A 57,671-nucleotide genomic window follows, 5' to 3' on the forward strand; every position below is an offset into this window, starting at 1 on the left:
GGCCGCAGCAGCTCAGAAGAGAGGAGAAAAGGCCAATCCCTTGACCAAAGCCTGATCAAAAAACCATACTCAGAGGTGGCTCACTTCTCGGTGGAAAAACCGGCTCAGTTCCGCGTGGAAACCAACACCCTGGGAGCTAGAACGCGGTGACGAGACGGTCCGCATCGAGCCGCAGGGGCCGCTCACCGTGAGCATCAGCGGCGCGATAATTTTGGCCGTCGACATGGCAGTCGCCGGTGTCGGCATCATCGGACTGTTCGAGGAATGGCTGCAACCGCATATCGAGGCGGGCCACCTCGTGCCGGTTCTTCCCGAGTGGTGGTCTTCTTTTCCAGGGCCGTTCCTCTACTATTCCGGTCGCCGCTTAGTGCCGCCGCCGCTCCGCGCCTTCCTCGACTTCATAAAGCAGTGAAGTCTCCAAAATCTAGCAGCGTCATCCAGAGCGCTACCCGAGAACGGCACGGGCTTTTGATGATGACCACATCGAACAGGCGAAAATACCGGACAGCTATTTAAGCAGTAGCCGCCGAACTTTTCCCAGGCCGCCCGCTGATCTGAGTTATACACCTTGGTCTTTCAAAACCTGACACCGAGCTTGGCGTTGAAGCCATGGTCCTGGGCGCCATCGCCAAACTGCCCCTGATAGGCAATGGCGAGGGTAGCGTCTGGTGCGATATCGACATTGACACCGGCCTCGAACACGGCTGCATCCTTTGCAAGCGGATTGCCGAACACGGTGAAGGAATCGGAACCGGCGAAAGCGTGAATGGCGGTGGGCGTGATGTCTCCAAAGGCATGCCTCCATCCCAGCATGCCGGCGAGATCCATCTGCATGCTTCCGATCCACACATCTGTTTCGGCGCGAACTCCGAGAGTGGCAAAGGTCGTATCTGTCGTTTCGCCGGTGGAGGCAATAACCGCAGCGCCGCCATTTTCCCTGAAGCCATCCGTCTTGACGGTGACATGGGCAAGATTGACGAAGGGCTCGAAGTGACCGGCCGGCGTCTCCATCCGGTAGCCAAGTTCGCCGAAGGCCTGCAACGTGCCGGCATCGTAGCTTGCCGACAGACGGTCCGCAAAGCCGGTGAAGTCGACAGAGCGGCTGGTGTTGATGTCGCTCCAGCCATAGGCGACGCCCGAGCGGAACGACAGGGCTTGCCATTCTGCCCCTGCATAGAGCCCAACATGATAGGTGTCGCTCAAGGCTGACGAGGCACGGTCATCAGCATCAAAGGACGAATGGCTATAGCCGGCCAGCAGGCCCAGCCGCCAGGCATCGGTGACCATTGCGTCGGCGCCTCCGATAAAGCCCCCGGTCGAGCGATCGAGACTGGCGGCATTGCCGTTTGCATCGGTTGACCCCCATGAACCAAAACCCGTGCCCCAGAAGGCAAGACCAGACGAGGCCGTCCCGGGAGTTGAATCAGCGCCAAGGGCTGAGCGCAACCGATCATTGACCGTATTCCGGATATGGCGTGAATCCTCGATCAACCCTGTCACCACCGATGCGTGGATCTCACCCGAAAGCTGGTCGAATGCGGCCCGGGCCGTTCCCTCGTCGAGCTGCACGACCGCGTCGTGAAGCGCGTTACCATTGCGCAGGCTTTGCAATCCTTGCGCAGCGGCAATCTGATTGTGCGTCTCGGCGACCGTGGCAAAGTCGATGTCGTTTCGGGTCAGTGAGAGCGTGACATCATTGCCGTTATAGCCAAGCGTGGGATCGAGGAAGGCGAAGTCGGAGGTAACCGCGTCAAAGGAACCGTTCACACCATGCTGCGCCGAAAGGATCGTGTAGGTGGCCGCCGGATCATATGTACCGGTCATGCCGATATGGGCAACAGTGCCACCGTTGAGGGTGGCCGACCCCGTCACCTTGATCAGGTCGCTTTGTTTGCCGCCCGGAGCGACCTCGACCTCGTAGCGGGAGCCGGCATCAAGGACCAGATCGCCATCAACTGTCAGCGTGCCTATCGAATTGCCGGGTGCCAGGATCGAACCGGAAGCCAGTGTCACCGTCGATCCCGTTCCTGATCCAATCGTGCCTGCGCCCTGCAGACGCCCGCCGTTCCCAATCAACGCAGAGCCGCCGAGTGCCTCGTTGACGACAAGCGTCGTGCCCGAAACCTGACTCAGGCCTGCAAACGCGGAATTGTCGCCGGTCAGCGCGATCCGGCCTCCGCCATCGAAGGCAATGGTTCCCGAACCAGAGATGGCTCCACCATAGGTCCCGTTGTAGTCCTGGCTGAAAGTGAAGCGGGTCGCAGATGCCAGATTGAGATCGCCTGCGAAGCGGTCCGTCGCCGAAACGATACCGCCCTCCGTCACGGTCCAGTCGAGCATCGATACCCCGCCAAGGGTGAGCGTTCCTGCGCCACGCTTGATCATCTCGCCGCCGGCGCCGTCCAAGCCAGCGATATCGCCGGCAAAATACCCGTTCCTGGCTTGATCGAAGATTACGGCCCCGGCGTTGGCGATTGAACCGTGGATGGCATTTGTATTTGCGACCAGAGTTCCCGCCCGCACAAGCGTGTTACCCAGGTAGGAGTTTTCTCCTGTCAGTTTCAGCGTACCGTCGCCAAGCTTTTCGAAACCCCCTGGCCCTGAAATCGAACCGGACAGGATAAGCTCGCGATCGCGGAAAACATCGACGCGGCCGAAAGCGTTAAGGGCGATTGCACGGCCGGAGCTGAAGCCAGTCGTCGTGGCCAGCGTTCCTCCATCGAAGATCAATCCACCCGACGACGCGCCGAGATTGGCGTCCGACGACAGCCATAGCGTCCCGGCGGCAATCCGGGTACCGCCGGTGTAGGCGTTGTTGCCGGTCAGGACCAGGGACCCGGCGCCGGTCTTTACAAGACTGGAGGCGCCACTGAGCGTTGCGGATATTCCGGCCGCCATTCCACTGTCTGAAGCTCCGCCATCGCCAACCCTGATGATGGTCTCGCCACTGAGGCCAAGCAGCTCGACAGGATCGCCCGAGACGCGATATCCGTCGGTGGCAAACTGCATGCCAGTGACGCCGACCGCGCCTGCGGTATCATCGACCGCGACTGCCCCGGACATTCCCTGAAAGATCGCAAAAGTCGGATTCGGTTTGAAGGATCCGTTGACCGAGCCATTGTCGGAGGTCCAGTTGCGCCCGACGGCCGTCCAGGTACCGGAGCCTCCATCCACGGCATCATTATCGTGTAATGCTGCGTTGCCGCCGTCCCAGAAACCGAGCTCCGCCCCGGCGGTTGAGACCAGATTGACCCGACCCTCGACCGCGGTCTGAATGGAGAGATCGTCCGCGGTGACGCCGGCCGGCGTCGTGCCAATGGTCAAGCCATTGTCCGTCAATGCTCCGGCGTAGTCGAACAGTCGGTAAACCCCGGCACCGAACCCGCCCTGATCGGTGACCTGAAGCTTGCCGTCGAGTGTGAGGTTGCCCCCGACGTCGAAGAGCGCCGGCGATGAGATTCCTCCCAGCGCGACATCAATCGTGCTGCCCCTATCGAGCCTCAGATCACCGTTAATAGACAGGGACTGTCCCTGTTGGCCCGACAGAATACCACCGTTGGAGAGCGTCAGGCTGCCCTCAATCGCACCGCGACCCTCAACCCGTCCGGCGTCAGAGGCGGCAACATCGCCGCCGAAGAGGCCGTTCACCTGGAAGCTGCCGCCGTGCACCGATGCTGAGCTTCCCGTACCGTTGGCGGACCCAAGTTGCCCCGTCAGGTCGACAGCGCCCTCGGTGATCACCAGACCGCCGAAGAAGCCAGCACTGCTCCCGGAGAGCGTCATTGTGCCTGCACCGCGTTTTTCCACTTCTCCGCCGCCGGTGATCGGCATGGACAAGGCAAGAGTGTCATCATTGTCGATCGTCAACCGCGTGGCGGCGTCGTTGAGATTGACCGAGGATGCCGCGAATGAGGCTACGCCGCCGTCGCCGATCTGAAGCTCGCCATCCGCGACCGTTACCCCGCCTGAGAATTCACCGTCGCCCGTCAGGATCAGTGTGCCCGCTCCCGACTTGTTCAAAATGTTGAAGCCGCCATTCTCCCGGATGTTCGCGCCTATCGTATCCACCCCAGAGGTGTTCAAGCCGAATGTCACAGTGCCGGAGTTCGCGTTGATATCAGCGACGTCGAGGATGCCATCATTTCTGATATTGATCGCGGTGGTGTTTTCGAGGTCGAGAACATTGGCGGTAAACCGACCCTGATCAGAGATGCTGAGTTCCCAGGGAACGCCTTGGGAGCTTCCGAGACGAGCGCTATTCTCGGCCGTAATCTGGGAACCCATACCGGAGACGGATATTGTACCGCTACCTGCGCCTCCGCCTGCAGTTAGTATCGAGGTACGGAACTTCCCGCCATTCTCCACAGCAAGGAGACTGGTACCATCCTGCCAACCGAGCGTCGTGAACGTTCCAACGGTCGCTACCGAGCCATTGCCGTCCACAATCAAGGTGCCCGAGGAGCCTGGCAAATAACCGAGCGTCAATTGCCCAGCTACGCCAAGCGTGCCGCCGTCCTCGACCTTCAGCGTGTTAGCACCCAGAGTTCCCACGTAAACGTGATATGCCGCCGCTCCTGGGGCGTCGATATAGGCTGTTCCGCCACCGCGAATATCGACAACATCTCCGCCGGAAGGAGCTAGCCCATCCCGCCAGTTGGCCGCTGCGAACCAGCTCCCGTCCGTGCCTGAATTCCAGTACGCGGAGGTTTCCTGCGCTCGCACATCCGTCAGACCAACCGCGGTCGAGGCGATGACCGCCGTCGACATTGACAGCAGGCACCTCAGTCGCCTGCTTGGAAACAATGATAGCTCGGGCTTGCCGGACGCTCCAGTTCTTACAGGCGTCGGTGGCATGAGCATGCATTCCGTGTTCGACATCAATGTTTAGTCCTCAGGGCGCAGGTATCGCGATGAAGCCGCAGCAATTTGCAAGAACTCCGGATTTCGATGTGCGTGAGTGATCTGACTTCGCTACGGGCCAGTGCGTCGATTTGCGGATTAAAGCCTGCAGACCGTATGAAGGCCAAAAAGACGACAAGGGATGATCTTCCGCTTTTCGGCTTTCTGGACGCTGTCAGAATTTTATGCCGAGGCCAACCTTGATGGCGTGCTGGTCGACATCAACGTTGACACCCTGAAGATCCTGGTCGCCGAAATCATTGTAGCGGTACTCGACACGGCCAAACACGTTGCTGGTGAAGGCGTAATCAAGTCCGGCTCCGATTGTGTAGCCGCTGAAGGTGGCTTCGTCCTTGCCAAGTCCTGGCACATCCACATAGCCCTGCGTCGCCGCCCAGCCCGCTGTGGCATAGACAAGAGCGTGGTCGAAGGCGTAGCCCAGGCGACCCCGTACCGAACCTGCCCAGTCAGTCCCGAATTCAGCACCAAAGATTTCCGCCTCATTCCAGTTATACTCGACATCGCCCTCGACACCGATGACGACGTTATTATCGAACTGGTAGTTGTAACCCGCGAAAGCTCCGAGAAGCCCACCGTTTGCATCTTCCGAACTGGATATGCCGAAGCCGGAAAACTCACCGGTTGCCCAAGCGCCGCCACCCTGGATACCAAGGTATGCGCCTGTCCAGGTGAAGGCAGGCGGTTGATATGCAGCCGGCGGCGGCGAATGCTCGACAACGACGTCTGCTGCTTTCGCCACGGACGTGCTGAGCGCGACGAGCGCGGAAAGAACTACTATTTTCATGATGGCGTACTCCAACTGCGGATTATCTGTTTCGTTGTAAAAGCATGGGCAAGCTGGCCGTCCGCAAAAAAGTCCTTCGACGGCGCGAGACGTGGCCCCGATCAGGCGCTGACCCGTACCAAGCAAAGAGGATTGGCCGCACTTCTATCGAAGCCGAGGTAGTCGGCGGGTCGTTGAGTCTAAACAGGCTTTTGGCGAAGCGCCTTGATGCTCGGCGGCCTGAAAGCGTGCTGACGACCATCAACGCAAGCAATGCATCGTAGAAAAACTCCCTATCCACGCGTCACCGAAGCAGCGCATCCCATAAAGTCCGGCGCCTTATGGGACGCGACCGTTGCTCCGAAAATCAGGGTTCAAAAACCAGATCTTTGGGCGGGATAGAAGAAACTTTAAGCGGTTTAAGGCGAATCTATCCGAGCGCGCAAATCGCCTAGGCAAAAATACTCGTAGCGCGCACGGTAGCCGCGGACCAGGCAGATTGATCCCTTACTGTCCCCACAGGGAGGCGCGATCGAACCAGCTTTGTGATTCGCGCGAACCCAAAGCCCAATTCCGTTGAGCGACGGCCCGGATTTCACGCGGTGTGAGCCCATGAAGACGCTGGAACGCGCGCGCGAAATTGTGAGCATAAACGAAACCATGCTCAAGCCCGATTTCGGCTATTGATTTGTGAACTTGCGACGGATCGCGCAGCGCCGCACGCGCTAGCTCCAGGCGTCGTCTCTGAAGGTAGTTTGACACCCCGCCCTCGCCGGAAAAAAGATAGGTGAGCTTGCGTAGCGAAATGCCAAAGGCAGCGGCAATACCGGCCGGGGACATGTTCGGATCTAGCGCGTTCGCATTGATGTACCGGCGAATTTCACCCAGTTGTGCAACGGTCATTCCCCGCGATACGTCCTCTCTTTGTACCCCGTTCAGCGTCGCGGCGACGAGCTCTACGGTCGGGGCTGCAAGCGCCGCCGCCTGCGTGGCATTCAGAAGCGGAAGCGCGCGCCAGAGATTGTCGACGTGACTCCGCAATAAACCCACCATCGGCTCATCAGCAGCGAGAACCCGCATGTTTTGTTCGTCGGGGTTGGTGAGCAGCGGCGCGAGCAGCGGTCGAGGCACAAACAAGGTCAGATTGGTAAAATTACCGACAGATCCCGCGTGCGCCTGTGCCGCATCGTGAATGATCAGATCCCCTGGCGTTGCCTGAGCTTCCTGTCGTCCGTCCTGGCGGCTCCAGCGGCCGGCCGAATAAAACTGAACCTCGAAATGATCATATCCGTCCGCTCCGGCACGGTAGCTGGAACGGCTCAGTTTTTGTCCGACGCTGGCGCAATAAGTGAGCAAGATCGCGCCCAGGCGGAAGGTACAATGCGTCGTAAAAAATGCTTCGGGTTGAGAAATACTAACATCATAAAGAGAGCCTGCGGTCTCCTGCCAGAATTCAATAGCTCGTCCCAAGGGCAAGTTGCGGGTGTCCGTTTTAAACAGAAGAGCCGGACCGTTCCCCGTCTCTTCCTGGTTACTTGCTTTCTCATTCATGCCAGCCTCACCAGGTTGGTTGCAGCCAAAAAGCGTTTACTCATAGCTGCTAACGTTTCGATTTTGCTCATTTTTGCCGCGAGGAGGCAATCGCTTTTTGACAAAAGATGGCCATACCACACGTCTGGAAACGACCCGAACCGGCTTAGACAGAGCCGCCTGCTGGACCGGTTATCATATCGGGAACATCGAAAACACTGCCACTCCAGCATGATGTGCACGAATCTTAGACTAGAAAGCACCCCGGCACCCAGCTGCCAGCGCCACCGCACTCTCATCCGCACCAGTTCTCCAACTCCGCCACCAAAGAAGATAGCCGAACGACTCCGCCGAAGTTTTGGGATGGCCGCTTTGAGCCCAAGCACGACTGACGGCGTGGGCTAGTCACTTTCACCGAGAGTTGCTGGCGAGCGCTATGGGATCAGGCCCGTCGCCCGGGTCCGGGCACGGATGGAGCTGTCAGCAGCAGGATCAGTGCACCGCCCGAGATGAGCACCGCCAGATGCAGTGCGGCCAGACGTTTTGTCAAAGACCATATTGATGAGGCCGCTGGCGACCTGCGACAAATTATCACCGCCGTTCAACTGACGCACGCGTCGTTCCGCGATTGATATCCCGGAACCACGCAATCAATGTGGGGTAAGACTTCCCACGATACCGGCTCACAAAGCTTCTATAAATGCCGTACTTGAAATAGACGGGCTGATCTCTGTCAACGTTTGGCCCCGAAAGGTCAACCTTCTGCCGTCCATCGACCCATACCTTGATAAAGCCGTCTCGCTTCGTGGACCATCTGGCGTGAACAAGCATATCAGTCCAGGCGCCACGCATCTGAGAGGCTGTCTTCAGGGTGATGTTGGATAGCGGCCGCACCGGGTTCATCGGATCGGTTTGTTTGAGACTTGGATTGGAGAGTTCGAACCCGTAAGCATTGTCGTCAAGCTGAAAAAGAACCGGCGGTTTTCCCTCACCCTTTTGATGAAATTGGCCGAGCTTTGTATTGACCGGACCCGTCCTCGGCCAATCTTTAGGGACGAAAACAGAAAAATGGTACCAGTATTCCGAGCCTACCTTTGACGCTGGCATTTGCTCGGACCTTTCAACCCGCTCCCTGTCGGCGCGGCAATCTCCCGTCATCTTCGGGCAATCACCAGCGTGCAGCTCAAATCGTTCCGCCACAGAGCCATCGGGAGCTTTCGATTTTCCATAAGCATATCGCTTCCCGGCCGTTTGAAGTTCGAAACTGCTGAAACCGCCCGCAGACGAATCGTGCGCGTATACGGTCAGGGCAGCACAGAGCAAAGCTCTGATCTTTTTCATTGTTTTCCTCCGAAGAGCGGTGAAAGCTATCCAGCATATATAGATTGGATGACCGGATTGCGCCTCCCAGGTGGGAGTGGGGAACGATCCCGATTGAGGAAGGGTCGTAGGGCGTCCAAAGCTGCGCGTTCCGCAAAAAACAGCAGCCTCGCATGAGCTACGGCTACTCCAGTGAGTACAATAAAGCCCGTAGATCGGCTTGGTTTGATACGCCAACTTTCCTGAAGAGGGATTTCAGTTTCTGTCTCGCGTTTTCATAACTGATCTGAGAAAGAGATGCGGCGTCTGCAAGCATCAAGCCACTTGCCAGCGCTTTGCAGAGCCGAAGCTCTGAAGCCGTCAAACCATATGCGCGAAGGAGAAGATCGCCTTCGAATGTGTCTAATCGGATGCCGATCCGATGCACCTGGATCAGGAACTGGCTACGCCCGCTAATTAACTGGTTGCTGAATGCGGAGGGGAGTTGGTTGACGGAGATCACCCAGCGCTCTTCTCCAGCCATCATTAGATGTTTCGAGGTAAGATCGCGAGGGCCGTTCCGCAATGCGCCGACAACCGCAGTCGTCGTTGCCCGATCTGCAAACCGGACGACGTCCTGTCGACAGCCAACCGGGAAGCCGCTGCGGAAGGCCGTCAAGGCCCGATCGTTTGCATCGACCAGTTTCATGCGGTCATCGACTACGAACGCTATCCTGCTTTGCAAGCTGCTCAGCGCCGCTTTTGCAATGGAAGATCGAGACGAATTAGAAAAGTAAGATGCAATCTGGAGCGCATTTGCCAGGCTTCGGCGCGTACTTTGCATCACCGCCTCAAGTGGAAGCTCGTAGGCAAATGACATTCTCTCCGGAAAATGAACTGGAAGATAGATGACCTCCTCGTCATGCACCTGCAGACGCAGCCCGACAGCAGCATCGAAGTCCCCGACAGCCTTCATCCATTCCTCGTAAAAAACGCTTCCATGATATCGCCCGGCCGGATCGTCGCGTTGCGCCACGAGGATCGCGCCGTTACTGGCGTGTTGCCAGAAGTTCCGCCACGGATTGACGTAGGAATAGTGGTGGACGAACGAGTGCAAGTGTCGTTCCTCCAGACCATCCGATACAACGAACCCGACGTCAGGCCGTACAAAATTCTGGCTCAACAGGGCTGCGTATGTACCCGGGAATGCATCCGTGAAAGTGGAGCACAAGTCTGACCAGCTACGGAGGCCCGCTGAAGCCTCGGTCACCACCGACGCGATGTCTTCGCATACCTGAGACAACTCATGCGCTGACTTCATGGGCGCCCCTCAACGTTGAAACATCAGCATTAAGCCAGACAATAATATGCAACTCAAGAAGGCATCTCCCAAGTGGGAGTGTCCGCGTGTCTTCCTGTTTGTTATCACACACAAGTATGGAAATTGGATTCAAGGCCTCAGCAAAGGTGCGTTTGCTAGATCCTTGATAGGTAAAACTTACTCTTACAATATCAACGATGCTGAAATACCAGTTTAGATACAGTCTTCACGGCCCCATGAGATGGATAAAATAATGATCAAAATATACGTTATTGCGATTTCTACTGTATTTGCTGGAATTGCTGGTCCCGCAAATTCCGCCACCCTTCCCGCCGGGGCAACTAGGCTTACGAAGGAAGAAATTCGCGTCATGTATGAGGGTAAATCGGCGGACTGGAAAAGTGTTCGCGTCTTCTTCGCTCCTGACGGGTCTGCCAAACTCGTGCGAAAGGATAAGAAGGCCTATGGTGAAGGCCATTGGGCGGTAAAAGAGAACGAAATGTGCCTGACTATCACTCCGGTCGATGTTGCGAAGGGCAAGCGCGAGCCGATGAAGGATTGCTACGCGTGGCACAAAGTGGGCACGAAGTACTATATGCTTTGGTCCGGGGATAAGGACAAGAAGGACGCGTATCGCGACGACGAGCCTAGTCGTCTTGTCAGCGGCGATCAGGTTTCACAAGATTTCCTATCGATCAAAAAGTAATCCCGAAATGAGTTGTTTTGGAGAAGTAGCTGGAGGAAAACCATGAAATTTGTACGGGCATCTTTAATATTGGCGACTGTCTGCATTGCGGCATTCGCGAACTCATCGGTGGCGTTGTCAGATGACTATGGCGAGTTGGCTGGTAACTATTCCGGCAAGAACAAACAAGGGGGAGAGGTCATCCTTACAATTCCGAACAGCGGAATTCCCTCATACACATTCAATGGTGCAAGACAGAAGGTGGCCGGCGCAAAGACAGCGGGCAAGAATATTGACCTCGTCGTTCCTGTGGACGGCGGTGATGCCAGGATCACAATATCGCCGGCCGGGAAAAACAAGTTATCCTGGAACTTCCGCTTTAAGAATATCAAAGACACGACAATCCTGGTCAAGAAGCAATAATTCTCAAGGTCCTTCGTGGGCGCGAGGGATATGCGAATTTCGATGAATTCAGACAGTCAGGCGTGGGCCAGCATTTCGCCAAGGCGCGAACAGCAGGATCCGTCGAATCCGCTAGCCTGGTTGCAGTTGTTATTGATTTCGTTTCATCTCTGGCGGTGTTTTCCGGTTGCGCGTGCCTTCGCCTCAGAGCGTTGTGCGGTGACGGCGTGGCTATTCCCGCCCAGGATTACGTCCTCGAAGTTTTGCGGCAGATCAATACGCTGTACTTCGTTCAAAGGGTTCCCCGGTAATCAGGGACTAGCACCCTCGTGCAAGCTTGTCGATGACGCGGGGAAATCGTCAGTCCGGCCTGGCAAGCCCGCTGTTTTTGGGGAAACGCCACGAAACTCGAACAGCTATGGAACGCGATTTCATTTCACCTTCTCGCCAGGCGACTGCCATATCCCTCCTTCTATGCAAACGCGCTGCCAACTTCAGCGGTTCATCTTACTCGCTTCAGCGCCAAAACCTCTTGGCATCGAGAACGTTGTCCAGTGCGTCCTGCGCCATTCTGATCAGCTTCGCTTTCTCGGCATGAACGATCAGGTCATCTGCTCCGGCAAGACCACGCAAACCATGCCCCTCCAGGACTTCTGGTCCGGTTGCCAAATCATTCAGTGCGCCCAGTTCGTCCTGCAACGCTTCCATCGCGCCAACGAAACCCTTGTACCGCCGCACGCCTCGTTTGTCAGGGAATAGAGAGCGGAAGAACTCGGTAGCATAGCGAAGTTTCTTTGCATCCTTGCGGGCCTCATGACGATGCTCGTCATCGACCCCGGACAGATCCTGTCCGTGCTTCTTGAGCTTCTTGCGCGCTTTGTCGAGCGCCTCAACGGCATATTCGGTAGCCGGACGCTCACCCACGTCTCTCGTTGCCGCATTTGTCAAATAGTCGCCACAGTGAAGCCACTCGTTGAAATCGAGCGTGAGCGCCCGCGTCCGGGAGCTGTCAAGCGCCTCCATAACATTGGCATAGGCGGTGGCTCTTTTTTCGGTGAGGCTATCGCGTAATTCACCTGCCTTGGCTTTCGGGAGAAGGACGTCGAGATTTCGCGCCTCCCCGAGAACGCCGGCCAGCCATCGGAACTCGGCCGACAGTCTTTTCGCCTCACCGTCCTGCAGCATTGGCTTGAACAGGGTGATCGCCGAGCGCAGGCGCCGGAGTGCGACACGAGCTTGGTGCAGCGATTCTTCGTTTTTCCTGCTGCGAAGGATCGTCTCGTTCAAACGAAACTGTCGGAAGCATGAATGGGCGATCGTCTGGAAAGCTTCGCAGGTGTTGCCCTCACGATCCAACTCGACTGGGTCGGCTTTGACGACGGCGCGCTCCGCCTCCAGCAGACGAAAACCCTTCTCGGCCTTGGAGAGGACTCCAAACCGGAAAGGGACGATGTCTTCGATCTTTCGGGCAAGCGAGAAAAGGTCCTTCGATTTGCCGTCCTTGAGTTCAAGTTCCAGCTCAAGGATGGGAGTTTCGCGTTCGATAGAGCGGACGGATCCCCGGTCGAGCGCGACCTCGATATTCGAACCATTTTCCTCAACGTTCCAGATCCGACGCTCGTTAACGACCTCAAACCTGGGCCGCACATCCTTTGCCTTATCGCCAAACTCGTTGACCAGCGGGCTTGTGTGGTCGACCACCGGGGTGTCACCCGTCGCCGGAGTTTCCCATTCGCTCCGCGCGAATATCGAAGCGCTCGGACCCGTGGCCTTAACAGTTTGCGTCCTCGCAGTGCCGACCTTACGGATCCGGAGCGTGAAGCCCTCCGCAAAAAATGCATTGTCGTTGATGTCGAAATAGGTTGAGGTCTGCTCGATCGTCTCATCGGGATCGCCAAGCAAGTCCCATGATGAAAGACGCTCGAAACCGGCAGCATCAATTTCAAGTTTCAATTCGACTTCAGCCAACTCCACGCTCCCTGGTGTGATCTTCGCGATTGAACGCCCGTCAGGTCGATATAGTTCATCTTCCTGTAATAGCTATGACTGTAGCAAGACCCCGCAAAAGCCTGAGACGGATATATGAGATGGCGCGCTCTGCCTTCGTGGATCGCCCAAAGGGGAGCAGCAGGTCCTTCTTGTCGGTAGCCGTCGCAACGGACGGTGGGGACTGCCGAAAGGCCATATCGAACCCGGGGAATCGTCGCATAAAGCCGCCGCGCAGGAAGCATATGAGGAGGCAGGCGTCCGTGGCGAAATATCCCAAACGGTTGTCGGATCGTTTTTCTATTCGAAAGATAGCAGCCCGAACCGCTACCGGGTGATCGTGCATCGGCTTTAGCGTCACCTCGATTGATGAGGACTACCCCGAACAGGGGCTCAGAGCCAGGCAGTGGTTTAAAGTCTTAGACGCCGCGAATGTCGTGGGCCACGAAGGTTTGCGCGACCTACTGCAAACATTGAGTTAGGACCGCGACATGTCATGCCTGCCAGAGGCGATCCGATTAGCCGGAAAGAGTCACTGACTTCCGCTTCAGTGGTGTCAGCGGTCCCGGTGCTTTTCGCTTGCCGGATATGAAATGAATCTTCCATACGTCGCTGACCTTCAAAGCAGCGTGATCCAGCTATTGTGCCGAACAGCGCCCTTGCGAAGGCGAGACTGGTGAACTTGCCCCGTCCGGAAGCCAACGGGGATCTCCATGAGCATCCGCAAACAGCCGACGCATCGTCCGGCCCGTTTGGCATCGCACAGATGCCGGTTCACGGCACAAGCTTCATTTCGATAATTCTAAGGGTCCAACGCAAAGACAGACCCAATATCTCGAAATGAATGGCCATAGAGGTATATGGCATCAACACACTAGGGCAGCAGTCCGCTCTCCCGATATGTCGCAATGATCTCCTCATACAGCGAGACATCGTTTCTGGTATGGGCGATCAACTGCGCGCCTTGGACAGCGGCGTAAATGGCCTTTGCCCGACGCTGGTTTTGCTCTGTCTTGTCGGGATCGCGCATGGCCAGCACGCGTTCAAGCCATCGTTCGTTCATCTCGCCGTATTTGACAACTTCAGTTTGGACTTCTTCCGGAAGCTGGTTCCGCTCGGCGCCCGGCATTCCGGCAAGGCACAGGCGGTTGTCGGCGCGCAGGGTGTCGGCGAAGACCTCGGTGTAACGCGCCATGCATGTCTCGACGTCGAGCCCCTGCGTTAGCATCTCCCTCGAGAACAGCCCCGTAATGCTGGCGAGTGCCGCACCCAGTTCGCCCTTGGTCGCGGAGTAATAGTGAATGCTTGGCGCTCTTGATGCCGACATCCTTGGCGAGCTCGCGAAAGCTGAGGCCGCCATAGCCGAGATCCTGCACGGTAAAACCTTGGCCTCCGGTGGTCCGGTCTTCGCCTTCATTGATCCTGACGGCGACGAGCTCGTTGCGTTCGCTCGCGCAATGACGGACGAGCGTACGACGCCGCAAAATATCTTGGCCATTCGGCGCGAGCGAACGTCTTGACGATCCTTCGCCAACCTTGTTCACTCGGCCAATGTTCAAAGCCGCAAACGCTGTGCAGATCAGAGTTTCCATCGACGCCATCGAGCCGGGCATCTGGCGTCGTCTGGTCCTGCCGATCCCTTGGAACCTAGAGCATCTGCATCTCGGAATTCAGGCCGCATTCAACTGGTGGAACTATCATCTCTATGACTTCCGCATCGGTGGTCTCCGGTACGGGGACGTTGAGATCCTCACGGAAGATGCGACCGAGGACGATCCTCGGGTCTTCGATCAGAGCGAGGTTCGCCTGATGGACTTCGATCAAGGTGCCGTCTTCAGCTACCACTATGATTTCGGGGATGGTTGGCGGCCCACCGTTGTGGTCGAGGAGTTCTTGACGCTCACTGCTACACCCAAACACGGGAGCTGCATCGCCGGCGAAAGGGCGCGCCCGCCCGAAGATGTTGGTGGCGTGTCGGGATATGAGCGGTTCCTGGAGATCGTCGCCGACCGGGAAGACCCTGAATATGCCGAAACCATTCGGTGGTGCGGTGGCCACTTCGATCCCGAATGGTTCGACCTGTCGATCGTGGACAAAGATGTTCGCAATGCTCTGCGCTCGAACGTCAGACGACGCTTGTATCAACCGAAGCCGAAAGCCGTTCCGAAGAAATAAGTTGTCTAGGTTCAACGTGATCGCCTTGAGCGGATACGAACCGCTGACCCCTACGTATCTTGCCCTTTTTTCCGTAACGTGTTGTCCCATCGAAAAAACTTAAAGACTCGCCGATATAGATTTTTACCGCAACCCTTCCCCGAATATTCCTAGAGTGAGCCTGCGCCGAAGCGCGCAATGATTTCTCGAGCGATATCCTGATGTCGTTCCTCCAATGCAAAATGACCCGAGGCATAATGGCGGACTACGGTGTTCGTATCGTATTCTGCGAAGGCGTCAGCGCCTCTCGGCGCAAAAATTGGGTCTCCGTCGCCCCACACTACAAGCGCTTTGGGTCGCGCGTTTTGAAGATAGGCTTGCCAGGCGGGATAGAGATCAAGATTTGAGACAATGTCCAACTGAAGGTCGGTCGTTGCTTTGTGGCGGGCAGGATCAGCAAGTGCAAAAGCATCCGAGGACCACGCATCGGGGCTAACCTCATCTGGTCTATTTGCCCCCTTTCGGTACAAGAGTATATCTGTAGCCAAGCTAACCCGGCTTTCTGCTGCGGCTCGTCTGTCAAGAGTCGATAAAGCCTTGGAACTCTCGAGTGCCTTGAGCCGGTTCGGTTCCCAGCCATCAAGCGACACCGGAGTGTTTTGAATAATAAGACCAGCGATTCGATCGGGATGGCGAAGTGCCAATCTAATCCCTACCGGGCCCCCAAAATCCTGCATGTACAATATCGTCGTGTCGGCATGAACGGCTCGAAGAAAGCCTTCGATGTAGTCAGCCACTCGGTCAAAAGTTAGCGGGTCGGCACCATCAGATGGGATACCACTATTTCCCATCCCAGGATAATCAGGCGCGAAAACATGGAAATCTTGACTAAGATCTGGCAGAAGATCTCGGAACATGTGGGACGAGGAGGGAAAGCCGTGAAGCAGGACGATTACGGGCTTGGTCGCATTGCCCGCCTCCCTGTAGAATATATCGACCCCATCTACCTTCATTTTTCGCTGACTGACAACCTCCGAACCAGCTGCCGCAAGCGGCGTAAGGCACGTCGCGAGGAGACCAGCGCAAAGAACGGTCATCCACTTTCTCACCATTGCCATCGTTACTCACTTTCTTAATTTATCCCGCTACCTCTCACGAGAACGCAAAGAGCGACTATGAATAGCGATCCAAGTCTGCCGCTTCGGGCGACATGGGCGATAGAGAGGACTTTGTTTCCGTCAGACGCTACGTGAAGAACGTTACTCGGTACTGGGGAATTGATCGCCAAACATCGGGTGGCCCCCCGCAGACTCTTCGATCGTTGCCTCTTCTTGAAGGACGTCCCAGTGTTCGACGAGTATCCCGTTGTTAATTCTGAACATGTCAACCGCCACTAGTGCTCGCTGACAAGGCTGCGCATATCGACCGTGAATCATTACGAACTCTCCGTCTGCCATGGCCAGGCCCGGCTCGTAGCGTGTTCCCTCCGGCATGCTACGCACAAGGCCGAACAGCCCATCCCTCCCTGGAGGTACAAGGCGGCTATGCTGGACATAATCGAGTGACCAGCGCTCCGCTGCCGTCTCGAAATCTCGCTTGTTGAACAGGATGTCTAGTGCATCCAGCACCAAGCTTTTGTTAGTGGTGAGAGATCCCATTGCTCTAACCTTCTTGTTGTTGGAATGAAATAATGTGGGGCAAAATTCAAAACAGCCGGTGGCTGCTGACACTCTACCGACATTGAGGCCTGTCCACCCGCCCTTACGCTAGCGTAGCTTGCTCGGGCCCAAAACCCCGGTTCTATGGCATCGCACTAGCTGAACCCGCGCGAGATTGGCCGTGACGATTGATGAGCAAGCGAGCACCTTTCATCGTAACGAAGCACATCTGAGGGTTGCCGCGCCTACCGGCAAAGACGCCCGGATACTTTGTACTGCGGACGACGTCTATTTCTGATGGCGGGAGTATGCGCAAATAGCCGCTAGCGCCTCGCCGGGATACGTCCACATCAAGTAATCTGAGAATATCCGCACCGGAATACCACAATCGCCCTTTTGAGAAGATAGTGCGAACCGGTAAATTTCCGCCCGTTAGAGCGGGAAAACAATTACCGTTTACCCGGTTCGTCGGCTGGCGGTCGGCCAGGCGCCGAGCCATCGTCGGCACTCCAGTCTCACAGAGTGAATCGCTAAGCATGTGTTATCCGACCTAGTCCCTGTCCTGGAAAAGGTTAAACTCGTCTCGGTGAAGAGTAACAAACGCTTCAACGGTCAGGGGCGCTTTGCCTGTGACCTTTCCGATGACCGTATCGGCGCCAGCGAAAACACCGTTCTGGTAGTCGATCGCGATCGCACAGAAATGCTGGACGAGAAACGGTGGGAGTCCCTGCGCCTCCAGCCTCGCCTTGTACTCTGCAATCGTGGTCGGCTTGTACGATACCGTGGTACCGAGTGCGTCACTGATGGCGCTGGCAATCTCAGACTGGCTTAACTCTGTCGGTCCATGCAGTGTATAGGTATTGCCGACATGCACGTTGGGCTCCGTCAGAACCGCCGAGATGAAACGAGCCTGATCCTCGGCCGCGATCGGCGCGTGCTTCCCGTCTCCGTAGGGCAGGTCAATCAATCCGTTATTGACGATCGATGCTTGCGCATGGGGATATAGAAACCATTGCGAAAAGAATGTTGGCCTGAGATGCACCACAGGGAGACCAGCCCAGTCAAAGATTCGCTCGGAAATCCAGTGATCACGAGCTGCATGACTTGCTGAATCGCTTCGCGCGGAGATCTGCGACATGTTGACGACCACTGCGGGACCTGTTCGGCGCAGCGCATCCGATAAATACGCTGTCGCCTGAATGATCCCGGGTCGAACAGGATAGCAGAAATAAACACCGTCGACGTTGTCCGCTACGGACACGACATCGTCGTGGTCCAACATATCTCCGACGACCACTTCAGCCCCAAGCGCTTGAAGTTTTTGAGAGCGGCCATCTGCCTTCCTGACAAAAGCCCGCACCGAATGCCCAAGCGCCAATAGCTCCGCGACCGTATAAGTGCCGGTAACGCCTGAGGCACCGGTTACCAAAAAGGTTTTTTTCATCGTATGCCTCGTTTTCAGCTGGCCATCGGCGTTCGGAGCGATATTCGGCGGCCGCTTCGTTAAGTTAATAAGCCCTGCCAGAACGCAGTGGAGGTATCGCATCGGACCTATGCGCTCGCTATCAGGCAACAGGCGCACCTGCGAAAGGCCACGATCCCGTAAAGCCCTCCACCTTGTCAGGCCGGTCAAGCAGTGCGGGATGACTTGCGTGGTCAAGTCGCCCGAGTTGCTCTTGCGAAAGAATTACGTCTAGGCTTCCTAGATTGCTTTTCAGCTGTAGCTCGGTCTTCGGACCGACCATCGGGATCAATCCCTTGGCGGCAACCCACGAGATCGCTACACGATCTGGCGAGCTCCCGATCTCCTGGGCAATTTGTAAGAGGGTATCGACAATCTGCGAACGTTCCTCGCTATCCTCTGCCTGGAAAACGTTTCCGCCGAGACCCTGCTGGCGTCCCTGTTCGCCGTTCCGGTATTTACCGGTCAACATGCCGCCGCCGAGAGGAGAATAGGTGACGACGCCTAACCCAAGAGCTGCGGCAGCTTGGAACACGTCGCGCTCGGGCGTCCGATGGACCAAGCTGTACTCTACCTGCACTCCGGCTATCGGGACGGAGCCCGTCATTTCCGCTAGCGTCGAGGCTCTGACTGTCCTCCACGCGGAGAAGTTAGAAAGTCCGCCATAGAGAATTTTCCCGGCGCGTGCGAGGTCGTCAAATCCTCGAACGATCTCCTCGCTGGGCGTCACACCGTCCGCATAGTGTGCCCAGTAGATGTCAATGCGATCCGTCCGAAGCCGCTTCAAACTCGCTTCGATGGAGGTGACCATCGCTTTTCGGCTGTTTCCCGTCACCAAAAACCCGCCCCCTGCGGCCGCGCCCATCGTGAACTTCGAAGTAAGGAGAAACTCTTCGCGCCTCCCTGCAAGAAGTTGGCCAAGGAACTCTTCAGATTGACCGAACTGGTAAAGGTCAGCCGTATCGATGAAGTTACCTCCAGCCTCGGAATATGCGTTCAGAACACGCCCGGCCTCTTCGATATCGCTTCCATATCCCCATCTTTGACCGAAATTCCCTGTTCCAAGAACCAGTTCGGACACTTTCAGGCCTGTCTTTCCAAAGACTTTCGTTCGCATATCAACGTCTTTCGATTATCTGAATAAATACTGCTTAACCCGACGACCTCAGGCTACAGTCTCGATAAAGGTAGCGATGCCCGACTCTGCTCCACTCGCATTTACGTGCATATGAGCCTATTATTCGAACGTGAGTTTTGCAAGCTGACATTTGAGTTTTCGTACTGAGTAGCGTTATTGAAGCTCGAAGAACGCTGCGCGGCGGTTGCACTGCCAGCGACAAATAATGCAAGGAGAGTGACCAGATGGTCAAAAGCCTGTCGATGCCCTTTGAACGTGAGGCCGTGATTCCCCTCGTATGCAACTGCACAAAGTTGCGCCGCGCAGCACGTAGAATCTCTCGTTTTTATGACGATTGGCTCGCGAGAACTGGCTTAAAAACGACCCAGTTTTCTATTCTGGCTTCCCTCGCCCACTTCGGACCGAAGACGATGCAACATCTGGCTGATCAGATGGCCATGGACCGGGCGACCATGGGTCACAATATCAAGCCACTTGAACGAGACGGCTTCGTCGCTGTTAGCACTAATCTTAACGACCGTCGTTCAAAAATCATCGTTGTCACCCAAAAGGGTCTCGACGCTATCGAACTTGGCCGCCCATTATGGACAGAAGCCCAAAAAGAATTTGAGCATCGCTTCGGGGCCGAAAACGCGGCCCTGATGCGAGAGATGACAGACACGATTGCGGAGAGCTTCAGGGATCCAGCAAGAGCCGACTGATGGTAGGTAGTTCCTGCCCTCCGCATCGTATCTACAACAGCTATTTTCAAGGTTTGTCTCGGTCCACCAAGCGAAACCGCGGCGCGCGCAGGGGCTCGAGCGTCAATCGATCGACCATGATCGGATCTACAGGCCTGCCAGTCTCGGTGTCTACAAAATTTACCGCAGGCTTACCCGCAGAGTAATGTGCATTGCCGTATGCGATTAGCGCCTGGATCACACTCTGAAATTCTCTTCCTGCCTCTGTGAGAAGGTATTCGTAGCGGGCCGGCTTTTCGCAATATCGGGACCGTTCCATGAGGCGGGCCTCGACTAATGCGGATAGCCTTTTGATAAGCATCGCCGGCGCGATATCGAGGCTTGTTTGAAACTCGTCGAAGCGGCGCTTGCCTCGCAACGCGTCCCTAAGGATCAAAATTGTCCACTGTTCGCCCACCCGCTCTAGCGTTTGAGCTATCGGACAATCCACGTCCTTAAAGCTTTTTCTTTTCATCCGACATCCGACTCGATCTACAGCTCGGCATTTATACCGTGTGGCAAAACATCCCGACAGTTCCAAGAAATTACTTCAGCAATAAACTTTATCCAGCCTTCGCTCTTGAGATACCGCTCGCTTGCGAACGACATGGAATGTAACTATCATGATGATAGTTACGAGCAAGCTTCGGATCATACACCGTCTTCAGTCAAAGGAGGACGACAATGACTATCATTGAAAAACAGGGTCCATATTTCGCCCCCTCGAATGTTGCCATGAGACGGCCGGGATCGGAGGATTTATCATCATTTTCTTTGGTTTCAGACGAACAGCCAAAGCAGCGGAGCCACGGGAGCTTGGAATCCGGTGGCGCGATCTCGAAGTTCGCCGATTCACTTTGGTCATTGTCATTTGACGGACTGACACCATCGCCGGAGGCTGATCTTGATGAGAAAGACGACCTCGCGGCAGAAATCCATAGATGGGCCAACATGGATGTCGGTGAGAAAATACGTGCTCAGTATTTGGCCTCACGAGGCCTGACGGAAGACGACTTGGCCAATATGTCTGCGGACGATCGTAAAGCGATTGAGGACGAAATTAAAAAGACTATCGAGGAAGCCTCAGGGACAGACCAAGCCGTGCACCAGGTGGCAATGCAGTTCCCGTCGGACATAGGTCAAGATCCGCGGGGTCAGTCAGACCAGAAGTCTCCTCATCACGATAAGCTTCGGAACAGTCCAGAAGACACCGAAAAAGACGGCATCTGACCGGCAAACCTAACCAGTGGTGCCGGTCCTATCCGCAAGTACTAGAACGCCAGCGCGGCAATGCTGTTAGCTGACAGAGAATTATTCCTGCGCACCCTTACCGAACACAAAATAAGGGCGCGAAAGAATACCTGAGAGAGGATTATGGTGAGGAAAGTGGGAATGATAATCTTCGAGGGCGTACAAGCCCTCGACGTTTCCGGCCCACTGGACGTCTTTGCTGAGGTCACGGCAATGCTTGCTGGCCAGGATGGCTACGAGATCGTCCTCATTGGTCCATCCACAGATAAGGTAAAAGCATCGAACGGTATGGCATTGGTCGCGGACCTGAGCTTCAAAAACGCCCGTGGACCATTTGATCTTCTGCTTGTCGCGGGCGGTCCATCACTACCTCTCGAGGCAGCGTCCTCGGAGTTGGTTGAGTGCCTTACTCGCTTAGCTGCCACAAGCAACACGTACGGGTCGGTGTGCACAGGCGCATTCTGCCTCGGTGAGGCGGGCCTACTTAATGGACGCAAGGTGACGACACATTGGCAAAATGCCGCTCGACTTGCAGAAAGGTTTCCTTTGGCTCGCGTCGAACCTGATTTGATCTACGTCCAGGATGGTCCAGTGATCACATCTGCTGGTGTCACCGCAGGTATCGATCTGGCGCTTTCTATTGTCCGCGAACATCACGGTAACGCGGTTGCATTGGCTGTCGCCAAAAGGCTTGTCGTCGTCGCGCAACGTAATGGCGGCCAGTCGCAATTCAGTCCATATCTTGAGCTCTCTGGACTATCTTCATCTCCACTGTCGATTATCGCGGAGCACGTGATGGGCAACCTTCGTGCTTCATTAACGGTTTCTGATCTCGGCAAAATCGCAGGAGTGAGCGAGAGAAGTGTCGCTAGGATCTTCGCGGATGAGGCCAAGACGACACCCGCCGTGTTCGTGGAAAATGCACGTATCGACGCTGCGAGGAACCTGCTGGAAAGCGGTGGGCAACCTCTTAAAGTGATTGCCCACGATTGCGGGTTCGGGAGCCCTTCTCGAATGCGTCAGGTTTTCAGTCGAAGACTAGGAATAACCCCCACAGAATATCGCAATCGTTTTGCGCTTCGATCGATCGCCAGCTCATGAATCCCAAGGCGAATTCAGAATCATCTCGGCGAAGTCTCTGCGTTCATAGCTTGGATCCATCTTCGACAGGACGTCAGCCTTTACATTACCGAATGTAGTCTCGGGCTTTCGTATGGTGCCAAGGCAGAACGATGTCAGGATTCCGTGCTTGAATTTCAATCCGCGCGGGTGGCATTCACAGACCTCTTTCCTTTGCGCCTCGGGGAACTCGTCGTAACCGATTCCAAGAACATCCATCTCGACCCCGGCAGTCACGAGCGCAACGATAGGCCTCTTATGTTGCGGAATGCCCGGGGTCGTGTGGAGAGCGATCGAGTCCCAGACATCATCGACCTCCCTTTCCGCGACATCGTAGGATGAGAGAAAGTCACGCGCTGCATTCGCTCCATCAACCTCAAACCGCTCTGTGTCGCTGGCATATCTATCCATAATGCCCATGTCATGAAACATGGCTCCGATGTAGAGCAACTCGGGGTCGTAACTGAGATTTTTGCGCTCACCGGCCAGCGCTCCGAACAGAAATACGCGCCGAGAATGATGGAAAAGCAGATCCGTTTCAGTGTCCTGGACGAGTTCGGTAGCGGCTTTCGCCATCGCGCTGTCAGGGATTTTGATACCAGCAACGATATCGACTGACTTGGTCATACGAGAGAACCTTTTAAGAGGGTGATCAGCCAGACAACAGTGATCACGGTTTTTGACGTTATTCAGCAAAGGCTGGTTTAGCCGCAAGAGCTGCAGCGATTCCTTCACCGTAGGCGGGGTCAGCTCTTGTACAGTTGTCGATGTGACGTTGGCGGACAGCGTTAGACACACCCTCCATTGCGCGCGCCGTATTGTTGAAAAGGACCTGTCTTTGCTCAGGTGACATCATCCTGAACAGATTTCCTGGCTGTTCAAAATGGTCAACGTCGACGCGGTGATCCCAATGGTCTGCATCACCCGAGACTTTCAGTGGGGGCTCGCGGTACGCAGGCTGCTCTGCCCAGTCTCCATACGAATTTGGAACATAAGCTTTCGTCGAACCGTGATTGCCATCAACCCTCATAGCGCCGTCCCGATGATAAGAGTTGTGCGGGTTTCTTGGCGCGTTGACCGGAATCTGATGATGATTCACGCCCAGCCGGTAACGGGCCGCGTCTCCATAGGAGAAAAGCCGCGCCTGGAGCATCCGATCTGGGGAAAACCCTATTCCGGGAACCACGGCTGCCGGTGTGAACGAAGCCTGCTCGACTTCAGCGAAATAGTTCTCTGCATTGCGGTTAAGCTCCATCACCCCAACCTCGATCAGGGGATAATCCCTGTGGGGCCAAACCTTGGTCAAATCGAAAGGATTGACGGGATGCGTTTCTGCCGCGATCTCAGGCATGATCTGGACGTAGAGCGTCCATCTCGGGAAATCCCCATTCTCAATGCTGTCGTAAAGATCACGATGGTGGCTCTCGCGGTCTCGGCCAATGAGAGTGGTCGCTTCTGTATCGGTGAGGTTCTTAATTCCCTGTTGGGTTTTGAACGTGAATTTAACCCAGAAGCGCTCGTTTGCTCCGTTGATGAAGCTGTACGTATGACTGCCAAAGCCATGCATGTGTCGGTAGGTCGCTGGAATACCGCGCTCGCTCATCACAATAGTCACCTGATGGAGCGATTCTGGAATGGAAGTCCAAAAGTCCCAATTAGTCTCGGGGTTTCTCATCCCGGTCCGCGGGTCCCGCTTAACGGCGTGGTTGAGGTCGGGGAAGCGAAGTGGGTCTCGAAAGAAGAACACCGGCGTGTTGTTTCCTACGAGATCCCAATTTCCTTGCTCCGTGTAGAATTTTAGCGCGAAGCCTCGGATGTCACGCTCAGCGTCCGCGGCTCCCCGTTCTCCGGCGACAGTCGAAAACCTCGCGAACATCTCTGTTTTCTTCCCGATTAGGGCAAAAATGCTCGCTCGCGTGTATGCTGTGATATCGTTGGTAACGGTGAATGTGCCGAAAGCACCGGCGCCTTTGGCATGCATGCGACGTTCGGGGATGACCTCACGATCGAAATGGGCCAGTTTTTCAATGAGCCAGACATCCTGCAAGAGGGCTGGGCCTCGCGGACCCGCGGTCTGGATGTTGAAATTGTCAACGACCGGCGCGCCGGCGGCCGTGGTGAGTGGTTTCTTCGATTCCATGAGATTGCCTTGTTGTCGAACCAGGCGTCGTGTGACGCCGCATGACCACAAGCATTGTCTTTTTCAACGCCACTCCTCAACGGCATTGCTGCGCTTCATCCTGCCAATAATGTGCGGTTTTCTGCCAAGGGAGATATGGTGGCAGAAAAGCCCCGCCTCGACTTACGAGACGGGGCTCCGTCAGGTCGGACCATGGGGACCTGAACCGACCAACTGCCGACATGCAAAGCTAGTGCGCACCCGCTCCGCCACCCGGCATTGGCCTTTTGGCCAGAAGCAGGGTGAGTGCTGCGAGAGCCAGTACGGTCCCGATCACAGCAAACGTGTCACTAAATCCCATGATCAAAGACTGCTTCTTCACGACGCGGCCAATGGCGATCACTGCCTGCCTTTGTGCAACGACATGGTCTGTCACACCATGAGAGATGAAATAGCCGGTCAGTTGATCGAGCCGTTGGCGAACCTCGTCCCGTGCAAGGGTCACGGATTGACCGATGATGTTCGAATGAAACTGCTCTCGTTTGGTCAGGATTGTGCCGAGAGACGCGGTTCCCACCGCTCCGCCGAGATTTCTCAGCATGTTGGTCAGGCCGGAAGCGGCAGCCGCGTCTGCAGGCGCTATACCTGCGGTCGTGATCGCAGTGATTGGGGTCAAAACAAGTGCCTGTCCTATCGCCCGGATAATGTTCGGTATCCAGAACTGATCTCCAGCGTTGTCGGCAGACAGGAAAATGTTGAGAAAACAGCTCCCAGCAAAGATCGATATTCCGACAAAACCTATATACCGCGGATCAAATCGTTTCATCAAAAGAGGAACCAAGGGAATGAGCAATAGCTGGGGCAAGCCCGTCCAAGCCAGTACGTACCCGATTTGCTCGGCGTTGTAGCGTTGCACTTGACCGAGATACTGCGGGAGAATGTAAACGGTCCCGAACAGGCCTATGCCCACCAAGACATTAACCAGGACACCGATCCCAAAGTTACGCTGAGCTAACAGCCTGAGCTTTACCAACGGCTTCTCAACTGTGAGTTCAATCCAAATGAATGCGGTTAGGAATATTGCTGCGACGATGCTAAGTTTGACGATGAATGGCGACGAAAACCAATCATCCTTGTTCCCCTCCTCGAGCACGGTCTGAAACGCGGAGAGTCCTATGGTCATTGTGACAATGCCGAGCCAGTCACCCTCACGCAGTAGGCTCAACCGCATTGGAGACGGCGACAGGGTTATCGCCAGCGCGGCGGCCATGACAGCGCTTGGAGCGGCGTTAATATAGAAGATCGTCTGCCAGCCATAATTTTCTGTCAGAAAGCCGCCAATTGTTGGCCCAATTGCGGGTGCGAAGGTAACGGACAGTGCGAAGATTGCCAGACCGAGAGGTTGTTGAGGTTTTGGCAGCTTCGTCAGAACCATGGTGAAGGCCATGGGGATAAGGACACCGCCCGCAAAACCTTGCAATCCGCGCAAGACGATCATTGTGCCCAAATCGTGAGCAAACGAACATGCGATGGAGAAGATTGGAAAAAGGACCGAATTGACTAGGATATAGCGACGAAACGAGAAGACGGTGCTCAGGTAGGCCGTCAAAGGGATGACGACGATTTCGCCAATCAGGTAAGATGTCGAGATCCAAGCTCCGTTATCGACGCCAGTGCCAATTCCTCCCTCGATCTCGAGCAAAGAGGCATTTGTAATCTGGATATTCAAGATCGCCATGAAGGCGCCAATCATGCCGGCAAGCACCGCAATCCAATCTCTCGCGCTTGCACGCGCTGTACGATCGCCGCTCATTGCGCTGTCCCTTGGTTCGCTGTCAGCGATCTGATATCAATCGCAGGCTGAACGGACATGCCGGGCCGCAGGTCATCCAGGCCCGAACCATCAGAGTCAAACACGATACGAACGGGAATGCGCTGCACAATTTTGGTGAAATTGCCAGTCGCGTTATCTGGCGGGAGGAGAGCGAATTCCTGACCGCTCGCGGGCGCCACGCTCTCGACCTTTCCATGATAGAGCCGGTTCGGATACATGTCTATTTTGATCTCAACAGGCTGCCCTACCCGAACATCGGTCAGCTGGGTCTCTTTGTAGTTTGCGACGACATAAACTCGATTGTTCGGTACAATTGACATCAGCTGTGTGCCGGCCTGAACATATTGCCCGGAGCGCAACGTTCGATTGCCGACCACCCCATCCATAGGCGAGATAATCTTTGTATAGTCGAGGTTGAGGTCTGCCTGCCGCTTCTGGGCCTTAGACCGATCAAGAGCTGCAGCCGCCTGGGCTACCTGTGCAGTGAGCAACAGAACCTGCTTTTTTGCAGTTTCGAGCGCGGCCTCGTCACGCGCGATTGTTGCTTTGGCTATAGCGATTTGAGATGCCGCTTGCTGCGCGGTCTGTACGGGCGCATATCCATTGGTAGCCAGACTAGCGTAACGCTTATTGTTCTGTTCCGCGAAGACCTCATTGGCGCGGTCCACATCGAGCGTGGCCTGTGCGGCAGCGATGTTCGACTTCTGGATATCAAGAGAAGCGCGGGCAGCGTCGAGAGAGGCACCCGCTGCCATGACATCGGCATTTGCTTGATCAAGGGCGGTGCGATAATCACGGTCGTCGATTACCGCTAGTTGCTGCCCCTTCGTTACGGGCTCGTTATCCGCCACCAATACATCAGTCAGGTATCCAGACACCTTGGGAGCCATAGCGCCGCTATCTGCTTTGACGTAGGCGTCGTCCGTTTCAACCTGAAACCGGCCTACGGTCCAGTAACCGTGGCCATAATAGACGACTGCCGCAGCCATCACCGCCGCGCCTATAGGAAGTAGAAGACGTTTCAGTTTCGTTCGGGATCCGCGGGCCGGGTCGGTATTATCCGCCCTTTCTGAGACATCTGCTGGGGAGGTGACCTCAGTCTTTGCAATAGGGGATTGGGGAGATGCATCAAGCACACGTAGTTTATCGGTCATGGATCACCAGGAAGAGAGCTGCACTATTTTGGAAAATTGAGATTTTCCAAAATATGTTGTATGTAACACCTGTCAACTGGAATTTGGAAAATGCCGATGGTCCAAAATGATATACCTATCAAAAGGCCTCGTGGTCGCCCGCAAGTGCGCTGCGATGAAGACACGCGTTCGGTCATAATCGATGTTGCTTGCCGCGCTTTTCGTGCCGATGGATATGAGGCAACCAGTATCAACGCGATTGCACAGGAAGCCGGGGTTTCGACGAAGACCTTCTATCGCCTCTTCCCGGCGAAGACCGACCTCTTTTCGGCGGTGGTCACGACCCGGATTGACGATTTCCTGCTTAAACTAGATGTCGATGTTCTCGAGAAGCTGGGATTGGAGGAAGCACTGATCCGGATTCTGTTCGCCTACGGAAGCCTGACACTGTCTGAACGTACGGTTCGATTGATGCGGTTAGTCGTTAGTGAATCCGACCGTTTTCCGGACTTGGCCGCAGCCTTTTACGAAAAGGCGATCGTCCGCACGAATGACTTCATGGAAGCGTGGCTTCGGGGAAGAGTTGAAGACGGCGGGTTGGCCCTTGAAGATATCCACGCCGCTTGCGGAATGCTGCGCGGCATGATGATCATGGAGCCGCAGCGGGCGTCACTTCTCAATCAGGCACCCCTTTTACAGCCAAAAGAGATCGAGGATCGTGCAAGGTTGTGTGCGTCGATATTTCTGCGCGGAGCAGCCACTCCTCATCAATGCTCACATTCATCTTTGACCGCCGCATTCTTGGGCACGGAAGTAGGCGGCATCCCTACGTAGCTCAAATTGGCGCGGGCCCCAAAATTACCGTGGCATTCACGCCGCCAAAGCCGAACCCATTCGACATCGCGTAATGGACTGGCTTTCGACGCGCACTTCCTGCGATGAGATCTAATCCCGCGGCGGTCACATCGGGATTGTCAAGGTTCAGCGTCGGGGGAAGCACACTGTCATGGATCGCAAGGGCCGTGAAAATTGCTTCTAGTCCGCCGGCTGCGCCGAGCAAATGCCCGGTCGACGACTTTGTGGATGAAATAGCGGGGCCAGCGCCTTCCCCGAATATCGCTCGAATTGCAGCAAGTTCGCCGGCATCCCCGACTTGGGTCGAGGTTGCATGAGCATTCAGGTAGCCGATCTCCTCTGAACGTAGTGACGCCATGGTCAAAGCTCTCCCCATCGCAAGGCGAGCCCCCTCTCCGTCTGGCGCGCCGGCTGTCAGATGGTAGGCGTCGGCACTTGTGCCATAGCCCAGAATCTCAGCAAGCGGTGTAGCGCCTCGCGCGAGCGCGTGCTCAAGCGTTTCAAGCACGAGGATACCTGCGCCTTCGCCCATTACGAACCCGTCCCGATCGCGGTCGAATGGGCGTGATGCCCTCTGCGGCGTGTCGTTGTACGAAGTTGAAAGTCCGCGTGCGGCGGCAAAACCTCCGAGCGCGACGCGATTGACGCACGCTTCAGCGCCCCCTGCCACCACAACATCTGCCTCCCCTGTTCGCAGCAGTCGCATGCCATCTCCGATAGCCTGAACACTTGCTGCGCACGCCGTAACGGGCGCACCGATCGGTCCCTTGAAACCATATCGGATGGAGACATGGCCTGCGGCAAGATTCACCAAAAATGCGGGCACAGTGAAAGGTGAGAGCTTGCCGCTCCCACGAGTGTCAACAGTTCTTACGGCCTCAGTTATGGTATGGAAGCCACCGATTCCCGACGCGATCACAGTTGCCGTGCGCTCCTGCTTTACCGAACTATCAGCCTCCCAACCTGACTGGGCGATTGCCTGACGCGAAGCTTCAAGCGCGAAGACGATGAACCTATCCATCTTTCTCCGGTCCTTGGTCGAGATTACCGCATCAATATCGAGACCAGCCTCATCCTCACCGATGGTCGGGACCATTCCCCCGACCTTGGCGTCGATGTCAGGGACTATGTCGTCGCTTAACCGGATGAGACCACTGGCCCCGGAGATCAGCCTGGACCACACCGGCTCAACGCCAACCCCGAGCGGAGAGACGATCCCCATGCCGGTAACAACAACACGCCCGCTCGATGACTGGAAAACCATCTAAATTCCTTCCACGTGATTTTTGGCCCTATGCCGCTGGCAACCCAGGCTGACGATTTCGAAGCCTCCTGCAGATCAAATTAGAAGTGGTGAACCTTGTCTTCGGAGACGTTTTCGACACGCTTGTGCTTCACCGCGAAGTGACCACTTGGCAGTCGAACTAGAGTATCGGTTACCATTGCGTAGGAGATGAGCTTTGGAAAATGCTGATCAAACTCCATGATTTCCATCGGAGCGGATTTAAGGGCATTAGCTTCTGAGCTGGGAGCAACGCGGATAAGCAGAATGTAGTAAGTGACCTGCACATCCCCGCTATCAAGGACGTCAACGACGTGGTTGCAGTTATGTCTTCGGACGCCAAGGGTGATCGGTTCATAAGCCTGAAGGAAATGTTCGAGCTCATGCTTTCCAACGCTTCGGCCCAGCGGATGATCGACAACGACATCATCCGCAAATGCGTTGAGCAGTTTTGCGAGTTCCCAACGATCAAAATAAAAATTGATACGGTTCACGAAATCAATCGCATCGCTTCGTATCTGAGCGGCAACCTGCGTACTCTTCAAGATCGGGCCATCGTCCATTTTGCACCTCCAACTAACTGTTCGTCGCGCGCCTTCCAGCAAAATCCGAAAGACATACTTTACATATGTGTATTTACACACTAACAAGGCGAGATGGAAGATGCAATAGGGCCAAATGCTTGTTACTGTTTCACATCGAGGAAAAGCTCCCGATGGATCACGCGTCTGTATGATGCTGCCCTGGTGCCGAGTGGTCTGACGATCTCGCAGTATTCGATCCTGACGGTTCTCGAGCATCATGGTCGAATGAAGGTCTCGGAAATGGCCGGCTATATGGTGATGGAGCGGACCACTCTCGTGCGTAGCCTTAAGCCACTTATAAAGGATAGCATTGTTCTCAGTTCGCAACAGATTGGCGATCGTGCGCGCCACTTCGAGCTGAGCGAATTTGGAAAGGCGAAGCTCAAAGACGCTTCGCCTCTGTGGCTGTCCGCCCAGCGCCAGTTTGAAAAATCAGTTCAGCGCGTTCGAGCTCTTGAGTTTCGGGATTACCACCTGGCAATCCCGGATGGAGGCTAACAGCCTCGTCCAACACGTAATTTGTCGGGACATCTCGGGCGGCAAATTGCGACCCTAAATGTGTATATACACACCTAATAGAGGAAATATATCTTATGACCGCAGCCTTTCCGGCCATCATGAAGCAACAGCTTCTCGACCCAGCGGACCACATCAGTGCAATCGACTTCGTCAACCGGTTGAACTGGCTTTTCGAGACTTGGGATGTCGAGGGCATGATCGAGTCATTTACTCCCGATGCCGTCGCCTATCACTTCCATGGAACGATCCGCGGACACGAAGGTATCCGGCACTTCTTCGAAGTGGACTATCCGTATCTCATCCCAGGTGTGGGACGTCACGCGACAAACCACATCGTCGACCGGGACGGCGATGGCGTTCAAGTTCGCTATCACAATCTTCTCGTCCGCCATGCTCAGCCGGAAGACGCCGTTAAGCTCGGGGCAGGTCAGGTCATGGAGAGCGATGCCGATTTGCCGGGTATCTGGCTTTACTCGCCGATGCGCGATCGACTGGTCAAAACGGCTGACGGATGGAAAATTTGGGAACGCTACATCGGGGGCTCCACGACCAACACGCGTCTCTCACCGGCTACGCAGGACGCAGCGGCTTTGGTGCAGTTCATGCCTCGTCCTCAGATTAAGTGAGCAAGGGACCGGCCGGCCAAGCATCGGATTACTGTCTTAAGTGCTTGGCTCATTTTATTTTGCATTATCGAGGATAAACGAGCATGAAATTAGAACTTCAAGGCAAACTCGCTATCATCAGCGGGTCGTCCGCAGGAATAGGTCTTGCGATTGCCAAGGCACTCGCCGCGTGTGGCGCGGACGTTGTTATCAACGGCAGGCGTCAGGAATCGCTTGACGAGGCGGCCCGGGCTATTGGCCAACTTGCTCCTGGCGTTACCGTCCATACATTTGTTGGAGACCTGAGCTCGAATTCTGTCGTGGCCGAGCTTGTTCAGCGTTTTCCGCGCTGTGATGTGCTCGTCAATAATCTCGGGAAGTATGCCTGGAAAGATTTCTTCTCATCCACTGACGACGAGTGGGAGGAGTTTGTTTCCGTCAACGTTACTTCGGGTATCCGCCTTTCCAGAGCGTATCTGCCAGCGATGATGGCAGCCGGCTGGGGACGCGTCATCTTCATATCCTCGGAATCTGGTCTCAACATTCCCGCGGACATGATTTTCTATGGGACGACGAAAACTGCTCAGCTGGCTCTTGCGCGTGGCCTCGCCAAAGTTGCGGCTGGCACAGGCGTCACCGTCAACTCCGTGCTTCCCGGCCCAACGTTGTCCGAAGGCGTTGAGACAATGGTCAAGGAGATGATCGGGGGTTGCGAGACAACCGTGCAGCAGGCCGCCGACGAGTTCGTAAAAGCGCACCGGCCATCTTCCATCATCCAACGGACAGCGAGCGTCGAAGAAGTCGCCAATCTCGTGGCCTATGTTGCATCGCCGCTATCGTCTGCAACGACTGGAGCAGCTCTTCGCGTCGAGGGCGGAATCGTCGACAGTATCGGGTGATAATTTCGGGGGAGTAATCCCCCGAAATCATTCGTACCAAAGCCTGAAAGCTGCCCCGTCGCGCTCTACAGACCCTAATCCTGGGCGCTTCCAATGATAGCCGAGCACCTGGGCTCGTGTCGACGCAAGCCTATCCAGAAGTTGCTGGCGCGTATGGCTTGCGGCTTCATGGTCTGTATCAAAACCAAAGCGCCAATCGGGATGTTGGAAGGAGATTATCGGGTTGGTCAGCGCATCACCGGTTATGAAAAGCTCGCCTTGTCCGTCCAAAGAAAATGACACATGGCCTGGAGTGTGGCCTGGCGTCGAAAGCACTTCCATCCCGTCAAGAAGTCGTTGGCCAGGCTCGATGAGGTTGAGGCGCCCAGCGATCGCGCGAAAGTTGGAGCGAGCACCTTGGCCAAACACTTTGAGGGGATCGGGAAGCCGGCAGTCGTCTTCCCAAAACTCCCACTCTTCTCTGCTGAGGAAATACTCCGCGTTGGGAAAAACCAGATTACCGCGATCATCAAGGATACCACCCATGTGATCAGGGTGGGCGTGTGTAAAAAGAACGGCTGTCACGTCGATTGGATCGATGCCATTCCGCCGCATATTCTCCGGCAACGCTCCGCAAGTATCCTGAAATTGGCGACCAGATCCGACATCAATGAGGACGAGCTCTTCTCCTGTGCGGATAACGGGCACATTTGTCGCGAGCGGAGCGCTTGCGTGTCCTCCACCCATCTCAGCGAGAATGGATAGCCGGGCAGCTTCTTCAACTTCAGGCATAATGATGTCTGCCGGGAGTGTGAGATATCCATCACTTACGACAGTGATATCGAACGCCCCATGCAGGAAAGAGAAAGCAGCCCCGCTGTTGTTCATGCGCGTTGACCCATTGGTTGACCTATTGCCATCTTCCATCCATTGCCTAAATAGCGACAGTAGCAATATTGACAGATTTCGGGGCAAAGGTGCCATCTGTGAGGAATTTTCGTGTCGCGGTGTTGGACCTCGAAGGTGCCTCGAAGGCGTCGATCTTGGGGCTTTCGGAAATGTGGGCATTTGCGAACGAAATGAATTCGGAGCGCTCCGTCGGACATATTGTACAAGAGAATATTTGCCCTGCAGAGTTCGGCGCCTGGCTGTCGCCATTTGATGCGCTGGTCGTTCCTCCGATGATCTCACGCGGAGCTGCTTCAGGAGATGAAGAGCGAATTCTGCAATGGTTACGCTCTCAAAAGGACGCCGGCACAATCATCTGCTCCGCGTGTGGAGGGGCAATGGTTCTTGGCGCCGCCGGTTTGCTCGATGGCAGGAAAGCGACGACGCATTGGTCCCTCTCCGATGAGATCAGCAGAAAATTTCCCAAGGCTGAATTCGATCTGTCGAGAATACTGGTGGATGACGGCGACTTGATCACGGCCGGAGGCGTGATGGCATGGACACAGCTTGGCCTGAGGCTTGTAGAGCGTTTCTTGGGCGCTGACATCATGCTGGCAACGGCTAAATTCATGCTGATCGACCCTGCGGACAGGTCGCAAAGCTACTACGCCAGTTTCACGCCCATACTGAGCCATGGTGATCCAGCGATCGTTGCGGTTCAGCACGCGCTGCATCAAGATTTATGGAAGAGCGCGACGCTTGATGATCTTATGAAGCTGGCACGCATGAGCAAAAGAACGTTTCTACGGCGATTCGTGCGGGCGACAGGAATGACTCCTTTAGAATATTGCCAGCGGATCCGTATCGAGCGATCGCGAGAGCTCCTTGAAAGGACTGCCGCTTCGATCGAACAGATCGCCTATCAGTCCGGCTACGAAGATCAGAACTCCTATCGCAAAATTTTCAAACGCGAATTGGGTGTCACACCGGGTGAATACCGCAGCAGGGTCGCGCTCGCGTCCATACAATCGGCAAAAACCTTCCATCATGATCGGAGTTGAAAATTGACATCCGTTTGTCTCGTATACAGTGGGCAAGAGGCTACAGGTGAAGGTGCGGACGCGGACGAAGCCTTGACCATCGCGTTGAAAAAAATCTCCACAGCGCGGGGAAAGAATGAGTGCTTTGTCGTGGCCGCCAATCGGGGTGGTTACCCCGACAGTGGCCACACAATTGAAATGACCTGCAGAATGGACGGAAGCGTTGAAGTCGAGACGATCTTAGTTCTGGACCTCGGACGCCACTATCGAGGCGCGATCGAGACCGTACGAGTGATTGCAAACTTAGAGCACGGCTTTGCTGGTCGGACGAAGCACGCAATCGAGGAGGTGAGCATATATGCGATTGGAGCCGCCAAGTATCTGATGAGGATGTCTGGGAAGAAAATCGATACTCGCGGGGATCTAGGGCGAGCCTTGAATGGAACGCCTTGGAAGAAGCTCATAGATGTCGAGAACCTTCTATTAAAGCGCTCAGGTTGAAAAGGGTGACCAGTATCGTCAAACAGCCGGCTTCGGCCGGCTTCGATGCTCGGCCGGAGGGAACCCGAACTTCGAACGGAATGCGCGGCTGAATGCGGCCTCAGACTCATAACCGGAGGCGAAAGCAACTTCCTTGATCGGCAGATTGGTATGGTTGAGCATGTCGAAAGCCAGGGTGAGACGCCAGTCGAGCAAATAACGAAGTGGTGGCTCTCCAACCAGCTTCGTAAAGCGATCGGAAAAGCTCGATCGTGACATGCCTGCGAGTGCGGCCAGATCCGCAACGGCCCAGGCTCTGGTGGGCTCACGATGGAGAGCTGCGACCGCCCGGCTTATTCTTTCGTCTCCGAGTGCCCCGACCCACCCATCACTGCCGACGCTTTGTGCCCAAGTCCTTATGCAACGGATGACAAGGATATCGATCACTCTCGATATCATCAGCGAGAAACCGGGCTCCGGACTTCTGGTTTCCAGCACGAGAAATTGCGCCACATCCTTGATCAAAACCGATGAACTGTCCATCGATGGCGTGATGTGGATCACATCAGGCAACAGTTCGAGGAGTGGGGAAGCTACTCCGGCATTGTCGAAGTGAAAACTTGCATTGATTAGCTCGATTGGCTCCAGGTGATCGACAGCTGATATGCGGTATTTGATGCCTCCGCGTGGAAACAAGACAATCTCACCCGCTGTCGCGGTGAATGGGTCACTCTGATCCAACGAAAAAAGAGCAGTCCCTTCCGTGACGACGTGGATCGTCGGCGCGGAGGGCCAGGGAAGGTCATTCTCATCCACAAACGACAGGCCGGCCCAGACTGAACCTCCACGTAGCTGCACGATGCGCAGCACATCCGACAGGAGGTCCGCCTTTTTGCCATGTCTGGACGATGGATCAAGTGATCCGTTTTCTGGGCTATATCCGGACACGGTATCGGTTCCTGTTTCATCGTGCAGTCGGCCATTCAGTCCGACGCATCGCAGTCGCAGATACATCTGCAAGATAAACAGATACGGGAAGGAATACCGATGTTAAAGATGCTGCTCTCCGGCGTCGCTGCTATTCTTGCGGCCTCAACAACCAGTTCAACTGCACTCGCAGACGGCGCAACCAAAAACATTGTCTTGGTTCACGGCGCTTTCGTTGATGAGACGAGCTGGCGACCTGTTGCAGATATCCTTGGCAAAGACGGATACCATGTCACACTCGTAGAAAACCCTCTCACGTCGCTTGAGGCCGATGTCGAAGCGACAAAACGGGCAATCGACGCACAGCGTGGGGGCCGGTCGTTCTCGTCGGCCATTCGTGGGGAGGAGTGGTCATAACCCAGGCAGGGAACGATCCGAAGATAAAGGCCCTGGTTTATGTTTCCGCGTTCGCACCAGACAAAGGAGAATCCGTAGCGGCTCTCGGCAAAGCCGGAACGCAAACTGATGGCGTTAAGAGCATTCGCCCGAACGCACATGGGTATCTATCCATCGATCCGCAGGCTTTCCCGCGGGTCGTGGCTGCTGATCTCCCAAGCGATGTTGCCAAGACATTGGCCGCGAACCAGTTGCCCTTGAATCACACCGCGTTTGAGGCAGCGGTGACCGCCGCCGCCTGGCATTCAAAGCCAAATTTCTACGTCATAAGTGCGCGGGACAAGCTCATCGACCCAAAGGACCAAGAATTCCTCGCGTCAAGATTCAAGGCATCAACGACGAAAGTCGATGGAAGCCACGCTTCGCTCGTGACTCACGCTAAAGAAGTGGCCCGTGTTATCGAAAGAGCCGCCACCTCGAGCGGAAAGTGACCACGTAGCACGCGTGATTTGACCCTCCGTTGACATGTAAGCAGGAATAAGTGTACATACACATGTTCCTGCTTACGCTACCTCATGGCGTTGCCCCGCCAGATAGGGCGGTCAGTCGGGATTGAGAATTCGCCAGTACTTTCGATCTCCCGGTTCGAAAACATAATCCTCCAGGAAATACGAGATCATGCCCCTCAAATATAACGATAGTCTTGGTCGCCCCAGAATCGCTGTCACAGGCGTTGGCGTCTTGACTTCGCTAGGCTGCGGTCTCGAAGACAACTGGGCAGCGCTCTGCAATGGAGTATCAGGTATATCAGAGGTCACGCGATTTCGTACGGATTATCTAAAGACGCGGATTGCCGGTACCGTCGATTTTCTTCGCCTGCCCGCCGAAAATGCGGTTGAGCGCTCATATGCCTTCGCCAAGGAAACGGCTATCGAGGCTCTCGGTCAGGCCGGATTAGAGGGAGATTTCACTGGCCCGCTATTTTTGGCGTCACCTCCGATAGAGCCAGAATGGCCAGCACGCTTTGCCCTTGCGGATCAATCTGACATCGATGTTGAATTTGCCAACGCCTATGACCGCCTTCTCTCAGTGGTACGTAAACATCCCGACCATAAATTTCATGAATCCGTTCAATTCGGTACCATTTCTGAGCGCCTTGCAAATAGATTTGGTACCCGTGGACTGCCGGTGACGTTATCGACCGCATGTGCATCAGGAGTGACCGCGATCCAGATGGGGGTGGAGGCTATCCGCCAGGGTCGAACAGACCGTGCACTTTGTGTCGCTACCGACGGCTCTGTTAGTGCGGAAGCTTTGGTACGGTTTTCGCTTCTTTCTGCACTATCCACCCAGAACGAACATCCCGACCAAGCGTCGAAACCGTTCAGCCAAGACCGAGACGGCTTCGTTATGGCTGAAGGTGCCGCAACCCTAGTCCTTGAGTCCCTTAAAAGCGCGTCCGCGAGAGGCGCAAGGATTCTAGGCTTCGTCAGTGGCTGTGCGGAGAGAACTGACCCCTTCCATCGAACTCGTTCGTCACCTGACGGTCTTCCAGCGATACAGACGGTTCAAGCAGCACTAGCGGATGCAGGCCTACAGCCATCGGACGTTGACTACGTGAACGCTCACGGGACCTCGACCCCCGAGAACGACAAAATGGAGTTCAATGCAATGGCGGCTGTTTTTGGCGACCGGCTTCCGGCCATCCCATGCTCATCAAACAAGTCAATGATCGGCCATACGATCTCGGCTGCGGGTGCCATCGAGGCCATTTTCTCTCTGCAAAGCATCCGCGACGGTGTCGTTCCGCCCACCATAAATTACAACACGCCAGACCCGGCGATACCGCTTGATGTCGTGGCGAATAGACGACGTGATGCAGTGCTGACGCACGTCGTATCGAACTCCTTCGGCTTCGGTGGCCAGAATGCAAGCTTGGTGCTTTCTGCCGCCCTTTGATCATCGTGCTAACAGCTTTGACCGAGATGAGAAGGTCGGATAGGAAACGAGCAAGGCCGATTTGGAGAGGTTCCCATGATCGACAAAGATGGTGGCAAATACTCACCAAAAACTATGGACTTGTGTTATTCGCTTGCCGCCCGGCAATTTACCCGTTTCATCGCACGGATTTATCAAAAGCACCTTCAGGTGACTGGAATTTCTGCGGGCGACTTCGCTATCCTTGAGTTCTTGGCAGCGGGAACACCCCTGACGATAAATCAGTTGGGTGAGGCTCTATTTATGGAACGCACGTCACTCTTGCGAATCCTTCGCCCGCTTCAAGAGAGCGGTTTTGTGGAAACTGTCCGGGATCCCCAAGAAATGCGGCGCAACTCCTTCAGTCTAACGACAATAGGCATGGAAAAGCTCTTGGAGGCTCGCCCATTCTGGGAAGCAGCGCAGGCGGAAGTAGAGGGCGCGATTGGTCAACGTGAGGCACGGCGGCTTCGCGAGGGCCTGACCAAGGCTTTGCCAATGGCATACTGATACCATAGACTGAATTGGTCACTCGTTGTGCGGACCTCAATCTAATGTTACGTTTTCACTATGGCACACGAGCATCCAGTTTCAGCAACCACCAGACGCGGCCCCTCCGAGCACGCTATTCGCGATCAAATTGTTACAGCCGCAAACGACTATTTCAGTCACTTCGGATACGGCAAGACGACAATGAACGACCTGGCGAAGTCCATCGGCTTCTCCAAAGCGTACATTTACAAATTCTTCGATTCCAAACAGTCCATCGGCGAGGCGATATGCTCGCAGCAGTTGGCGAAAATCTCCACAGCTGCGGAAGAGGCATTCTCAAGTAACCGGCTTGCTTCACATAAGCTTCGCTCATATTTCCAGACAATCATTGAAAAGAATGTTGAGTTGTTTTTCGTCGACCGCCAACTCTACGACATCGCAACCCATTCGACCTCCGAGAACTGGCCCTCGTCCGTGGCACATGCTCAACGCCTCGAGCAGGTTCTCGAGAGCATAATCATCGGCGGTCGCGAGAGTGGGGAGTTCGAGAAGAAGACCCCAATAGACGAAACCTGTCGCGCAATTGTTCAAGCGATGCAGCCGTTCTTCCACCCTGCGATGTTGGAGCATAATCTCGCCGCTGTCCCTAATGGATCAAATGAGGTCATCAGTCTGATTCTAAGAAGCCTCGCCCCATAGTGACCAGTTGACAATTTGGTCACTGGTCATATGATTGACGCTTTCTTTGAGGGCGTCAATCTATGAGTCTTGTCCGAACTACCTTCCTCACTGGGCTTCTCCTTTCGTCGGCCGTTGGACTGCAGGCATGCGACAAGGGCGAAACGGCCCAATCCGATCCGCGCTTGCAGCCACCCCTAGTTCGGTCTGCATTTGTCAGTGATCCTGAGAGATCAGAGCGAACTTTCACAGGGACGGTGACAGCGAGGGTCCAGAGTGACCTTGGGTTCCGCGTCACAGGGAAGGTCACGCAGCGCCTCGTCGACACTGGCGAGAACGTTAGAAAAGGCCAGCTTTTATTCAAGATCGATAACACGGATTACGATCTGGCAATTGACGCAGAACGCGCGTCAGTGGAGGCGGCCAGGGCGGAGGTCGTCCAGACTTCAGACGACGAACGCCGATTCAAGAACCTGGTCGCAACTGGCGCAGTATCCGAGACGAATTATAGCAGGGCGAAAGCAGCCGCAGATGTCGCCCTTGCGAAGCTCAATGCCGCTGAAGCCCAAGTCAGGGTTACGGAGAACACGGCCAGCTACTCCGAGCTTGTCGCAGACTCTGACGGAACGGTGCTCGAAACACTCGTTGAGCCGGGCCAAGTCGTAGCTGCCGGGCAAGCAGTGGTCAGATTGGCCCATGCCGGCCCACGCGAAGCCTCAATCGACCTGCCAGAGACATTTCTGCCGTTGGTCGGATCGACAGCCCATGCTGTAGTGTTCAACAGCGATGACCGGGGCGATGCAACTTTGCGTCAGCTCGCAAATTCTGCCGACCCATCCACCAGGACCTTCGAGGCGCGTTATGTCCTGGATGGCGCCGCTGCATCAGCACCTATTGGATCAACTATCAACATTACAATTCCGGAGCCGGCTACGCTGCCCTTCGTTCGCGTTCCGCTATCCGCCATTTTTGACGCAGGAAAAGGCCCAGGCGTCTGGCTTATTGCCAATGACGACACAGTGCATTTCACCACCGTCCATGTGGCCTCCCTTGATGCCGAGAGTGCGGCTATTTCCGAGGGTTTGCAGAAAGGCAATCGCTTTGTCGCCCTTGGTGCTCATCTTCTTCGTGAGGATCAAAAGGTCCGCATTGCGCAGGGAGATCTCCAATGAGCTTCAATCTCTCCTCCCTGGCCGTCCGCGAGCGTGCAATCACGCTTTTCCTAATCATTGTGATAACCGCCTCCGGCGGCTTCGCGTTCCTTAAGCTCGGTCGAGCCGAGGATCCGAGTTTCACAATCAAGGTATTGACGGTCATCACAGCTTGGCCTGGCGCGACTGCGCAGGAAATGCAGGACCAAGTGGCCGAACCTATTGAGAAGCGGCTGCAAGAACTGAAGTGGTATGATCGCGCCGAGACGTTCACCCGTCCTGGTCTGGCCTTCACTACCCTGACCTTGCGTGACAACACGCCTCCATCGGAAGTAGCTGAACAGTTTTATCAGGCTCGAAAAAAAATGGGGGACGAGGCCTCCAAGCTGCCGCAAGGTGTCTCCGGGCCTTTCGTCAACGACGAGTATTCTGACGTGACCTTCGCCCTGTACGCTCTAAAGGCGAAGAATGAGCCTCCGCGCGTTCTGACACGAGAGGCCGAGACACTCAGGCAAAGGTTACTTCACGTTCCTGGAGTGAAGAAAATCAACATAATTGGAGAGCGTCCAGAGAGGATCTTCATCGAGTTCTCGCACGACCGGCTTTCCAACCTTGGCGTGGTCCCGTTACAAATTTTTCAGGCTCTTGCAAATCAAAACCTCGTAACGCCAGCAGGCTCTATCCAGACCAACGGCCCCGAAGTTCAGGTGAGGGTGCAGGGAAGCTTTGACGATCTAGACGTTATCCGTGACACTCCGATCGTGTCTCAAGGGCGTATCCTCAAACTATCAGACGTGGCCGAGGTCAAACGCGGATACGAGGACCCGGCGACCTTTCTCATCCGGCATCAAGGTGAACCAACCTTAGAGCTTGGTGTTGTCATGCGAGACCGTTGGAATGGTCTTGAGTTAGGCGAAGCACTCGAGAAAGAAGTTTCAGCGATTTCCGCCAGCCTTCCGCTTGGCATGTCGCTGATCAAGATTACTGACCAGGCAGTAAACATCGCCGAGTCGATCGACGAATTCATGCTCAAATTTTTCGTGGCTCTTGGGGTTGTGATCTTCGTCAGTCTTGTGAGCCTTGGATGGCGCGTGGGCATAGTCGTCGCAGCCGCAGTTCCGCTCACGCTTGCTGGCGTGTTCATCATTATGCAGGTGACCGGACGAGACTTTGATAGAATCACGCTGGGCGCTCTAATCCTTGCTCTTGGTCTCCTTGTCGATGACGCTATCATCGTTATCGAGACGATGGTCGTGAAGATGGAAGAGGGTTTTGACCGGATCAGAGCATCTGGAGAAGCCTGGATTCACACCGCCTCCCCTCGCCTCGCGGGCGCGCTCGTAACAGCGATCGGGCTTATGCCCGTCGGCTTTGCGCAGTCGAGTGCCGGAGAGTATGCCGGAAACATCTTCTGGATCGTATTTTTCGCCCTACTCACCTCTTGGTTGGTCGCAGGCGCCTTCACACCCTATTTGGGGGTCAAACTGCTCCCGGAAATCAAACCGATTGTCGGTGGCCATGCGGCGATCTACGGGACGCCAAACTACAACCGGCTAAGGAGGCTGATAAGCCAAGCCGTCCGTTTCAAGCTCATCGTTGTTTCGTCCGTGATCGGTGTATTCGCCATCGCGGTTGTCGGCATGGGCTTTTTGAAGCAGCAGTTCTTCCCGGTCTCTGACCGTCCCGAGGTGTTCGTCGAAGTCCAGATGCCATACGGCACTACTATCGGTAAAACGACAATGGTCGTTGAACGGATTGAGAGCTGGCTGAAGGACCAATCCGAGGCGTTGATCGTCACCAGCTATATTGGGCAAGGCGCACCCCGGTTCTACCTTGCGATATCTCCCGAACTGCCCGATCCGTCCTTCGCCAAGATTGTCGTTCTTACGAAAAACCCCGAAACCCGAGAGATATTGAAGCGAAAGGTTCGTCAGGCCGCAGCTGAAGGACTGGCACCCGAAGCAAAGATCCGGGCTAATCAGATTACGTTCGGCCCCTATACTCAGTTTCCCGTCGCATTCAGAATATCTGGGCCAGACCTGTCCAAGGTCCGCGATATCGCTGGCCAAGTGAAGTCCGTCATGGACGCCAACCCCCACATGCGCCAAGTCAACCTCGACTGGGGCCAACAGGTTCCTGCAGTCCATTTTGTCTTGGATCAAAACAGGCTCAGGGCGATTGGCCTGAGCTCGCACGATGTGTCGGAACAACTTCAGTTTTATCTCACGGGCGCCACAATAACTCAGGTTCGTGAGGATATTCGGACGGTTGATGTCGTCGCCCGTAGCTCTGGGAACGAGCGGCTTGATCCGTCCAAAATTGGAAACTTCGTGCTGGTTGGAAGCTCGGGTCAAAAGATTCCATTGCAACAGATCGGACGTATGGAGGTCCAGATGGAAGAACCCATCATGCGTCGTCGTGATCGGATGCCCACGATGACTGTCCAAGGCGACGTTGCAGAAGATCAGCAGCCACCCGATGTTTCCGAGGAGATCCTCAAAAATCTAAAGGGGATAACTGAGCAGCTTCCTGCCGGATATCAGATTGCAACCGGAGGCTCAATCGAAGAGGCCGGTAAGGCAAATGCGGCACTTATTCCGGTTTTTCCGATCATGCTGACGTTAATGCTGACTGTGATTATCATACAGGTGCGTTCGTTCTCTCACATGTTCATGGTAATCCTGACCGCACCGCTCGCGTTGGTCGGCATGGTTCCAACGCTGCTGATTTCCGACCAACCCTTCGGCTTCAATGCGATACTGGGCTTCTTTGGCTTGGCAGGGATCATCATGCGCAACACTCTGATTCTCATTGGCCAGATCCACACCAACGAGCATGAGGGCCTGTCGCCGTTTGATGCTGTTGTCGAGGCGACCGTGCAACGCGCCCGACCCGTTATCCTCACAGCGCTCGCCGCAGTTCTGGCATTCATCCCCCTGACCTTCTCGGTTTTTTGGTCGTCACTCGCCTTTACACTAATCGGCGGCACGTTTGGCGGAACAGTTCTGACGCTGCTCGGGCTGCCAGCACTATATGCTCTATGGTTCAAGATCCGGCCGCCAGCCGATCGTGGCGCGGCCAATGCTGGGGCGGAACAAAGCTCAGTTACTCTCCCTAGATTTGAAGTCGTCAAGCGCTGACAAATGACGTCAGGCAGTCTCACTGACCTGTGTAATCCCCGAACCGCTCAAGTTGCTTTAGAGGAAAAGACGTAGTGATACCGCGCCTTTCACGACTTCTTGGATCGGCCGCTCCAACAAGAAAGTCATCCGTCCACCGTCACGGAAAGGATTACTCAAACGCACCAGAGCATGATTTTGGTGTCGAGCGGGCAGGGCTGCGTGGCCGCGGTGAGTTGGATGCTCCGTACCTCGAAAGGATTCGTGATCTTCAACTTTCCGTCCTCGATGCATTTATCGTCGGGGTCACATTTGGAGGCATCATCGTGGCGGGAGCTGCGGCAGCAATAGAGAATAGAGGTGTGTCTATCGAGACGCCTCGCGTCTCATCCATCGCATTAGGCCAAGCCAACGGATGTGCGCAGTGGCGAGACCCCGATGACGTCTCAAATCTTTGCAAGTGTCCTATCGACAGCATCCGAAACTTGCGGTGACAGAGCTGTCCGGCGAGGCAGCCTACTACTTCGCCGGACAGAGTAAAGCTACCATAAAACTTCGAGGTTTAAATGATCGACGTACCCGATACCTATGATGCGATCGGATATATCTCCGATGGCAACGGTTTTCCATTAACATCCTTTGCACGCCCGGTGCCACAACCGAAGGACAATGAGCTTCTCGTAAGAGTATTGTCCTCGTCTTTGAATCCTTTGGAATTCAAACTTGCTGACCTGAACTTCTTCGGCAATAAGCCGCCCGTCGCCCTCGGTTTCGACGTCGCCGGGGTCGTGATCGCCAAGGGGCGGAATGTGACGGATTTCGCAATTGGAGACAGCGTCGTTGGAATGGCGGACTGCGACGGCCATGGCGGTTGGGCGACAGGTGGCCAGGGCGGATATGCCGTCGTTAGAAGCTACCTTGCTGCCAAGAAGCCGGAGGCAGTATCTTTTCAGGACGCTGGAGTCCTGCCTATCTGTTTCCTTGCTGCCTACCTTGGTCTCAAGCCACACGTGGAGGGTGGCGAGACAATCTACATTCCTGGCGGCGCCGGTGGTGTTGGCCACCTTGCTGTGCAAATGGCAGCGCGGACGTTGGGTGCAGGCCTCGTCGTCAGTAGTGCAAGCACCGACCATAATCGACAAATCGCAAGTGATTGCGGCGCTTACGCGGTCATCGACTACAAGTCGCCCGATGCATCAGACCAATTGGTGGCCCTGACAAAGGGAGAGGGTTTCGATATTGTATTTGATGCTACCTATTCTGAGAAGAGCTTCGAACAGACGGCCCATCTTGTGCGGCCTGGCGGACGATGGGTTGTCCTCGGCGTTGGTCCAGGCCGAACGACGCGTACGTCCGTCACAGAGAGTCGGGTCGACCAAATTCTTGCATCGAAGGGAGCGATGAACATCAATGCGAATGTTCTGAGCTTTTTCGGCGAAGGCAAACTCATCGATGGCGATGCTCAGTTTTTCCTAAGCACGGGGATGGAGGCATCAATGCGGTGGCATAGCGAAGGTGTCGTTCGTCCATTGATCGCTAAAGCCGTGAACGCATCCGTAGACGGCATTAATAGTGGGCTTCAGTCACTACGAGAGGCATCCGGAGGTTACGGGAAAATTGCCGTTGCTCTCTCAAGCTCTGAGAGTAGTTACTGATCTTATTCGAGTAGCCATCGTGAAAAAATAGGCCCCGGCTTTTGCCGGGGCCTATTTCTAGCCATTACGCGCGAGCGAATTCAAGAAGATCGCCGTTTAGCTTTTCCTTCTCGGTCACGATGAGGCCATGCGAACCTCCATCATAGACCTTGAGGGTTGCGTTCTTGAGGTAGTTCATGACAATTTTGCCAGAGATCTCGATCGGGACGATCTGGTCGTCGCTTCCATGAACAACAAGCGTCGGAACGGAGATTTTCTTGAGATCTGTCCGAAAGTCAGTCTCGGAAAAAGCGCCGAGAGCGTGGTAGGCGGCCATCATGCCGGTTGCCTGACCCTGTCGCCAGTATTCCTCACGGACTCCCTCGGAGACCTTGGCTTTTGGCCTGTTGAAATTGTAGTAGGGCATCGACACGTCACGGTTCCACTGTGAACGGTCCGACACGACAGCCGAGCGGAAGGTGTCAAAGAACTCCTTGGGGACACCATTCGGATTGTCTGCAGTCTTAAGCAGAAAAGGGGTGACTGCTGCGACCAGCGCCACCTTTTTCACCCGATCTTCGCCATGGCGCGCGAGATATCGGGCAACCTCTCCCCCGCCCATCGAGTGACCGACCAGTACGGCATCGCGGACATCCAGAGCGTCAAGGAGTGCTGCCAGATCGTCTGCGAAAGTATCGTAATCGTACCCCTCGGCAGGCTGGCTTGAACGTCCGAACCCACGACGATCGTGAGCGATGACACGGAAGCCGTGCTGGACCAGGAAAAACATCTGATTTTCCCATGCATCAGACGAGAGCGGATACCCATGGCAAAAAACCACGGCAGGGCCAGTTCCCCAATCCTTGTAATAGATCTGAGTACCATCGTCTGTGGTGATGGTGGACGAGGTCTTTGCCTTCACCTTGATTTTGCTATTGCTTTTGGAGGACGCGTTCGCCGATGCGGCGGTTGCGATCACCCCTGCACCCACCGCCATCGAAGCTGCACCTTTCAGAAGGTTGCGGCGCGAGGCAGCCATATTGTCGTGTTGAGTCATGATCAAATCTCTACGTTTAGGACGTGGGCAGTTGCTTCGGCAACCAAACCTCAGAAGCCAAGGCGAGTGGCGTCCTCTGCGAGGAAAGCTTGCCCGGACCGGTTCTTGACACTCGGCAGATCCGCCACGCGGCCGCGCCAACTGTTCAGATTTACAAGTTCGCTGCCGACATGCACGCCTGCCGCGTCGCCGAAGGCAAGCCCTGCAAAAAGGGTAATGTCCGCCATCGAGAACGTATCGCCAGCGACAAAATCCGTCTTGGAGAGCACCGCATCGAAATAGCGAAACCCTTTCTCGACCGCCAGACGATTTCGGTCGGCCCATTCTTTGCGGCCCGCCCATTCCGGGCTCTTGAATGCCTGCAAATCGCGACCCAGGCCCGGAGTGCCGTGGTGGAAGAAGATGCCCACGGGATCCAGAACGTAGGCCTCCGCGCGGCGCTGCATCATATGGATCAGAGCCTTTTCCTTGGGCGTGTTCCCGGTCAGGCGTGGTTTGCCATCAAGGTTGTCGAGATATTCGGTGATTGCAGTTGCTTCAGAAATGAAGGTGCCATCGTCGAGCTCAAGCACTGGGACCACACCCGATGGATTTAGTGCAAGAAAAGCTTCCTGCTTGTGTTCCGCTGCGATCAAATCAACGGGAATGAATTCGACTTCAGCGTCCAGCCCCTTCTCGGCAAGGACGATGCGAATGCGGGCAGGGTTCGGGAAGCCCGAACGATCATAGATTTTCATAACCGATCACTCCTTTTATCTATCGGTAGATAGGCAATTAGCGTGCATATGCACCTATGTCAATTGCCTATCTATCGATAGATATTTTTCCAACTCTTGAGTGCGGTGGTCAAATCACCTATCTATCGATCAATAGGGATTTTTGAGATGAGTGCAGATACCCGTTCCAACATTATGGAAGCCGCAAAAGCTGTCGTGCAGACACACGGATACAGCGCGATCAGTTTTCGTGAAATCGCTAAAACAATCGGGGTGAAGAGCGCGAGCGTCCACTATCACTTCCCGACCAAGGGTGACCTGGGCGCGTCACTTGCACGGCAGTATGCGGACGAAGCACAGGAGTTCCTAGATTCTCTGCCACTAGACCGCTCTTCGATCAAAGCAACAGTCCGGTCGTACACGAACGCATTCCGGGCCGCCCTCGAGCGGGACAATAGAATGTGCTTGTGCGGGATCATGATCGCCGAATATGATGAGCTTCCCGAAATCGTTCGCATAGAAGTCAAACGGTTTACGACTGTTAACATCGGTTGGCTGGAGAGGCTTCTTACAGCCAGCGGATTCGATGGCTCGACAAAAGACCGGGAAAAGAGAGCCTTCGCAATATTTTCAGCGGTGGAAGGTGCCCAGTTAATTGCCCGCGGGCAAACCGACCTCAACACTTTTGATGCCTCGATCGAAGCATTTATTGACGTCGGCCTACTGCCCAATTAATCCCTATTCGTGTCGCTCGGCTAGATCAATTTGCGAGCGAGTGAACGATCGGCCCTAGATTCTCGGCGATCGCCAACGCGGCTCCAAGGGGTTCAACCCGCACGCTGACGTGAGAGACAAGGCCTTCATCGTCCCTTTCGATCACAACAATGGCCCTGAGGATGGTTCCACTGTGGAGGTCGGCCTCGTACTCTAGAAAGGTCCTGCGGGCAGTTTGCTCTATGTAGATGGTGCACTGTTCCTCGTAAAAGCTGCCAACGGCGTTGACGATGAGAGCGATGTTTTCGCGGCCTTTAATAGGTTGCTTGAGCACAGTTCCCGTCAACTCGGCGTCGGGCGAGAGATCGTTTAGAAACGGGTGCCTTCCTTTTTCCACTACCATCGCCTTTCTATTGCTACGCGTTATAGCGGCCTCTGCCGCCGGGAGTAAGGAAAGTACAATCTCCCGACGGCAGGTCACATAGGCGGACTGGACGCCTATGAACTGGTTCGACCTGCTGCATCTAAAAACCTCCGAGCGACCCGAAGTGCAGACGGTAGGCCGGACCGAAGTCGCGGCTAGTCGTCTACATGTGTATTTACACATTTGCAAGTGATTGATATTCTCTGGCTTGCAAAAATCGAGACTGGCGGTGCGAGCACCTTCATGTTGAAAGATTAGTAATGATGACCAGCCTGCATAAAGAAGCAGAACTGAAGTGGGAAATTTTGGTTCGAAAGCGCGCTAGCGCCACGCAAGGTGTACCCCCGGGTAAAGAAGAACTGACTTGGGGCCAGAACAAGAGGAGTGCGAAATCGTACGCTAAGGGCGAACGGAATGAGAACTTATGCGACCCTCCGTAGCCCGGCTGGCAGACGCAGCGATCGATATCCGTTCGGCATTTGATGTTCAGCATCCCAGGTGTAGATGCCGGTAAGGTTGATATGTTCCCAGCTGAGCGGCGAGATGTGCTTCGACAGAGTATCAGGAATATCTCGACCCGCTCGCTTCAGCTGTGTGATTGCACGGTCGAGGTAGACTGTATTCCAGTGGACGATCGCACTGACGACGAGGTTAAGACCAGAGGCGCGGAACGCCTGGCTCTCGAACGACCGGTCGCGGATTTCGCCACGCTCGTGGAAGAACACAGCGCGTTTCAGCTTATGGGCGGCCTCGCCCTTGTTTAGACCGGCTTGGCATCTCCGCCGTAGTGCTGGACTTGAGTACCATTCGATCATGAAGAGCGACCTTTCGATACGGCCGAGTTCGCGGAGCGCCCTCGCGAGATGGCTCTGCCTTGGAGACGCGGACAGTTTCTTGAGGATAGTAGACGGCACCACGGACCTTGTCGTGATCGACGCCGCGAGATGGAGCAGGTCGTCCCAATGATCGAGGATCAGATTGGCATTGATCGGCGCCCCGATATGGTTCGACAGCGCCGGATATGCGCCGCTCTTTTCAAACGCATGGAACTTCCGGTCTTTGAGATTGCGTAGTCGCGGTGAGAACCGCTTTCCGATCAGGGCGAACAGCCCGAAGATATGATCGCTGGCTCCGCCTGTGTCGGTAAAGTGTTCCTGGATGTCGAGGACCGTGTCCTGATCGAAGAGCCCATCGAGCACATAGGCCGCCTCGCTCTCGGTTGGACTGATGGGCAAAATACTGAAGTAGCCGTACTGATCTGACAGATGGCTATAGAATTTCGATCCTGGCACGCTGCCGTAATGCAAGTTGATGTCACCGCGCTTTGCAGCACGATCGCTCGCACGGAAGAATTGTCCATCGGACGATGACGTTGTGCCATTGCCCCAAAGGCGGGAATGCGGATGCTGGGTGTGGGCATCGGCGATGCACGCTTGCGCCGCGCGGTAAGTCTCCGATCGAGCATGGAATGTGCGCATCCAACCAATCTGATGAGCGCTGATCCCCTTGGATGCGCCCGCCATTCGCTTTGGGCCGAGGTTCGTGGCATCCGCCAGGACGCCCGCCAGCATGGCAGAGATATTTTTCGGGACGTCGCCGGTGCGAACATGCGTGAATGAATCTCCAAAGCCGGTCCATTCATGCACCTCCCTCAGCAAGTCGGGAACCTCCACCAACGGATACATGTCGCTGACCTCGGCATTCACTTCCTCGGCGGCCGGGGGGACTTCGCTGGCGGTTGGCGTGAGAATCAAGGTTCCTGCCTCGAGACGAACTCCCTCGAGCTTTCCGGATCGTGCTCTGTGCGCCAAACGCGTCAGGTTGAAGTCGAGCATCTGACGCGCTTCGGCAAGCCACTGCGCGCCGTCGCTCTGGACCCCCAAACCGAGACGATCTTCGTCCTTCATCGTGATGAATGTCGACCGCGGCATCAGATGCTCATCGATGGGCCGGAAAGATCGGCTGCCATCGACCCAGATCTCCGCAGATCTAAGCCGGTCTCGTAAAGCAGCGAGCGTCGCGATTTCGTACAGACGGCGATCGGGTTTCCCTTGTTCGAAGATAAGCCGTCGATCAGTTTGGCTGAGGTGGGTGAGCGGCACGCGATCCGGGAGTGTCCGCCGCATCTCGGCATAAAGCCGTTTCAGCAGCGCAATTGCCGCCAGAAGCGGATCGTGGCGACGCGCTGAGCGGAACGTGAAGGCCAGAAGGAACGCACCAGCATATTTTCGGACGGTCGCATATTGCTCGGCCGCTACGATCAGCGATGGCGCCTCGCTGTCGTCGACCATCGCCTCGAGCTCAGGCTTCATCCGAAGCAACCGGTCCCAGCCGACCCTTTGGTCGACAACATCTAATGCATTCCGACCATGGTCGTTGGCAGACTGCAGGGCGGTTATCGTATCCAGAAACATGCGCAGCGCTTTGGCGGTGTTCGCTCTGCAGTCCATCTGCCGCTGCTTCTTCCGATTGTTGGCTTGCGAGAACAACTTGCCCATCAGCTTGATGAACATCGTCACAGCATCGTCCGTGAGCTTCTGGCAAAGCTTGATGACTTGAGCCACGATCAGAGCGTGGCGACGGCTGGCGTTGAAGTCGTTGGCAAGCCAGGCCGGCGTTGCGTTGCCCTCCCGAATCATCTGGTCCCACCGTCCGGTTGATACGCGCGTCTGCAGTTCCGGATCGATCTCCAGCCGCCGCAGAAAAGCTATCCGCTCGGTCAGCCCGACGAGGTTCGACGCAGCCGGCGCTTCTGGCGCCGAGCGCAGCCAATGAAAGCGCGTCTGGCCGATCGACGGGTCAACGTCTAACAGCCTATCCAGTGATTGAAGCCTATCGAGCGGGATGTTCTCAATCAGAGTTTTTTCTGCCCGGCGCCGAGCTATGGCACGGCCGGCAAGGCCGATGCGTTCGATCGTATCGATCGCCGGCAGAAGAGCTCCGCGTTCGCGAAACGCTGCGACAGTCGAACTGGCTATCGCAGCACCGTCGTCGGACATGGTCGCCGCTTGAACTGCCGCCAATAGCGCGGCGCGACGATCTTGCAGAGTCGCGCTTCTCGTATTCAGGTAGGCCATTAGCCGCGCCATATGATCCCGACGGGTTTCTTCACGACGTGCATAGAGGGAAAATTCGCCCGGAGCGGCGCCGATCTGATCAGCAACATACTTCAGCATATCGCGAGGCGGAGTTTCTTCTGCTCCAAGCACTCGACCCGGGTATCGCATCAAACATAGCTGGATGGCAAAGCCGAGCCGGTTGTGATTGCGTCTCCGCAGTTCAATCTCCAGGCGATCCGCCAATGACAACGAATAGTGGCGGATGAAGCTGTCCTCGTCGATTGGGACATCGAAGAGCTTCCGTCGATCTTGATTTTTGAGAAGCTTGCGCTTTGCCATCGCCCGACTCCATTAACGACCAACCTGCGTGAAGCGTTGTCGAGTCGGGTCAGACAGAGAAATCAAAACAGGCGCATGTCGACGGCAGTCCACAGAGATCGGATGCTGCACATCCGATCTACAGCATCGTTCCGGTTTCGTTCGGCCTTAGCCTACGATTTCGGACTGCTCTTGTTCCGACCCCAATTATTTCTGCATATGAAGATAATCTCACGGGTAATTTTTTGGAGGTAAAAAGGCAGCGTGGATGTCAGCGAGTATTAACGTGGTCGTTTATCTATAAATTTTCGGCCATCAATTTCGGCATCAGCCGCAACACCACCCGCGAGCCATTGAGGATTCTTGCTTCGTATGGCCTGATCGAGACCCAGCGGGGCGTGGCCGGCGGCAGCTTGGTCGCCCATCGCGACTAGGTCGCGCTTCAGGCCAGAGTTGAAAACGGCATCGGCCCGTTGAGCGACGAAGAACTCATCACGTCGGAGGAGCTTTTGGAGGCGCGCCTCATCCTGGAACTAGGCCGCACGCCATGCCGCCGAGCGCGGGACCCACGCCGATCTGGACAGGATCCGCATCGCATCCCCCGCGTGGAGCACTGGCGCGAGGTCGTCGAGCGCGCCGCCCGTCTGGAGACTGTTTGCACACTGCGCCGTGGCGACCGGCGGCAGTCCGCACACCCGGCAGCAGATCAATGCATCGAGTTTCGGGACGTGGATGGCGCCGAATAAGCGACATTTGTCTAATGGTCTTCAGCGGATACGAACCTACGCCCCGCTCACTCTTCGCCACCACATCTATTATTTATCAAGAACTTACAGATCCGGGTGACGGTTGACGTCCTTGTAGAGCAGGTAGCGGAAACGGCCCGGGCCGCCGGCATAGCAAGCCTGCGGGCAGTAGGCGCGCAGCCACATGTAATCGCCGGCTTCGACCTCGACCCAGTCCTCGTTCAGCCGGTAGACGGCCTTGCCTTCCAGCACATAGAGCCCGTGCTCCATGATATGGGTTTCCATGAACGGAATGCTGGCGCCTGGCTCGAACGTCACGATATTCAGATGGAAATCATAACGAACATCGTTCGGATCGAGAAAGCGGGTCGTGCCCCAGCACTCGTTGGTATCTGGCATCCAGTCGAGCGTGCATTCGTCCTCATGGATGAAGACCGCCGGCGGCGCCTTAAGACCTTCGACGATCTTGAACACTTTGCGTACCCAGTGGAAACGAAGCGGCGCAGCACTGTCATTTTTCAGCATCCATTGACCGCCAGCCGGGATATAAGCGAAAGAGCCGGTGCGCAGCGTCCGCTCCTCGCCGTCATAGGTGATCACTCCCTCGCCGTCGACGACGAAGATCGCGGCCTGTGCACGGGCATCCAGTTCCGGCTTCACACTGCCGCCGCCCGGCGCCACTTCCATGATGTATTGCGCGAACGTCTCGGCGAAGCCGCTCAAGGGGCGCGAGATAATCCAGGCGCGGGTCTTTTCCCAGTGGGGCAGGACGCTGGTGACGATGTCGCTCATCACGGTCTTCGGGATGACAGCATAGGCGGTGGTGAAGACGGCCTTGCTGGAAAGCGTCTGCGTCTGTGGCGGCAAGCCGCCGACCTGCGAGAAATACCTGCCATTTGTCATTCGGCAGCTGCCTTTGAACCGCCCTCACGGTTTTCCCATTCCTGTGGCGTCAACGTCTTTATGTCGAACTGATCGCGGGTGCGGGTATAGGTATGTCCGCCCATACGACCGACGGCATCCATGAGTTGCTGGTCGATATGCAGGTTCGACGCGTTGACGGCATCACTGCGAACGAACACGCCGACGACTTCACCAAGAATGATCTCGCGTGCCGGACCGACCTGAAGCGTTGTGTGGCGACGGCATTCCAGAGCAGCAGGTGCTGCGAGAATACGTGGGCTTCTGACCATCTGGCCTGGCACGGTTGCAAGCTCTGCTTCTTCCATCTCGTCCACCTCGGGTCCGAATTTGATGGCGCAGACTTCCATCTGGTCGACCAGCGCATTGTCGCAGATGTGGACGGTGAACTCGCCGGTCTCGCGGATGTTGCGAGCGGTGTCCTTGAAGCGCATGTCGGAATAGTTTTCGACGCCGATGGCAACGATCGCCGGATCATGGGTCAAGACATTGAAAAAGCTAAAGGGACCAGCATTCGGTTGGCCTTCCTTACTCACTGTCGTTACCAGCGCTATTGGGCGCGGGATCACGGTTCCGATGAGAAGCTTGTAACGCTCCCGCTCGTTGAGTTTGACGAAATCGAAATGGGTGTGCTCGATCATTTCAGGCCTCGACAGCAATGCGATGGGTTTCAAGCGGAGTGTGGCGGGACAGGTTCTCGAACCCGTCTTTGGTGACGACATACATGTCCCCGACATTGCAGCCGGCCGACAGAGGCTCAAGCCACTGCGTATGCAGCACGAATACCATGCCTTCCTCCATCCGGTCGTAATTGTGAGAAGAGATGTTGAAGCTGTTTTGCCCGCCGGCCATGCCGACGGAATGACCGAGATTGGGGTTATGCGGCCCATGGGTCGCCGGATAGACATGCATCAAGGTGCGGCCCTGGGCTTCCCAGTCGATGTTCTTCACATACTGACGCGGGATCAGGCGAGCGCTGCCATCGTCCATCGGAGCCCAGTTATAGGGCATGGTGCGCGCCTCAGGCGAAGACAGCATGCCGCGCTCGATCATCGGCTCGAAAGCGGCATTGTTGACGTCTCGCATCAACGCACCCGGCCGGATCAGCTTTTCGGCGCGCTTGACGCCCTCGGTGCAGGCAGCCAGCACCTCTTCCTGCCGCTTGGTGATCTCGCCGACGGCAATCATGCGGGCGGTTTGTGCGGTATAGCCGCGATAGGTGATGTTGGACACATAGAGATTGATCAGGTCTCCCGGTCGCACGACATGGCCGTATGGCTTGCCGCAATGGGTGCCGAATTCGTTGATACCGATCTGGTAACCGTCACCGGTCTCGCCGCCGAAGGAGAGTTGCGCCTGGGTGAAGGCAGCATAGATCTCGTGGTCAGTCACGCCCGGTTTTGCCACATGATAGGCCGCCTGTGTGGCGATGCTGATGAGCTGGGCGGCAGCGCGGAACATCTCGATCTCGCGCGGCGAGCGCACCTTCTGCATCCGGTCGAGAATGGCATTGTCGGCAACGAATTTCACCTTCGGCATCAACTCATCTAGCCCTGCCCAGAAGGTCAGTGAGGTCCGGTCGCCGATACGCCCGATCTGCGCCTTGGAAAGCCCCATTCCGGCCAGCAGTTCGGCGCATTTTTCCGCCGTCTTGATGACGCTGTCGCCCGAACGATCCGCATATTCACGACCGATCGGGCCGATCTGCCAGATATCCTCGACCAGCACCGGCTCGCCGCCCGGTGGCAGAAGCACGGACTGGGTGAAGAAGGACAGAAGGACCATCGGTTTGTCGACATCCGTCGGGATGATTAGCACGCCCTCTCGCATCCAGTCGCAGATATAACGCAGGTAGTGGTTCGACGTGTGGAACCAGCCGACGCCACCGGTATGGACGAGCAGCGCGTCATGCCCCGCCTCCACCGCCTGACGGCGGATACGGCGCAGACGATCCTCGAATTCCTCGACCGGCAAAGGCAAGGGTGCTGCAAAATCGAAATCCGGCTGAAAATTGGCGAGCAGTGATCCGATGCGATAGGCGCCCGCCTTGGTCGTGTTCATGTTCAATTGGGTATTCCTTCCAGAAGTATTTTTATAAGGGATCAGGCCTGTTTGGATGGCGCCAGCACCCGCCTTGCCACCAGCATCACCACCAGCGTCAGCCCGATCAGAATTCCCGACATCGCGGCCACGCGCACGTCGAGCGATTCCTCGATCAGCGCGAACATCCGAAGCGGCAGAACGGTCGTTTGCGCGTCGGCGAGGAAAAGCGAGACGGAGACGTTGTCGAGCGACTGGATGAACACGAGAAAGGCACCGGCGAGAATGCCGGGGGTCAGCAAGGGCAGGATCACGCGCCTGAGCGTCGTTACCCAGGTCGCCCCCATCACCGTCGAGGCTTCCGCCAGCGAGGGATTGATGCCCTGCGCAACGACAGAGGCGGCACGATACATCAGCGGCCCGAACACCACGACATGGCCAACGACGGTGAGCCAGAGCGACGGCTGAAAGCCGACGAAATTGGCGACGATCAGAGCTGCGAGACCATAAACGAGGCTCGGCAGCACCAGCGGGGCGAGAAGCAACGGTTCGATCGTGTTGACTGAACGGCGACGCATCCGTGCCATGCCGATCGTGGCGGGCACAGCAAAGAGCAGCGAGCCGAGGACTGCGAGGCCCGCGATCTTAAGCGAATTGCCGGCCGCGGTATGTTCCGTGCTGGAGCGGAGCGGGTCGAGCAGAGCTTCGTACCAGCGGAGCGAAAAGCCCTCGGGCGGATATTTGAGCGTCTGTCCAGCTGTGAAGGACATGGTGATAGCAATGACGATCGGGGCCACCAAATAGATCAGGCTCAGGCCGCCGAAGCCGAAGACGAATGCCTTGTAGAGAAAAGCGGGGAGCGGGTTTTCGGATTGGTTACGCATGGCCGACGAGCCTCCGGTGACGAGAAATCATGGTCATGGCGACAAGCAGGATGCCGGTCGACGACAGGAGTACCACGGCGATCGCCGAGGCCATCGGCCAGTCGAACAGCGTACCAACCTCGCGGTAGATCAGTTGCGGTACATAGACATTGCGAGCACCGCCGATGACGGCCTGGGTGACGAAGGACGCGCTGGTGCTGGCGAAGACAAGGATCCATCCCGCCAAAAGGCCGGGCAGCATCATCGGCAACAGAACCGTGACGAGAATGCGCCAGGGGCCGGCACCCGAAACCTGCGCGGCCTCGGTATAGGTGACCGGGATGCGCGACAAGATGGCGACCAGCGGCAGGATGATCAGCGGCAGGTCGATCTGACACATGGCCATGACGAGGGCAAGTTCGGTGGACATCAGCGAGAACGGACGCTCGGCAAGTCCAAGCGCCACGAATGTCTCGCTGATCGGTCCCTGCCGCCCGAGGATGACGATCCAGGCAAAGGTGCGCACCACATTGCTGGTCAGCATCGGGATCAGCGTCAGGAAAATGATGATCTGGCGGGCGGTCTTGCCGCTATGCCAGTAGAGAAGCGCGATCGGCACGCCGAGCAGGGTCGTGCTGACGATGGTCTGCAGGCCAAGCTTGGCGGTGTTAATCAGGACACGGTAGTTGAACGCATCGCCGAGAAAGCGCGCATAGTTGTGCAGTGACAGGCCGTCGGGGCCGATAAAGCTGAACCCGACGAGAACGGCGAGCGGCGTCGCAAAGAACGCCACCGACAGCAGAAGCATCGGGATAACGTATGGGAAGCCGCTCGCTTTCATGGCGCTACCTCAACCGGCGACGAGGGCGTCGAACTGGCGGATCCATTCCGCACGGTTCTTGTTGATCGCGGCCCAGTCCGGATAGACGAGCGAGGCCAGCTGTTCGCGCTTTACATAGGCTTCGATGCCTGGCGTCAGTTCTACGTCCTTGTTGGTCGGGAACATTTCGCGTGGCGGCATCTTCAACTGGTCCTGCGCGGCCTTGGAGATCGCGGCATCCATATAGGCATAGGCTGCATCGACATTCTTGGCGCCCTTGGTCAGATGGATATTGACGGGCGCTGCCGGCGAGCCGGTTTCAGGCTGAACGAACTCCGCCTTGAGCCCAAGAGCCTTGAGCTTGGCGACATTGCCCGTCGAGCACATGAAGACGGCGATCTCGCCCTGCTGGAACAGTGTCATCTGGTGGTTGGTGCTGGCAACGACACCCTTGATGTGTTCCGGATGGTCTTTGAACAGCTTGAAGACGGCATCCATGTCGGTCGGGCCGGAGCCAAAAATCTTGGCGATCTCGGTATAGGCCATCACGCCGGTATTGGAGGCAAAGCCGGTCCACGAAACGAGGCCTTTGTAGGCCGGGTTTTCGAAGAGATCGCTATAACCTTTGGGTGCCGGAACGAGATCGGGGTTATAGGCAATGCCGTTGACTTCGACCGTCACGGTCGGGCCGTACTCGCCCTGGAATGCCGGATCGAGCATGCCCCAGTTCTTCAGCTTCGACGGGTCGATCTTCTGGATAAGGTCGTTCTCGACGGCGACGGCCATCTGGCCGGGCGACATCAGCAGCGTGTCGTAAGGCGGGTTGCCGGGGCTTGCCATGACCTTGGCAAGCTGATCCTGCGCCATGGCCGGGGCAACTGTCAGATCGAAACCGGCCGCCTTGACGAGCGGCGTCAGCACGCTGCGATAACCGTCTTCCCAATTACCCGGAAAGGTCGCGGCAACAGCAGTGCCACCGGCCGCGCGGGCAGCAA

Annotated in this window: 51 protein-coding genes and 2 pseudogenes (1 of these 53 running past the window's edge); 23 read left to right on the forward strand and 30 right to left on the reverse strand. The window is 55.9% G+C overall.

What is annotated here, in order from left to right:
* Positions 1-133: 133 nt before the first annotated feature.
* Positions 134-412, forward strand: a pseudogene (locus ACI3K0_RS25235) (LysR family transcriptional regulator); the annotation flags it as partial.
* 164 nt (positions 413-576) lie between these two features.
* Here the strand turns inward: ACI3K0_RS25235 and ACI3K0_RS25240 are convergent.
* From ACI3K0_RS25240 to ACI3K0_RS25260, 5 genes are all read right to left on the reverse strand, one after another.
* Positions 577-4,767, reverse strand: coding sequence for an autotransporter domain-containing protein (locus ACI3K0_RS25240; protein ID WP_206829225.1), 4,191 nt, complete (start codon positions 4,765-4,767; stop codon positions 577-579).
* A 307-nt stretch (positions 4,768-5,074) separates the two neighbouring features.
* Complete coding sequence (locus tag ACI3K0_RS25245; RefSeq protein WP_206829223.1) at positions 5,075-5,704, reverse strand: outer membrane protein; 630 nt, start codon at positions 5,702-5,704, stop codon at positions 5,075-5,077.
* Positions 5,705-6,190: 486 nt separating this feature from the next.
* Complete coding sequence (locus ACI3K0_RS25250; protein ID WP_404946440.1) at positions 6,191-7,234, reverse strand: helix-turn-helix domain-containing protein; 1,044 nt, start codon at positions 7,232-7,234, stop codon at positions 6,191-6,193.
* A gap of 570 nt (positions 7,235-7,804) precedes the next feature.
* On the reverse strand, positions 7,805-8,554 hold the full coding sequence (locus ACI3K0_RS25255; protein ID WP_206829219.1) for a polysaccharide lyase: 750 nt from the start codon (positions 8,552-8,554) through the stop codon (positions 7,805-7,807).
* 163 nt (positions 8,555-8,717) lie between these two features.
* A complete protein-coding gene (locus ACI3K0_RS25260; protein ID WP_206829217.1) occupies positions 8,718-9,629 on the reverse strand; it encodes a hypothetical protein in 912 nt (303 codons plus the stop codon).
* A gap of 457 nt (positions 9,630-10,086) precedes the next feature.
* On the opposite strand from ACI3K0_RS25260, the gene ACI3K0_RS25265 reads away from it, so the two are divergent.
* Both ACI3K0_RS25265 and ACI3K0_RS25270 read left to right on the forward strand, forming a co-directional pair.
* Positions 10,087-10,539, forward strand: coding sequence for a DUF995 domain-containing protein (locus ACI3K0_RS25265; RefSeq protein ID WP_206829215.1), 453 nt, complete (start codon positions 10,087-10,089; stop codon positions 10,537-10,539).
* Positions 10,540-10,581: 42 nt separating this feature from the next.
* Entirely contained in the window at positions 10,582-10,941 is a 360-nt protein-coding gene (locus ACI3K0_RS25270) for a hypothetical protein (RefSeq protein ID WP_404946441.1), read from the forward strand.
* A 495-nt stretch (positions 10,942-11,436) separates the two neighbouring features.
* Here ACI3K0_RS25270 and ACI3K0_RS25275 read toward each other — a convergent pair whose 3' ends face one another.
* On the reverse strand, positions 11,437-12,888 hold the full coding sequence (locus ACI3K0_RS25275) for a CHAD domain-containing protein (RefSeq protein ID WP_210349140.1): 1,452 nt from the start codon (positions 12,886-12,888) through the stop codon (positions 11,437-11,439).
* Positions 12,889-13,090: 202 nt separating this feature from the next.
* Here ACI3K0_RS25275 and ACI3K0_RS25280 point away from each other — a divergent pair, with 202 nt between their 5' ends.
* The gene (locus tag ACI3K0_RS25280) at positions 13,091-13,261 is read left to right on the forward strand and encodes an NUDIX domain-containing protein (protein ID WP_404946470.1); all 171 of its coding nucleotides are present in this window, start codon (positions 13,091-13,093) and stop codon (positions 13,259-13,261) included.
* A 519-nt stretch (positions 13,262-13,780) separates the two neighbouring features.
* On the opposite strand, the gene ACI3K0_RS25285 is transcribed toward ACI3K0_RS25280, so the two are convergent.
* On the reverse strand, positions 13,781-14,101 hold the full coding sequence (locus ACI3K0_RS25285; RefSeq protein ID WP_404946442.1) for a hypothetical protein: 321 nt from the start codon (positions 14,099-14,101) through the stop codon (positions 13,781-13,783).
* Between the two features lie 106 nt (positions 14,102-14,207).
* Here ACI3K0_RS25285 and ACI3K0_RS25290 point away from each other — a divergent pair, with 106 nt between their 5' ends.
* Positions 14,208-14,426 carry a hypothetical protein gene (locus ACI3K0_RS25290; protein ID WP_286195154.1) on the forward strand — a complete coding sequence of 73 codons (219 nt, stop codon included), beginning with the start codon at positions 14,208-14,210 and terminating at the stop codon, positions 14,424-14,426.
* Positions 14,427-14,457: 31 nt separating this feature from the next.
* A complete protein-coding gene (locus tag ACI3K0_RS25295) occupies positions 14,458-15,081 on the forward strand; it encodes a plasmid pRiA4b ORF-3 family protein (protein ID WP_206829209.1) in 624 nt (207 codons plus the stop codon).
* A 149-nt stretch (positions 15,082-15,230) separates the two neighbouring features.
* On the opposite strand, the gene ACI3K0_RS25300 is transcribed toward ACI3K0_RS25295, so the two are convergent.
* From ACI3K0_RS25300 to ACI3K0_RS25315, 4 genes are all read right to left on the reverse strand, one after another.
* The gene (locus ACI3K0_RS25300) at positions 15,231-16,157 is read right to left on the reverse strand and encodes an alpha/beta fold hydrolase (protein ID WP_404946443.1); all 927 of its coding nucleotides are present in this window, start codon (positions 16,155-16,157) and stop codon (positions 15,231-15,233) included.
* 162 nt (positions 16,158-16,319) lie between these two features.
* Positions 16,320-16,718, reverse strand: coding sequence for a nuclear transport factor 2 family protein (locus tag ACI3K0_RS25305; protein ID WP_174011565.1), 399 nt, complete (start codon positions 16,716-16,718; stop codon positions 16,320-16,322).
* 550 nt (positions 16,719-17,268) lie between these two features.
* Positions 17,269-18,162, reverse strand: a complete 894-nt coding sequence (locus ACI3K0_RS25310) for an NmrA family NAD(P)-binding protein (protein ID WP_404946444.1) — start codon at positions 18,160-18,162, stop codon at positions 17,269-17,271.
* 121 nt (positions 18,163-18,283) lie between these two features.
* Positions 18,284-19,261 (reverse strand): aldo/keto reductase, encoded by a 978-nt coding sequence (locus tag ACI3K0_RS25315; RefSeq protein WP_404946445.1) that lies wholly within the window; start codon positions 19,259-19,261, stop codon positions 18,284-18,286.
* A 281-nt stretch (positions 19,262-19,542) separates the two neighbouring features.
* Here ACI3K0_RS25315 and ACI3K0_RS25320 point away from each other — a divergent pair, with 281 nt between their 5' ends.
* On the forward strand, positions 19,543-20,019 hold the full coding sequence (locus tag ACI3K0_RS25320; protein ID WP_202034510.1) for a MarR family winged helix-turn-helix transcriptional regulator: 477 nt from the start codon (positions 19,543-19,545) through the stop codon (positions 20,017-20,019).
* Positions 20,020-20,065: 46 nt separating this feature from the next.
* Here ACI3K0_RS25320 and ACI3K0_RS25325 read toward each other — a convergent pair whose 3' ends face one another.
* On the reverse strand, positions 20,066-20,512 hold the full coding sequence (locus tag ACI3K0_RS25325) for a winged helix-turn-helix transcriptional regulator (protein WP_404946446.1): 447 nt from the start codon (positions 20,510-20,512) through the stop codon (positions 20,066-20,068).
* A gap of 209 nt (positions 20,513-20,721) precedes the next feature.
* Here ACI3K0_RS25325 and ACI3K0_RS25330 point away from each other — a divergent pair, with 209 nt between their 5' ends.
* Together ACI3K0_RS25330 and ACI3K0_RS25335 are read left to right on the forward strand one after the other, a co-directional pair.
* Entirely contained in the window at positions 20,722-21,267 is a 546-nt protein-coding gene (locus tag ACI3K0_RS25330) for a hypothetical protein (protein WP_404946447.1), read from the forward strand.
* A 162-nt stretch (positions 21,268-21,429) separates the two neighbouring features.
* Complete coding sequence (locus ACI3K0_RS25335) at positions 21,430-22,389, forward strand: GlxA family transcriptional regulator (RefSeq protein ID WP_234908210.1); 960 nt, start codon at positions 21,430-21,432, stop codon at positions 22,387-22,389.
* Here ACI3K0_RS25335 and ACI3K0_RS25340 read toward each other — a convergent pair.
* From ACI3K0_RS25340 to ACI3K0_RS25355, 4 genes are all read right to left on the reverse strand, one after another.
* Positions 22,384-23,034: an HD domain-containing protein gene (locus ACI3K0_RS25340; RefSeq protein ID WP_404946448.1), complete on the reverse strand. Its 651-nt coding sequence runs from the start codon at positions 23,032-23,034 to the stop codon at positions 22,384-22,386. The genes ACI3K0_RS25335 and ACI3K0_RS25340 overlap by 6 nt on opposite strands.
* 58 nt (positions 23,035-23,092) lie before the next feature.
* Positions 23,093-24,547: a catalase gene (locus ACI3K0_RS25345; protein ID WP_404946449.1), complete on the reverse strand. Its 1,455-nt coding sequence runs from the start codon at positions 24,545-24,547 to the stop codon at positions 23,093-23,095.
* A 229-nt stretch (positions 24,548-24,776) separates the two neighbouring features.
* The gene (locus ACI3K0_RS25350; protein ID WP_174011544.1) at positions 24,777-26,339 is read right to left on the reverse strand and encodes a DHA2 family efflux MFS transporter permease subunit; all 1,563 of its coding nucleotides are present in this window, start codon (positions 26,337-26,339) and stop codon (positions 24,777-24,779) included.
* Positions 26,336-27,514: an HlyD family secretion protein gene (locus tag ACI3K0_RS25355; protein WP_404946450.1), complete on the reverse strand. Its 1,179-nt coding sequence runs from the start codon at positions 27,512-27,514 to the stop codon at positions 26,336-26,338. Before ACI3K0_RS25355 ends, ACI3K0_RS25350 begins: the two co-directional genes overlap by 4 nt.
* Before the next feature lie 96 nt (positions 27,515-27,610).
* On the opposite strand from ACI3K0_RS25355, the gene ACI3K0_RS25360 reads away from it, so the two are divergent.
* Complete coding sequence (locus tag ACI3K0_RS25360; RefSeq protein WP_174011538.1) at positions 27,611-28,327, forward strand: TetR/AcrR family transcriptional regulator; 717 nt, start codon at positions 27,611-27,613, stop codon at positions 28,325-28,327.
* 1 nt (position 28,328) lies between these two features.
* On the opposite strand, the gene fabF is transcribed toward ACI3K0_RS25360, so the two are convergent.
* Both fabF and ACI3K0_RS25370 read right to left on the reverse strand, forming a co-directional pair.
* Positions 28,329-29,612 carry a beta-ketoacyl-ACP synthase II gene (fabF, locus tag ACI3K0_RS25365; protein WP_404946451.1) on the reverse strand — a complete coding sequence of 428 codons (1,284 nt, stop codon included), beginning with the start codon at positions 29,610-29,612 and terminating at the stop codon, positions 28,329-28,331.
* A gap of 80 nt (positions 29,613-29,692) precedes the next feature.
* A complete protein-coding gene (locus ACI3K0_RS25370; protein WP_404946452.1) occupies positions 29,693-30,193 on the reverse strand; it encodes a nuclear transport factor 2 family protein in 501 nt (166 codons plus the stop codon).
* Positions 30,194-30,376: 183 nt separating this feature from the next.
* Here ACI3K0_RS25370 and ACI3K0_RS25375 point away from each other — a divergent pair, with 183 nt between their 5' ends.
* From ACI3K0_RS25375 to ACI3K0_RS25385, 3 genes are all read left to right on the forward strand, one after another.
* Entirely contained in the window at positions 30,377-30,712 is a 336-nt protein-coding gene (locus ACI3K0_RS25375) for a MarR family transcriptional regulator (protein WP_404946453.1), read from the forward strand.
* Positions 30,713-30,807: 95 nt separating this feature from the next.
* Entirely contained in the window at positions 30,808-31,359 is a 552-nt protein-coding gene (locus ACI3K0_RS25380; RefSeq protein ID WP_174011526.1) for a nuclear transport factor 2 family protein, read from the forward strand.
* Positions 31,360-31,442: 83 nt separating this feature from the next.
* Positions 31,443-32,237 carry an SDR family NAD(P)-dependent oxidoreductase gene (locus tag ACI3K0_RS25385; protein WP_174011522.1) on the forward strand — a complete coding sequence of 265 codons (795 nt, stop codon included), beginning with the start codon at positions 31,443-31,445 and terminating at the stop codon, positions 32,235-32,237.
* 27 nt (positions 32,238-32,264) lie between these two features.
* Here the strand turns inward: ACI3K0_RS25385 and ACI3K0_RS25390 are convergent, their stop codons facing one another.
* Entirely contained in the window at positions 32,265-33,104 is an 840-nt protein-coding gene (locus ACI3K0_RS25390; protein WP_174011519.1) for an MBL fold metallo-hydrolase, read from the reverse strand.
* A 119-nt stretch (positions 33,105-33,223) separates the two neighbouring features.
* On the opposite strand from ACI3K0_RS25390, the gene ACI3K0_RS25395 reads away from it, so the two are divergent.
* Together ACI3K0_RS25395 and ACI3K0_RS25400 are read left to right on the forward strand one after the other, a co-directional pair.
* The gene (locus tag ACI3K0_RS25395; protein WP_404946454.1) at positions 33,224-34,165 is read left to right on the forward strand and encodes a GlxA family transcriptional regulator; all 942 of its coding nucleotides are present in this window, start codon (positions 33,224-33,226) and stop codon (positions 34,163-34,165) included.
* Positions 34,166-34,237: 72 nt separating this feature from the next.
* Positions 34,238-34,645, forward strand: coding sequence for a hypothetical protein (locus ACI3K0_RS25400; RefSeq protein WP_174011513.1), 408 nt, complete (start codon positions 34,238-34,240; stop codon positions 34,643-34,645).
* Between the two features lie 18 nt (positions 34,646-34,663).
* On the opposite strand, the gene ACI3K0_RS25405 is transcribed toward ACI3K0_RS25400, so the two are convergent.
* Entirely contained in the window at positions 34,664-35,572 is a 909-nt protein-coding gene (locus tag ACI3K0_RS25405) for a cupin domain-containing protein (protein WP_404946455.1), read from the reverse strand.
* 99 nt (positions 35,573-35,671) lie between these two features.
* Here ACI3K0_RS25405 and ACI3K0_RS25410 point away from each other — a divergent pair.
* From ACI3K0_RS25410 to ACI3K0_RS25440, 7 genes and pseudogenes are all read left to right on the forward strand, one after another.
* Positions 35,672-36,438, forward strand: a pseudogene (locus tag ACI3K0_RS25410) (alpha/beta fold hydrolase).
* Between the two features lie 187 nt (positions 36,439-36,625).
* Positions 36,626-37,906 (forward strand): beta-ketoacyl-ACP synthase, encoded by a 1,281-nt coding sequence (locus ACI3K0_RS25415; protein WP_174011504.1) that lies wholly within the window; start codon positions 36,626-36,628, stop codon positions 37,904-37,906.
* A gap of 75 nt (positions 37,907-37,981) precedes the next feature.
* Entirely contained in the window at positions 37,982-38,434 is a 453-nt protein-coding gene (locus ACI3K0_RS25420; RefSeq protein WP_183688420.1) for a MarR family winged helix-turn-helix transcriptional regulator, read from the forward strand.
* Positions 38,435-38,494: 60 nt separating this feature from the next.
* Positions 38,495-39,115 carry a TetR/AcrR family transcriptional regulator gene (locus tag ACI3K0_RS25425; RefSeq protein ID WP_174011497.1) on the forward strand — a complete coding sequence of 207 codons (621 nt, stop codon included), beginning with the start codon at positions 38,495-38,497 and terminating at the stop codon, positions 39,113-39,115.
* A 62-nt stretch (positions 39,116-39,177) separates the two neighbouring features.
* The gene (locus ACI3K0_RS25430; RefSeq protein ID WP_404946456.1) at positions 39,178-40,266 is read left to right on the forward strand and encodes an efflux RND transporter periplasmic adaptor subunit; all 1,089 of its coding nucleotides are present in this window, start codon (positions 39,178-39,180) and stop codon (positions 40,264-40,266) included.
* The gene (locus ACI3K0_RS25435; RefSeq protein WP_404946457.1) at positions 40,263-43,385 is read left to right on the forward strand and encodes an efflux RND transporter permease subunit; all 3,123 of its coding nucleotides are present in this window, start codon (positions 40,263-40,265) and stop codon (positions 43,383-43,385) included. Before ACI3K0_RS25430 ends, ACI3K0_RS25435 begins: the two co-directional genes overlap by 4 nt.
* A 545-nt stretch (positions 43,386-43,930) precedes the next feature.
* Positions 43,931-45,019 carry a zinc-binding alcohol dehydrogenase family protein gene (locus ACI3K0_RS25440; RefSeq protein ID WP_404946458.1) on the forward strand — a complete coding sequence of 363 codons (1,089 nt, stop codon included), beginning with the start codon at positions 43,931-43,933 and terminating at the stop codon, positions 45,017-45,019.
* Positions 45,020-45,083: 64 nt separating this feature from the next.
* Here ACI3K0_RS25440 and ACI3K0_RS25445 read toward each other — a convergent pair whose 3' ends face one another.
* Positions 45,084-46,055: an alpha/beta fold hydrolase gene (locus ACI3K0_RS25445; protein WP_404946459.1), complete on the reverse strand. Its 972-nt coding sequence runs from the start codon at positions 46,053-46,055 to the stop codon at positions 45,084-45,086.
* Positions 46,056-46,105: 50 nt separating this feature from the next.
* Positions 46,106-46,792 (reverse strand): glutathione S-transferase family protein, encoded by a 687-nt coding sequence (locus ACI3K0_RS25450; protein ID WP_174011487.1) that lies wholly within the window; start codon positions 46,790-46,792, stop codon positions 46,106-46,108.
* A 147-nt stretch (positions 46,793-46,939) separates the two neighbouring features.
* Between ACI3K0_RS25450 and ACI3K0_RS25455 the strand changes: the two genes are divergently transcribed.
* Positions 46,940-47,506 carry a TetR/AcrR family transcriptional regulator gene (locus ACI3K0_RS25455; RefSeq protein ID WP_234908209.1) on the forward strand — a complete coding sequence of 189 codons (567 nt, stop codon included), beginning with the start codon at positions 46,940-46,942 and terminating at the stop codon, positions 47,504-47,506.
* Between the two features lie 25 nt (positions 47,507-47,531).
* Here the strand turns inward: ACI3K0_RS25455 and ACI3K0_RS25460 are convergent, their stop codons facing one another.
* The 8 genes from ACI3K0_RS25460 to ACI3K0_RS25495 form a co-directional block, all read right to left on the reverse strand.
* Positions 47,532-47,888, reverse strand: a complete 357-nt coding sequence (locus ACI3K0_RS25460; RefSeq protein WP_404946460.1) for a hypothetical protein — start codon at positions 47,886-47,888, stop codon at positions 47,532-47,534.
* Positions 47,889-48,331: 443 nt separating this feature from the next.
* Positions 48,332-51,307 (reverse strand): Tn3 family transposase, encoded by a 2,976-nt coding sequence (locus ACI3K0_RS25465; protein WP_404946461.1) that lies wholly within the window; start codon positions 51,305-51,307, stop codon positions 48,332-48,334.
* Between the two features lie 809 nt (positions 51,308-52,116).
* A complete protein-coding gene (locus ACI3K0_RS25470) occupies positions 52,117-52,935 on the reverse strand; it encodes a bifunctional allantoicase/(S)-ureidoglycine aminohydrolase (RefSeq protein WP_404946462.1) in 819 nt (272 codons plus the stop codon).
* On the reverse strand, positions 52,932-53,594 hold the full coding sequence (locus ACI3K0_RS25475) for a flavin reductase family protein (RefSeq protein ID WP_404946463.1): 663 nt from the start codon (positions 53,592-53,594) through the stop codon (positions 52,932-52,934). The genes ACI3K0_RS25470 and ACI3K0_RS25475 overlap by 4 nt, the downstream gene beginning before the upstream one ends.
* Position 53,595: 1 nt before the next feature.
* On the reverse strand, positions 53,596-55,020 hold the full coding sequence (locus ACI3K0_RS25480; RefSeq protein WP_404946464.1) for a M24 family metallopeptidase: 1,425 nt from the start codon (positions 55,018-55,020) through the stop codon (positions 53,596-53,598).
* A 35-nt stretch (positions 55,021-55,055) separates the two neighbouring features.
* On the reverse strand, positions 55,056-55,877 hold the full coding sequence (locus ACI3K0_RS25485) for an ABC transporter permease (protein WP_404946465.1): 822 nt from the start codon (positions 55,875-55,877) through the stop codon (positions 55,056-55,058).
* Positions 55,870-56,697 (reverse strand): ABC transporter permease, encoded by an 828-nt coding sequence (locus ACI3K0_RS25490; protein ID WP_404946466.1) that lies wholly within the window; start codon positions 56,695-56,697, stop codon positions 55,870-55,872. Before ACI3K0_RS25490 ends, ACI3K0_RS25485 begins: the two co-directional genes overlap by 8 nt.
* A gap of 9 nt (positions 56,698-56,706) precedes the next feature.
* On the reverse strand, positions 56,707-57,671 hold the 3' portion of the coding sequence (locus ACI3K0_RS25495) for an extracellular solute-binding protein (protein WP_404946467.1). Its footprint extends 76 nt past the window's final position; 965 of the gene's 1,041 nt are visible here — the last part of the coding sequence; the start codon falls outside the window, past its right edge — the gene reads right to left on this strand; it ends in the stop codon at positions 56,707-56,709.

Source organism: Rhizobium sp. ZW T2_16, from assembly GCF_044987325.1.
GTDB classification, from domain to species: Bacteria; Pseudomonadota; Alphaproteobacteria; order Rhizobiales; family Rhizobiaceae; genus Neorhizobium; species Neorhizobium cellulosilyticum.

Excerpts from the sequence above, each read along its gene's own strand:
- ACI3K0_RS25255 (WP_206829219.1), bottom strand. The coding sequence starts at position 8,554 with ATGAAAAAGATCAGAGCTTTGCTCTGTGCTGCCCTGACCGTATACGCG.
- ACI3K0_RS25440 (WP_404946458.1), top strand. The coding sequence starts at position 43,931 with ATGATCGACGTACCCGATACCTATGATGCGATCGGATATATCTCCGAT.
- ACI3K0_RS25475 (WP_404946463.1), bottom strand. The coding sequence starts at position 53,594 with ATGATCGAGCACACCCATTTCGATTTCGTCAAACTCAACGAGCGGGAG.
- ACI3K0_RS25305 (WP_174011565.1), bottom strand. The coding sequence starts at position 16,718 with ATGGGATCTCTCACCACTAACAAAAGCTTGGTGCTGGATGCACTAGAC.
- ACI3K0_RS25485 (WP_404946465.1), bottom strand. The coding sequence starts at position 55,877 with ATGCGTAACCAATCCGAAAACCCGCTCCCCGCTTTTCTCTACAAGGCA.
- ACI3K0_RS25425 (WP_174011497.1), top strand. The coding sequence starts at position 38,495 with ATGGCACACGAGCATCCAGTTTCAGCAACCACCAGACGCGGCCCCTCC.
- ACI3K0_RS25490 (WP_404946466.1), bottom strand. The coding sequence starts at position 56,697 with ATGAAAGCGAGCGGCTTCCCATACGTTATCCCGATGCTTCTGCTGTCG.
- ACI3K0_RS25390 (WP_174011519.1), bottom strand. The coding sequence starts at position 33,104 with ATGAACAACAGCGGGGCTGCTTTCTCTTTCCTGCATGGGGCGTTCGAT.
- ACI3K0_RS25245 (WP_206829223.1), bottom strand. The coding sequence starts at position 5,704 with ATGAAAATAGTAGTTCTTTCCGCGCTCGTCGCGCTCAGCACGTCCGTG.
- ACI3K0_RS25325 (WP_404946446.1), bottom strand. The coding sequence starts at position 20,512 with ATGAAAAGAAAAAGCTTTAAGGACGTGGATTGTCCGATAGCTCAAACG.
- ACI3K0_RS25355 (WP_404946450.1), bottom strand. The coding sequence starts at position 27,514 with ATGACCGATAAACTACGTGTGCTTGATGCATCTCCCCAATCCCCTATT.
- ACI3K0_RS25340 (WP_404946448.1), bottom strand. The coding sequence starts at position 23,034 with ATGACCAAGTCAGTCGATATCGTTGCTGGTATCAAAATCCCTGACAGC.
- ACI3K0_RS25370 (WP_404946452.1), bottom strand. The coding sequence starts at position 30,193 with ATGGACGATGGCCCGATCTTGAAGAGTACGCAGGTTGCCGCTCAGATA.
- ACI3K0_RS25470 (WP_404946462.1), bottom strand. The coding sequence starts at position 52,935 with ATGACAAATGGCAGGTATTTCTCGCAGGTCGGCGGCTTGCCGCCACAG.
- ACI3K0_RS25385 (WP_174011522.1), top strand. The coding sequence starts at position 31,443 with ATGAAATTAGAACTTCAAGGCAAACTCGCTATCATCAGCGGGTCGTCC.
- ACI3K0_RS25345 (WP_404946449.1), bottom strand. The coding sequence starts at position 24,547 with ATGGAATCGAAGAAACCACTCACCACGGCCGCCGGCGCGCCGGTCGTT.
- ACI3K0_RS25445 (WP_404946459.1), bottom strand. The coding sequence starts at position 46,055 with ATGACTCAACACGACAATATGGCTGCCTCGCGCCGCAACCTTCTGAAA.
- ACI3K0_RS25270 (WP_404946441.1), top strand. The coding sequence starts at position 10,582 with ATGAAATTTGTACGGGCATCTTTAATATTGGCGACTGTCTGCATTGCG.
- ACI3K0_RS25465 (WP_404946461.1), bottom strand. The coding sequence starts at position 51,307 with ATGGCAAAGCGCAAGCTTCTCAAAAATCAAGATCGACGGAAGCTCTTC.
- ACI3K0_RS25285 (WP_404946442.1), bottom strand. The coding sequence starts at position 14,101 with ATGGCGCGTTACACCGAGGTCTTCGCCGACACCCTGCGCGCCGACAAC.
- ACI3K0_RS25240 (WP_206829225.1), bottom strand. The coding sequence starts at position 4,767 with ATGTCGACGGCGGTCATCGCCTCGACCGCGGTTGGTCTGACGGATGTG.
- ACI3K0_RS25415 (WP_174011504.1), top strand. The coding sequence starts at position 36,626 with ATGCCCCTCAAATATAACGATAGTCTTGGTCGCCCCAGAATCGCTGTC.
- ACI3K0_RS25455 (WP_234908209.1), top strand. The coding sequence starts at position 46,940 with ATGAGTGCAGATACCCGTTCCAACATTATGGAAGCCGCAAAAGCTGTC.
- ACI3K0_RS25265 (WP_206829215.1), top strand. The coding sequence starts at position 10,087 with ATGATCAAAATATACGTTATTGCGATTTCTACTGTATTTGCTGGAATT.
- ACI3K0_RS25380 (WP_174011526.1), top strand. The coding sequence starts at position 30,808 with ATGACCGCAGCCTTTCCGGCCATCATGAAGCAACAGCTTCTCGACCCA.
- ACI3K0_RS25450 (WP_174011487.1), bottom strand. The coding sequence starts at position 46,792 with ATGAAAATCTATGATCGTTCGGGCTTCCCGAACCCTGCCCGCATTCGC.
- fabF (WP_404946451.1), bottom strand. The coding sequence starts at position 29,612 with ATGGTTTTCCAGTCATCGAGCGGGCGTGTTGTTGTTACCGGCATGGGG.
- ACI3K0_RS25300 (WP_404946443.1), bottom strand. The coding sequence starts at position 16,157 with ATGACCGTTCTTTGCGCTGGTCTCCTCGCGACGTGCCTTACGCCGCTT.
- ACI3K0_RS25250 (WP_404946440.1), bottom strand. The coding sequence starts at position 7,234 with ATGAATGAGAAAGCAAGTAACCAGGAAGAGACGGGGAACGGTCCGGCT.
- ACI3K0_RS25330 (WP_404946447.1), top strand. The coding sequence starts at position 20,722 with ATGACTATCATTGAAAAACAGGGTCCATATTTCGCCCCCTCGAATGTT.
- ACI3K0_RS25420 (WP_183688420.1), top strand. The coding sequence starts at position 37,982 with ATGATCGACAAAGATGGTGGCAAATACTCACCAAAAACTATGGACTTG.
- ACI3K0_RS25310 (WP_404946444.1), bottom strand. The coding sequence starts at position 18,162 with ATGAAAAAAACCTTTTTGGTAACCGGTGCCTCAGGCGTTACCGGCACT.
- ACI3K0_RS25360 (WP_174011538.1), top strand. The coding sequence starts at position 27,611 with ATGGTCCAAAATGATATACCTATCAAAAGGCCTCGTGGTCGCCCGCAA.
- ACI3K0_RS25320 (WP_202034510.1), top strand. The coding sequence starts at position 19,543 with ATGGTCAAAAGCCTGTCGATGCCCTTTGAACGTGAGGCCGTGATTCCC.
- ACI3K0_RS25290 (WP_286195154.1), top strand. The coding sequence starts at position 14,208 with ATGCTTGGCGCTCTTGATGCCGACATCCTTGGCGAGCTCGCGAAAGCT.
- ACI3K0_RS25295 (WP_206829209.1), top strand. The coding sequence starts at position 14,458 with ATGTTCAAAGCCGCAAACGCTGTGCAGATCAGAGTTTCCATCGACGCC.
- ACI3K0_RS25435 (WP_404946457.1), top strand. The coding sequence starts at position 40,263 with ATGAGCTTCAATCTCTCCTCCCTGGCCGTCCGCGAGCGTGCAATCACG.
- ACI3K0_RS25335 (WP_234908210.1), top strand. The coding sequence starts at position 21,430 with ATGATAATCTTCGAGGGCGTACAAGCCCTCGACGTTTCCGGCCCACTG.
- ACI3K0_RS25350 (WP_174011544.1), bottom strand. The coding sequence starts at position 26,339 with ATGAGCGGCGATCGTACAGCGCGTGCAAGCGCGAGAGATTGGATTGCG.
- ACI3K0_RS25460 (WP_404946460.1), bottom strand. The coding sequence starts at position 47,888 with ATGGTAGTGGAAAAAGGAAGGCACCCGTTTCTAAACGATCTCTCGCCC.
- ACI3K0_RS25430 (WP_404946456.1), top strand. The coding sequence starts at position 39,178 with ATGAGTCTTGTCCGAACTACCTTCCTCACTGGGCTTCTCCTTTCGTCG.